51 protein-coding genes and 2 tRNA genes (2 of these 53 only partly in view) are annotated in these 57,044 nt (G+C 72.6%); 40 read left to right on the top strand and 13 right to left on the bottom strand.

What is annotated here, in order from left to right:
- The 18 genes from mreC to Plo01_RS29140 all read left to right on the top strand — a co-directional run.
- Positions 1–547 carry the 3' portion of a rod shape-determining protein MreC gene (gene mreC, locus Plo01_RS29225; protein WP_203893925.1) on the top strand. The gene continues 353 nt to the left of window position 1, outside the view, so the window shows 547 of its 900 coding nt (coding positions 354–900); the start codon falls outside the window, past its left edge; its stop codon occupies positions 545–547.
- Positions 534–1,097: a rod shape-determining protein MreD gene (gene mreD / locus Plo01_RS29220; RefSeq protein ID WP_203893924.1), complete on the top strand. Its 564-nt coding sequence runs from the start codon at positions 534–536 to the stop codon at positions 1,095–1,097. Before mreC ends, mreD begins: the two co-directional genes overlap by 14 nt.
- Positions 1,094–3,187 (top strand): penicillin-binding protein 2, encoded by a 2,094-nt coding sequence (gene mrdA / locus Plo01_RS29215; RefSeq protein ID WP_203893923.1) that lies wholly within the window; start codon positions 1,094–1,096, stop codon positions 3,185–3,187. Before mreD ends, mrdA begins: the two co-directional genes overlap by 4 nt.
- Positions 3,184–4,344, top strand: a complete 1,161-nt coding sequence (rodA, locus tag Plo01_RS29210; RefSeq protein ID WP_203893922.1) for a rod shape-determining protein RodA — start codon at positions 3,184–3,186, stop codon at positions 4,342–4,344. The genes mrdA and rodA overlap by 4 nt, the downstream gene beginning before the upstream one ends.
- A gap of 199 nt (positions 4,345–4,543) precedes the next feature.
- On the top strand, positions 4,544–4,774 hold the full coding sequence (locus Plo01_RS29205) for a hypothetical protein (RefSeq protein WP_203893921.1): 231 nt from the start codon (positions 4,544–4,546) through the stop codon (positions 4,772–4,774).
- Positions 4,775–4,913: 139 nt separating this feature from the next.
- Positions 4,914–6,350 carry an NsdA family TPR-like regulatory protein gene (locus Plo01_RS29200; RefSeq protein WP_203893920.1) on the top strand — a complete coding sequence of 479 codons (1,437 nt, stop codon included), beginning with the start codon at positions 4,914–4,916 and terminating at the stop codon, positions 6,348–6,350.
- Positions 6,347–7,243, top strand: coding sequence for a phosphotransferase enzyme family protein (locus Plo01_RS29195; RefSeq protein WP_203893919.1), 897 nt, complete (start codon positions 6,347–6,349; stop codon positions 7,241–7,243). Before Plo01_RS29200 ends, Plo01_RS29195 begins: the two co-directional genes overlap by 4 nt.
- 17 nt (positions 7,244–7,260) lie before the next feature.
- On the top strand, positions 7,261–9,171 hold the full coding sequence (locus Plo01_RS29190) for a TIGR03960 family B12-binding radical SAM protein (protein WP_203893918.1): 1,911 nt from the start codon (positions 7,261–7,263) through the stop codon (positions 9,169–9,171).
- Positions 9,172–9,402: 231 nt separating this feature from the next.
- On the top strand, positions 9,403–10,182 hold the full coding sequence (locus Plo01_RS29185; protein ID WP_203893917.1) for a TIGR03936 family radical SAM-associated protein: 780 nt from the start codon (positions 9,403–9,405) through the stop codon (positions 10,180–10,182).
- A 94-nt stretch (positions 10,183–10,276) separates the two neighbouring features.
- Positions 10,277–13,123, top strand: a complete 2,847-nt coding sequence (locus Plo01_RS29180; RefSeq protein ID WP_203893916.1) for an Rne/Rng family ribonuclease — start codon at positions 10,277–10,279, stop codon at positions 13,121–13,123.
- Positions 13,124–13,376: 253 nt separating this feature from the next.
- On the top strand, positions 13,377–13,679 hold the full coding sequence (rplU, locus tag Plo01_RS29175; RefSeq protein ID WP_068925702.1) for a 50S ribosomal protein L21: 303 nt from the start codon (positions 13,377–13,379) through the stop codon (positions 13,677–13,679).
- A 19-nt stretch (positions 13,680–13,698) separates the two neighbouring features.
- A complete protein-coding gene (rpmA, locus tag Plo01_RS29170; protein WP_020546367.1) occupies positions 13,699–13,956 on the top strand; it encodes a 50S ribosomal protein L27 in 258 nt (85 codons plus the stop codon).
- 148 nt (positions 13,957–14,104) lie between these two features.
- Entirely contained in the window at positions 14,105–15,457 is a 1,353-nt protein-coding gene (gene obgE / locus Plo01_RS29165; RefSeq protein WP_203893915.1) for a GTPase ObgE, read from the top strand.
- A gap of 57 nt (positions 15,458–15,514) precedes the next feature.
- Complete coding sequence (proB, locus tag Plo01_RS29160) at positions 15,515–16,639, top strand: glutamate 5-kinase (protein WP_203893914.1); 1,125 nt, start codon at positions 15,515–15,517, stop codon at positions 16,637–16,639.
- A 45-nt stretch (positions 16,640–16,684) separates the two neighbouring features.
- On the top strand, positions 16,685–18,001 hold the full coding sequence (locus tag Plo01_RS29155) for a glutamate-5-semialdehyde dehydrogenase (protein ID WP_203893913.1): 1,317 nt from the start codon (positions 16,685–16,687) through the stop codon (positions 17,999–18,001).
- A 30-nt stretch (positions 18,002–18,031) separates the two neighbouring features.
- A complete protein-coding gene (locus Plo01_RS29150) occupies positions 18,032–18,466 on the top strand; it encodes an SRPBCC family protein (RefSeq protein WP_203893912.1) in 435 nt (144 codons plus the stop codon).
- A 49-nt stretch (positions 18,467–18,515) separates the two neighbouring features.
- Complete coding sequence (locus Plo01_RS29145; protein WP_203893911.1) at positions 18,516–18,707, top strand: hypothetical protein; 192 nt, start codon at positions 18,516–18,518, stop codon at positions 18,705–18,707.
- A 153-nt stretch (positions 18,708–18,860) separates the two neighbouring features.
- The gene (locus Plo01_RS29140) at positions 18,861–20,510 is read left to right on the top strand and encodes a serine/threonine-protein kinase (protein WP_203893910.1); all 1,650 of its coding nucleotides are present in this window, start codon (positions 18,861–18,863) and stop codon (positions 20,508–20,510) included.
- Positions 20,511–20,547: 37 nt separating this feature from the next.
- Here Plo01_RS29140 and Plo01_RS29135 read toward each other — a convergent pair whose 3' ends face one another.
- Together Plo01_RS29135 and Plo01_RS29130 are read right to left on the bottom strand one after the other, a co-directional pair.
- The gene (locus tag Plo01_RS29135) at positions 20,548–21,321 is read right to left on the bottom strand and encodes a neutral zinc metallopeptidase (RefSeq protein ID WP_203893909.1); all 774 of its coding nucleotides are present in this window, start codon (positions 21,319–21,321) and stop codon (positions 20,548–20,550) included.
- An 86-nt stretch (positions 21,322–21,407) separates the two neighbouring features.
- Positions 21,408–22,430, bottom strand: coding sequence for a M48 family metallopeptidase (locus Plo01_RS29130; protein WP_203893908.1), 1,023 nt, complete (start codon positions 22,428–22,430; stop codon positions 21,408–21,410).
- 74 nt (positions 22,431–22,504) lie between these two features.
- On the opposite strand from Plo01_RS29130, the gene nadD reads away from it, so the two are divergent.
- From nadD to Plo01_RS29115, 3 genes are all read left to right on the top strand, one after another.
- Entirely contained in the window at positions 22,505–23,125 is a 621-nt protein-coding gene (gene nadD, locus Plo01_RS29125; RefSeq protein ID WP_203893907.1) for a nicotinate-nucleotide adenylyltransferase, read from the top strand.
- A 138-nt stretch (positions 23,126–23,263) separates the two neighbouring features.
- A complete protein-coding gene (locus Plo01_RS29120; RefSeq protein WP_203893906.1) occupies positions 23,264–23,437 on the top strand; it encodes a hypothetical protein in 174 nt (57 codons plus the stop codon).
- Positions 23,438–23,656: 219 nt separating this feature from the next.
- A complete protein-coding gene (locus tag Plo01_RS29115; RefSeq protein WP_203893905.1) occupies positions 23,657–25,081 on the top strand; it encodes an MDR family MFS transporter in 1,425 nt (474 codons plus the stop codon).
- 200 nt (positions 25,082–25,281) lie between these two features.
- On the opposite strand, the gene Plo01_RS29110 is transcribed toward Plo01_RS29115, so the two are convergent.
- Positions 25,282–25,749: a flavodoxin family protein gene (locus Plo01_RS29110; RefSeq protein ID WP_239317278.1), complete on the bottom strand. Its 468-nt coding sequence runs from the start codon at positions 25,747–25,749 to the stop codon at positions 25,282–25,284.
- A 204-nt stretch (positions 25,750–25,953) separates the two neighbouring features.
- Here Plo01_RS29110 and Plo01_RS29105 point away from each other — a divergent pair, with 204 nt between their 5' ends.
- On the top strand, positions 25,954–26,457 hold the full coding sequence (locus tag Plo01_RS29105) for an SRPBCC family protein (RefSeq protein ID WP_203893903.1): 504 nt from the start codon (positions 25,954–25,956) through the stop codon (positions 26,455–26,457).
- A 144-nt stretch (positions 26,458–26,601) separates the two neighbouring features.
- Here the strand turns inward: Plo01_RS29105 and Plo01_RS40570 are convergent, their stop codons facing one another.
- Positions 26,602–30,105, bottom strand: coding sequence for an AfsR/SARP family transcriptional regulator (locus Plo01_RS40570; RefSeq protein ID WP_239317276.1), 3,504 nt, complete (start codon positions 30,103–30,105; stop codon positions 26,602–26,604).
- 90 nt (positions 30,106–30,195) lie between these two features.
- Here Plo01_RS40570 and Plo01_RS29095 point away from each other — a divergent pair, with 90 nt between their 5' ends.
- From Plo01_RS29095 to Plo01_RS29080, 4 genes are all read left to right on the top strand, one after another.
- Complete coding sequence (locus Plo01_RS29095; RefSeq protein ID WP_203893902.1) at positions 30,196–31,710, top strand: MFS transporter; 1,515 nt, start codon at positions 30,196–30,198, stop codon at positions 31,708–31,710.
- A gap of 204 nt (positions 31,711–31,914) precedes the next feature.
- Complete coding sequence (gene rsfS / locus Plo01_RS29090; protein WP_203893901.1) at positions 31,915–32,331, top strand: ribosome silencing factor; 417 nt, start codon at positions 31,915–31,917, stop codon at positions 32,329–32,331.
- Positions 32,332–32,416: 85 nt separating this feature from the next.
- The gene (locus Plo01_RS29085; protein WP_203893900.1) at positions 32,417–33,049 is read left to right on the top strand and encodes a histidine phosphatase family protein; all 633 of its coding nucleotides are present in this window, start codon (positions 32,417–32,419) and stop codon (positions 33,047–33,049) included.
- Between the two features lie 124 nt (positions 33,050–33,173).
- A tRNA-Ala gene (locus Plo01_RS29080) sits at positions 33,174–33,246 on the top strand.
- Between the two features lie 87 nt (positions 33,247–33,333).
- Here Plo01_RS29080 and Plo01_RS29075 read toward each other — a convergent pair.
- Positions 33,334–33,969, bottom strand: a complete 636-nt coding sequence (locus tag Plo01_RS29075; RefSeq protein ID WP_203893899.1) for a maleylpyruvate isomerase family mycothiol-dependent enzyme — start codon at positions 33,967–33,969, stop codon at positions 33,334–33,336.
- A gap of 157 nt (positions 33,970–34,126) precedes the next feature.
- Between Plo01_RS29075 and Plo01_RS29070 the strand changes: the two genes are divergently transcribed.
- Complete coding sequence (locus tag Plo01_RS29070) at positions 34,127–35,110, top strand: sigma-70 family RNA polymerase sigma factor (protein WP_239317274.1); 984 nt, start codon at positions 34,127–34,129, stop codon at positions 35,108–35,110.
- 47 nt (positions 35,111–35,157) lie between these two features.
- On the top strand, positions 35,158–38,691 hold the full coding sequence (locus Plo01_RS40565; protein ID WP_239317272.1) for an AfsR/SARP family transcriptional regulator: 3,534 nt from the start codon (positions 35,158–35,160) through the stop codon (positions 38,689–38,691).
- 94 nt (positions 38,692–38,785) lie between these two features.
- Here Plo01_RS40565 and Plo01_RS29060 read toward each other — a convergent pair whose 3' ends face one another.
- Together Plo01_RS29060 and Plo01_RS29055 are read right to left on the bottom strand one after the other, a co-directional pair.
- Complete coding sequence (locus Plo01_RS29060; RefSeq protein ID WP_203893898.1) at positions 38,786–40,162, bottom strand: sensor histidine kinase; 1,377 nt, start codon at positions 40,160–40,162, stop codon at positions 38,786–38,788.
- On the bottom strand, positions 40,159–40,836 hold the full coding sequence (locus Plo01_RS29055) for a response regulator transcription factor (protein ID WP_203893897.1): 678 nt from the start codon (positions 40,834–40,836) through the stop codon (positions 40,159–40,161). The genes Plo01_RS29060 and Plo01_RS29055 overlap by 4 nt, the downstream gene beginning before the upstream one ends.
- A gap of 50 nt (positions 40,837–40,886) precedes the next feature.
- On the opposite strand from Plo01_RS29055, the gene Plo01_RS29050 reads away from it, so the two are divergent.
- Positions 40,887–41,663 (top strand): hypothetical protein, encoded by a 777-nt coding sequence (locus tag Plo01_RS29050; RefSeq protein WP_203893896.1) that lies wholly within the window; start codon positions 40,887–40,889, stop codon positions 41,661–41,663.
- 73 nt (positions 41,664–41,736) lie between these two features.
- Here the strand turns inward: Plo01_RS29050 and Plo01_RS29045 are convergent, their stop codons facing one another.
- Entirely contained in the window at positions 41,737–42,255 is a 519-nt protein-coding gene (locus Plo01_RS29045; RefSeq protein WP_203893895.1) for a 2-thiouracil desulfurase family protein, read from the bottom strand.
- 86 nt (positions 42,256–42,341) lie between these two features.
- On the opposite strand from Plo01_RS29045, the gene Plo01_RS29040 reads away from it, so the two are divergent.
- The 5 genes from Plo01_RS29040 (at position 42,342) to Plo01_RS29020 (ending at position 46,167) form a co-directional block, all read left to right on the top strand.
- A complete protein-coding gene (locus Plo01_RS29040) occupies positions 42,342–42,704 on the top strand; it encodes a hypothetical protein (protein WP_203893894.1) in 363 nt (120 codons plus the stop codon).
- Between the two features lie 14 nt (positions 42,705–42,718).
- Complete coding sequence (locus Plo01_RS29035; RefSeq protein WP_239317270.1) at positions 42,719–43,174, top strand: hypothetical protein; 456 nt, start codon at positions 42,719–42,721, stop codon at positions 43,172–43,174.
- 89 nt (positions 43,175–43,263) lie between these two features.
- Positions 43,264–43,782, top strand: a complete 519-nt coding sequence (locus Plo01_RS29030; RefSeq protein WP_203893893.1) for an SRPBCC family protein — start codon at positions 43,264–43,266, stop codon at positions 43,780–43,782.
- Between the two features lie 176 nt (positions 43,783–43,958).
- Positions 43,959–45,194 carry an MFS transporter gene (locus tag Plo01_RS29025; protein WP_203893892.1) on the top strand — a complete coding sequence of 412 codons (1,236 nt, stop codon included), beginning with the start codon at positions 43,959–43,961 and terminating at the stop codon, positions 45,192–45,194.
- Between the two features lie 127 nt (positions 45,195–45,321).
- A complete protein-coding gene (locus Plo01_RS29020) occupies positions 45,322–46,167 on the top strand; it encodes an alanyl-tRNA editing protein (RefSeq protein ID WP_203893891.1) in 846 nt (281 codons plus the stop codon).
- Positions 46,168–46,215: 48 nt separating this feature from the next.
- On the opposite strand, the gene Plo01_RS29015 is transcribed toward Plo01_RS29020, so the two are convergent.
- Together Plo01_RS29015 and sigJ are read right to left on the bottom strand one after the other, a co-directional pair.
- The gene (locus Plo01_RS29015) at positions 46,216–47,379 is read right to left on the bottom strand and encodes an NAD(P)-binding protein (RefSeq protein ID WP_203893890.1); all 1,164 of its coding nucleotides are present in this window, start codon (positions 47,377–47,379) and stop codon (positions 46,216–46,218) included.
- Between the two features lie 47 nt (positions 47,380–47,426).
- Positions 47,427–48,314: an RNA polymerase sigma factor SigJ gene (gene sigJ / locus Plo01_RS29010; RefSeq protein ID WP_203893889.1), complete on the bottom strand. Its 888-nt coding sequence runs from the start codon at positions 48,312–48,314 to the stop codon at positions 47,427–47,429.
- Positions 48,315–48,485: 171 nt separating this feature from the next.
- On the opposite strand from sigJ, the gene Plo01_RS29005 reads away from it, so the two are divergent.
- The 5 genes from Plo01_RS29005 (at position 48,486) to Plo01_RS28985 (ending at position 51,518) form a co-directional block, all read left to right on the top strand.
- Positions 48,486–48,558: transfer RNA gene (locus Plo01_RS29005), tRNA-Ala, on the top strand.
- A gap of 472 nt (positions 48,559–49,030) precedes the next feature.
- A complete protein-coding gene (locus Plo01_RS29000) occupies positions 49,031–49,390 on the top strand; it encodes a hypothetical protein (protein ID WP_203893888.1) in 360 nt (119 codons plus the stop codon).
- Positions 49,391–49,411: 21 nt separating this feature from the next.
- Entirely contained in the window at positions 49,412–49,987 is a 576-nt protein-coding gene (locus tag Plo01_RS28995; RefSeq protein WP_203893887.1) for an RNA polymerase sigma factor, read from the top strand.
- On the top strand, positions 49,980–50,927 hold the full coding sequence (locus Plo01_RS28990) for a hypothetical protein (RefSeq protein WP_203893886.1): 948 nt from the start codon (positions 49,980–49,982) through the stop codon (positions 50,925–50,927). The genes Plo01_RS28995 and Plo01_RS28990 overlap by 8 nt, the downstream gene beginning before the upstream one ends.
- 285 nt (positions 50,928–51,212) lie before the next feature.
- Positions 51,213–51,518: a hypothetical protein gene (locus Plo01_RS28985; protein WP_203893885.1), complete on the top strand. Its 306-nt coding sequence runs from the start codon at positions 51,213–51,215 to the stop codon at positions 51,516–51,518.
- A 52-nt stretch (positions 51,519–51,570) separates the two neighbouring features.
- On the opposite strand, the gene Plo01_RS28980 is transcribed toward Plo01_RS28985, so the two are convergent.
- Positions 51,571–52,026, bottom strand: a complete 456-nt coding sequence (locus Plo01_RS28980; protein ID WP_203893884.1) for a WD40 repeat domain-containing protein — start codon at positions 52,024–52,026, stop codon at positions 51,571–51,573.
- A gap of 281 nt (positions 52,027–52,307) precedes the next feature.
- On the opposite strand from Plo01_RS28980, the gene Plo01_RS28975 reads away from it, so the two are divergent.
- On the top strand, positions 52,308–55,451 hold the full coding sequence (locus Plo01_RS28975) for an AfsR/SARP family transcriptional regulator (protein ID WP_239317268.1): 3,144 nt from the start codon (positions 52,308–52,310) through the stop codon (positions 55,449–55,451).
- On the opposite strand, the gene Plo01_RS28970 is transcribed toward Plo01_RS28975, so the two are convergent.
- Both Plo01_RS28970 and Plo01_RS28965 read right to left on the bottom strand, forming a co-directional pair.
- A complete protein-coding gene (locus Plo01_RS28970) occupies positions 55,435–56,196 on the bottom strand; it encodes an ABC transporter permease (protein ID WP_203893883.1) in 762 nt (253 codons plus the stop codon). The two genes, Plo01_RS28975 and Plo01_RS28970, sit on opposite strands and share 17 nt — an antisense overlap.
- Positions 56,193–57,044, bottom strand: partial view of an ATP-binding cassette domain-containing protein gene (locus Plo01_RS28965; RefSeq protein ID WP_203893882.1) — the 3' portion only. The gene runs 93 nt beyond the window's last position; the window shows 852 of its 945 coding nt (coding positions 94–945); the start codon falls outside the window, past its right edge; the stop codon is at positions 56,193–56,195. Before Plo01_RS28965 ends, Plo01_RS28970 begins: the two co-directional genes overlap by 4 nt.

Here is a 57,044-nt window from a genome sequence, read left to right as displayed (position 1 = left end):
GCCCGCCCACGTGATCGCCAGGCGCGGCGTGCCCGGGTTCGAGGAGGCGGTCGAGCTCGACGTGGGCGAATCCGACGGGGTTCGGCCGGACATGACGGTGCTGAGCGGCGCCGGTCTGGTCGGCAGGGTGATCCGGGTGGGGCCGTCCACCTCGACCGTGCTGCTGATCAGCGACCTCGGTTCGGCGACGGGGGGACGGCTGGAGGGCAGCGACGAGATCGGGGTCGTGAGCGGGGCCGGGGAGCAGGGCCGCCTGCTCCACTTCCGGCTGCTCGACTCCACCGCCCCGCTCGCGCCCGGCCAGCGGATCGTGAGTTTCGGCTCCCACCGCGGCGCGCCGTACGTGGCGGGGGTGCCGATCGCCGTGATCGAGCGGGTGGAGGCGACGCCCGGCGAGCTGACGAGGATCGCCTACGCGCGGCCGTACGCCGACCTGACCGCGCTGGACGTGGTCGGCGTGGTGGTGCGGCAGCCGCCGCGCGATCCGCGTGACGCGGTCCTGCCGCCCGCGCAGGGGAAGAAGGGAGGCCCGGATGACAGGCCGTGAGACGGCGGCCCTGCTGCTGGCCGTGGCGACGATGATCTTCCAGGTGACGATCCTCAACCGGCTGCCGCTCCCGGGCGGGATAGCGCCCGACCTGGCGCTGCTGGCCGTGGTGGGATTCGCGCTGGTGCACGGGGCGGAGGCGGGGGCGATCACGGGGTTCTGCGCCGGGCTGGTCGGCGACGTCCTGCCGCCCGCCGTCCACCTGATCGGGGAGCACGCGCTGGTGCTGTGCCTGATCGGATACGCGGCCGGGCGCGTGATGGAGCAGGCGCCGGACACCGCCCCCGTGGTGGCGCTGGGCTGCGCGGCGGCCGGGCCGGTGGTCGCGGCGGTGGCCGGCGGCCTGTTCGGCGGCCTCCCGATCGGCCCGGCGGTGCTGACCGACCGGCTGGTCCCGGCGGTGGTGTGCAACGTGCTGGCCGCGCCGCCGGTGGTGTGGGCGGTGATGAAGATCTTCCGGGGCCGGACGCGGGTCGCGGAGCGGGCGGAGTTCGAGGTGCCGAGCCGGGTGCGGTACGGCGTGGCCGGCCCCCTGCGGAGCCGGCCGTGATCCGCGTGCGGGGGCGCCTGAGCGTCCTGCGGGCGCTGACGCTGGTGCTGGTCCTGCTGCTCGGCGCGCGGCTCTGGCAGGTCCAGGTGATGGAGGGGGACCGGTACGTCGCGGCGGCGGCCGCGACGCGCACGCGGGACGTCGTCGTGCCGGCGGTCCGGGGGCAGATCCTCGACGCGCTGGGACGGCCGCTGGTGCGCAACCGGACCACGCTGGTGGTCTCGGTGGACCGTACGGCCCTGGAGCGGATGGAGGACGGCGGCGAGGCCGTGATGGCGCGGCTGGGCAAGGTGCTCGGCCGCGAGCCCGAGGACCTGCTGCTGCAGATCCGGCCGTGCGGCCCTGCGATCTCCCGCCCGTGCTGGGCCGGTTCACCGCACCAGCCGGCCCCGGTGGCCGGTGACGTCACCCCCCGCCAGGCCCTGCAGATCCTGGAGCGGCAGGAGGACTTCCCCGGCATCACCGCCCGCGAGCAGGCCGTCCGGGAACATCCGGGCAAGAGCGCGGCGGTGCAGGCGCTCGGTTACCTGCAGCCGGTCACCCAGGAGGAGCTGGAGAAGCGCGAGGGGCTCAAGGCGGAGTTCTCCGGGATCGACGTGGCCGGCCGGGACGGCCTGGAGTCGGTCTACGACCGGCAGCTGCGCGGCACGCCGGGGCGCAAGCGCGTGCAGGTGGACCGGCTCGGCAAGGTGCTCGGCGTCGAGCACGAGGTGGCGTCGCGCCCCGGGGACACGCTCATCACCAGCATCGACGCCAAGGTGCAGGCGGTGACGGAGAAGGCGCTGGCCGAGGCGATGAAGAGCGCGCCGGACGCCGACGGCGCGGCCGGGGTGGTGCTGGACGCCAGGACCGGCCGGGTCATGGCGATCGCCAGCGCGCCGACCTACGACCCGAAGGTCTGGACGGGCGGCATCGATGAGAAGGACTACCGGCGGCTGCTGTCGGAGAAGGCCGGCCTGCCGCTGGTGTCGCGGGCCATCAAGGGCGAGTTCGCGCCCGGCTCGACGTTCAAGATGTCGTCGGTCACGGCGATGCTCCGGGCCGGGTACCCGATCAACGGCCGGTACAACTGCCCCGGCTCCTACATGGTCGGCGGCCGGTCGTTCAACAACTTCCGGGGCCGGGCGCTGGGCGTGATGAGCCTGCACACGGCGCTGGTGAAGTCCTGCGACACGATCTTCTACAAGGCGGCCTTCGAGCAGTACACGAAGGACGGCGGGAGACATCCCAGGGGCAAGCCCAAGGAGGTCATGGCGAACACGGCGCGGGCCTTCGGGTTCGGCAGCCCGACGGGCATCGACCTGCCGGGCGAGTCTCCCGGCCGGATCCCCGACCGGGCGTGGAAGAAGGAGATGTGGGCCGCCACCAGGGACGTGAACTGCCGGCGCGCCAAGATCGGCTATCCGGAGGTCGCCAAGACCGATCCCGGCCGGGCCTCCTTCCTCAAGTCGCTGGCGCGGGACAACTGCCAGGAGGGCGACCAGCTGCGCCCCGGTGACGCGGCCAACTTCTCCATCGGGCAGGGCGACGTGCTGGTGACGCCGCTGCAGCTGGCGGCGGCCTACGCGGCGCTGGTCACCGACGGCAGGCTGCGCAGCCCCCGGGTGGGCTGGATGCTGGTGCGGCCGGACGGCACCAAGGTCAAGGAGATCAAGGTGCCGGTCCGGGGGAAGCTGCCGCTCTCGCCGTCCGAGCGGGCCTACATCAAACGGGCGCTGAGCCAGGTGGCCTCCGACGGCACCGCGGCCGGGGCGTTCCTCAAGTTCCCGATGAAGAAGGTGCCGATCGGCGGCAAGACGGGAACCGCCGAGGTGTACGGCAAGGCGGACACCTCGTGGTTCGCCTCCTTCGCCCCCGTGCACGACCCCCGGCTGGTGATCGTCGTGATGGTGTCCCAGGGCGGCATGGGAAGCCAGACCGCGGCGCCGGCCGTGCGGAAGATCTACGAGGGCATCTACGGCTTCACGCCCGAGGGCAAGCCGGCCCCGGCGGCGCTGCCGGGCGGGGTGCCCGCGTCCAGGCCGCCGGCGATCCTGCCGGACGGCACGCTCGCCAAGAAGATCGTCACGGAGCGGGGGAGGGTGCGGTGACCCGGGTGCTCGCGTCGCGGGGCGGGCCGCCCGCCCGCAGGCCGGTGGGCGTGCCCGCGCCGGTGTTGAAGGCCGACGGGCTGCTCGTCGTCGCGGTGGCGGGCCTCGCGCTGATCGGCACGCTGCTGATCTGGTCGTCCACCAGGACCTGGACGGCGGACGGCACGAGCATGCTCAAGAAGCACCTGCTCAACCTCGGCATCGGGACCGCCCTGGCCGTCGCCGCGGCGACGGTGGACCACCGGGCGCTGCGGGCCTACACCCCGCTGGTGTACGTCGCCGCCGTCGCCGGGCTGATCCTGGTGGTCACCCCGGTCGGCTCGGAGGTCAACGGCGCCCACTCGTGGATCATGCTGGGCGGCGGCTTCGCCCTGCAGCCGTCGGAGTTCGCCAAGCTCGCCCTGGTGCTCATCCTCGCCATGCTGCTGGCCCAGCCCGCCGAGGGCGACGACCGGCCCCGCGGGCTGGACGTGGTGGTCGCGCTGGTGGCGGCCGCGATCCTGATGGGCCTGGTCATGCTCCAGCCCGACTTCGGCACCACCATGGTCCTCGGCGTGATCACGGCGGGGACGCTCATCCTCAGCGGGATCCGCAAACGCTGGATCGTGGCCCTGACCGTCGCCGTGGCCGCCGGCGGGGCGGCGGTGTGGTTCCTCGACGTGCTGGAGCCGTACCAGGTCGCCCGGTTCACCGCCTTCGTCAACCCGGCCACCGACCCCAGGGGCGTCGGCTACAACAGCACGCAGTCGCTGAACGCCGTCGGGTCGGGGGAGCTGTTCGGCAAGGGCCTGTTCGGCGGCGGCCAGACCATGGGCCGGTTCGTGCCGGAGCAGCACACCGACTTCGTCTTCACCGTCGCGGGCGAGGAGTTCGGCTTCCTCGGCTCGGTGACCGTGGTGGTCCTGCTCGGGGTGGTGCTGCTGCGGGGGCTGCGCATCGCGCGCCGGTGCGAGGACCGGTTCGGCACGCTGGCGGCCGGGGCGATCGTGTGCTGGCTGGGCTTCCAGACCCTCATCAACGTCGGCATGACGATCGGGGTCATGCCGATCACGGGCCTCCCCCTCCCGTTCGTCTCCTATGGCGGCACGGCCACCTTCGCCAATATGATCGCCATCGGGGTGCTCCAGGCGATCCACATGCGTGAGCAGTGGCGCTGACCCGCCTGGCCGTACGGTCCCGTCACCTCCCGCGGGCCCGGCCGCCGGCCGCCGCACGCACCCGCGAAAGCCCCGTCACCGGCCCGACGGCTGACATGAGAGCCGCCCGCATGTGAGCGGCCCCCGGCTCTCACTGGCTTTTCCGTCGTCAAGCGAACATTCTGGGAACGACGACGGAACTCGCGATGACGGAGGGGCCGTGACATCGGAGCTCGCCGAGCGGCAGCGCGCGCTGGAGCTGTTGCGCACCGCGTTCCCCGACTACCGGATCGTGTTCAGCAAGGGCAGATGGGCCGCGGTGTCGGCGGGCAGCCCTCCGGAGGTCTGGTTCGCCGGGACCCCGGGAAGCCTCTGCGGCCAGCTCTTCCAGGCCCAGCTGCGCAACGGCGGGACGGTCGTCCCCTTCCGCCGGGACGGCAGCGCCCAGTGACGGGACGGCGCCTTCTCCTCACGGGACGGCGCCGCCGGTTCCCTGCTCTCCCGTGGCGGAGGGGGCCTCTCAGTCCACCCGGCCCGGGCCGGGGCGCTAGCGTCGAGACGACCCCTCGCAGACACGGCCGGGAGAGCCGATGACCCATAGTTCACGTGGCGGAGACCGCGCCACGCTGGCCTACGCGACCATCATCCGCAACCGCACGCTGGCCGAGCTGTCGGGCCTGCCGTCCGCGGCCGTCATCCAGCGGATGGTGGACGAGATCCACGCCTGCGCGCCGCAGCAGACCAGGTTCAAGTGCTGGCGGCTGGCGCACGGCTGGACGGTCGAGGAGGCCATCGAGCGCTTCCACGCCATGTGCGACGCGCAGGGCATCAAGCGGCGCGGGCTCAGCGAGCGCTCCTGGCGGGAGTGGGAGGCGGGGGCGCGGCCCGACCGCGACTACACCGACCTGCTGTGCCGGCTGTTCGAGACCGGGCCCGTCCAGCTCGGCTTCGCGCAGGACTACACGCCCGAGGGGCTGCGCGTCGCGCCGCCCGCTCTGGACCTGATCGCCACGGCCGCCGACGAGGCGGGCAGCCACGCCGAGCAGGCCGAGGCCAGCGAGCTGGGCTCCGGGGCGCTGGAGCGGTTGCGCACCCAGGTGATCTGGATCGCCAAGCGCTACGTCTCCGAGCCCCCGCTGCCCCTGTTCGTGGAGATGCGGGAGGTGCAGGAACGCACCCGCCGGGCGCTGGACAAGCGCATCCACCCCGGACAGGCCCGGGAGCTGTACTTCCTCACCGGCACGCTGTGCGGGCTGATGGCCAACGTCAGCATGGACATGGACCGTCGCATCCCAGCCGACACCCTCGCCCGGGCGGCGTGGACCTACGGCAAGGTCGCCGGGCACGCGGTGCTGATGGGCTGGGCGCGCGGCATGCAGTCCTCGGTGGCGCTGTGGGACCGGCGCTACGGCGACGCGGCGCGCTACGCCGAGGAGGGCCTGACGCACCTGCACGCGGGTTCGGGCGCCACCCGGCTGCACATGCTGCGGGCCCGGTCCTACGCGATGATGGGCCGCAACCGGGAGTCCGCCGAGGCGCTCGCCCGGGCGGCGGACGTTCGGGCGGCCGGCGCCGACGAGCTGCACGACGAGATCGCCGGGGAGTTCGCCTTCCGTCCCGCCAAGGAGCGTTACTACGCGGCGGTCACCCACCTGCACCTGGGCGAGCCGGAGGCGGCCATCGAGGCGGCCAGGGAGTCGCTGGCCCTCTACGCGCACGGGGAGCCGGAGAACCGTTCCTACGGCTGCGAGTCGATGGCCGGCGCCCATCTGGTCGTCGCCCACCTGATGGAGGGGGACACCGGCGGCGCCGAGGAGGCGATGGCCCCCATCCTCGCGCTCCCGCCCGACAAGCGCATCAGCAGCCTGGGCGCCACGTTGAACACCGGCCGCGCGCTGGTCTCCGCCCAGCGGGGCGGGGAGCGGATCGCGCGGCAGATCGAGGGTTTCTGCGCGGTGGGCCTGCCGCAGCGGGCCCGGCACGCGATCTTTCGAGCACACGACCTCCGAGAGGAGCCGATGACATGACGATCGCCGCCGAGGGGGAACTCCTCGGCCAGGCGTGCGCCGCGGCGCTCCGCCTGGCCTGCGGGCAGGCCGGGCTGGACGTCAGAGGGGTCACCCTGCTGCGTGACTTCGCCAACGCCGTCTACCACCTGCCGGCCGAAGGAGTGGTGGTACGGCTGGCACGGGCGGCCCCGGGCAAGTTCGACCGGCTGACGACCTCCGTCCGGGTCACCCGCTGGCTCGCCGAGCAGGGGTTCCCCACGGTCCGGCCGCTGGAGATCAAGCAGCCGGTCGCCGCCGAGGGGTTCCTGGTGACCTTCTGGCACCACGAGGAGCACGCCGGGCCGCGGCCGGAGCCGGCGGAGCTGGGGGCGATGCTGCGGTTGCTGCACGAGATGCCTCCGGCCCCGTTCGAGCTGCCGACCCACGACCCCTTCGGGCCGGTGCTGCGGGCGATCGAGGCCGCGCGCCTGCTCGGCGACGACGACCGGGCCTGGTTGCTGCGGCGATGCGGGGAACTGGCCGAGACCTACTACGAGCGGGTGCGTTTCGCCCTGCCGTACGGGCTCATCCACGGCGACGCGCACCGCGGCAACCTGATCCGCACCCCGGACGGGCTGCTGCTGTGCGACTGGGACTCGGTGTGCGCCGGGCCGCGGGAGACCGACCTGATCCCGACTCTGCAGGGAGTGCGGTTCGGGCTGACCGGCGGCCAGCGCGCCGGGTTCAGCCGGGCCTACGGCCACGACCTGACCGCCTGGCAGGGTTACCCGGTGATGCGCGACATGCGTGAGCTGCAGACCCTCACCGCCGTGCTGCGCAACGCCCACCGCGACCCCGTCGCCGCGGGCGAGCTGCGGCACCGCCTTGACTCCCTGCGAGCGGGCGACGACCGCCCGTGGCACCCGTTCTGACGGGATACCCTGGATCCATGCCTGTCGAGTCCCTGTTTCCCCGCCTGGAAGCTCTGCTCCCCAGGGTGCAGAAGCCGATCCAGTATGTCGGGGGTGAGCTCAACTCGACCGTCAAGGACTGGGACGAGGCCACGGTCCGCTGGGCTCTGATGTACCCCGACGCCTACGAGGTGGGACTGCCCAACCAAGGCGTCCAGATCCTCTACGAGATCCTCAACGAGCTGCCGGAGACGCTGGCCGAGCGGACCTACGCGGTCTGGCCCGACCTGGAGGCGCTCATGCGCGCCGAGGGCGTCCCGCAGTTCACGGTCGACGCGCACCGGCCGGTGCGGGCCTTCGACGTGCTGGGTCTGTCCTTCTCGACCGAGCTCGGCTACACCAACATGCTGACCGCGCTCGACCTGGCGGGCATCCCGCTGCTGGCCGGCGACCGCGGCGACGACGACCCGATCGTGCTCGCGGGCGGCCACGCGGCCTTCAACCCCGAGCCGATCGCCGACTTCCTCGACGCCGCGGTGCTGGGCGACGGCGAGCAGATCGCCATCGCGATCACCGAGGTCGTCCGCGAGTGGAAGGCCGAGGGCTCGCCCGGCGGCCGCGACGAGCTGCTGATGCGGCTGGCCGAGTCGGGCGGGGTCTACGTCCCGAAGTTCTACGACGTCGAGTACCACGCCGACGGCCGGATCCGGCGCGTCGCGCCGAACCGGCCGGGCGTGCCGTGGCGGGTGCACAAGCACACCGTCATGGACCTGGACGAGTGGCCCTACCCGAAGAGGCCGCTGGTCCCGCTGGCCGAGACCGTGCACGAGCGGTTCAGCGTGGAGATCTTCCGCGGCTGCACCCGCGGCTGCCGCTTCTGCCAGGCCGGGATGATCACCCGTCCGGTGCGGGAGCGGTCGATCACCACGATCGGCGACATGGTCGAGGCGGGCGTCAAGGCGTCCGGCTTCAACGAGGTGGGGCTCCTCTCGCTGTCCAGCGCCGATCACTCCGAGATCGGCGACATCGCCAAGGGCCTGGCCGACCGCTACGAGGGCACCAACACCTCGCTCTCGCTGCCCTCGACCCGCGTCGACGCCTTCAACATCGACCTGGCCAACGAGTTCTCCCGCAACGGCCGCCGATCCGGCCTGACCTTCGCCCCGGAGGGCGGCTCCGAGCGCATGCGCAAGGTGATCAACAAGATGGTCACCGAGGAAGACCTCATCCGGACCGTCACCACGGCCTACACCCAGGGCTGGCGGCAGGTGAAGCTCTACTTCATGTGCGGCCTCCCCACCGAGGAGGACGCCGACGTCCTGGGCATCGCCGACCTGGCCAGGAAGGTCATCAAGGCGGGCCGGGAGGCCACCGGGTCCCGCGACATCCGCTGCACGGTCTCCATCGGCGGGTTCGTGCCCAAGCCGCACACGCCGTTCCAGTGGGCGGCCCAGGCCGACCACGAGACGGTGGACCGCAGGCTCAAGGCGCTCAAGGACACCCTGCGCGCCGACAAGGAGTACGGCCGGGCCATCGGCATGCGCTACCACGACGGCAAACCCTCCACCGTGGAGGGGCTGCTGTCGCGGGGCGACCGCCGGGTGGGCGCGGTCATCCGCGCGGTGTGGGAGGACGGCGGCCGGTTCGACGGCTGGAGCGAGCACTTCTCCTACCAGCGCTGGATGAACTCCGCGGAGAAGGCCGGCGTCGACGTCGACTGGTACACCACGCGCGAGCGCGAGGAGAACGAAGTCCTGCCCTGGGACCACCTCGACGCCGGGCTCGACCGCGAATGGCTCTGGCAGGACTGGCAGGACGCGATCAACGACGTGGAGGTCGAAGACTGCCGCTGGACCCCGTGCTACGACTGCGGCGTGTGCCCCACCATGGGCACCGAGATCCAGATCGGCCCGACCGGCAAGAAGCTCCTGCCGCTCACCGTGGTGTAGCGCCCCGGGCGGTCACGCCGCCTCCCGGCAGCGGGACGGCGCGACCGCCGGCAAGATTCACCGGCGGAGATCGCGTCAGGCGTGTCCGGCCGGGGGAAGAAGCTTTCGACACCGGCCGTTGTCACGGATATGCCGTGCTCAGGCACGGCATATCCGAAAAGGTGACGGCCACGATTTGGGAAGGAAGACACCACTCTGAAACCCGCTCCCGATGGGCCCGCGCCCGCACCCGTGGCACAGCGCCTGCGCGTGCGCTACGCCAAACGCGGCCGCCTGCGCTTCACCAGCCACCGTGACATCTCCCGGGCCGTCGAACGCGCGGTACGGCGCGCGGACGTCCCCGTGGCCTTCAGCGCCGGCTTCTCGCCGCACCCGAGGATCTCCTACGTGGGATCGGCCGCTCCGACCGGAGTCGCCAGCGAGGCCGAGTACCTCGAGATCAGCGTGACGAGGGAGTGCGATCCCGGCCGGTTCCGCGCCGCGCTGGACGCCTCGCTCCCCCCTGGTCTCGACGTGCTCGACGTCGTCGAGGCGGGCGGCGGGAGCCTGGCCGACCGGCTGGAGTGCTCGGTGTGGCAGGTGCGGTTGCCCGGGGCCGATCCCGCCCTCGCCGGGGCGGCGGTCGAGCGGTTCAAGGCGGCCGACCGCATCGAGGTGGAGCGCCTGACGAAGAAGGGGATTCGCCGCTTCGACGCGCGGGAAGCGGTGCTGAGCCTCGACATTGCCGAAGGGAGCGAGACAACAGCAGGTCAGGCGTCCAGTCAGTCATGTGTCATACTTCGCATGGTTGTACGGCACGCAGTTCCTGCCGTCCGACCCGACGACGTTCTCACCGGATTGCGTCTCGTGGCCGACTTCGCGCCGCCGTCACCCCCCGAGGTGACCAGGCTGGCGCAGGGGCCGCTGGACTCGCGAACCGGTGCGCCCGCCGACCCGCTCGACCTGGACCGCGACATGACGCGCGGCGGCGACACGGGACCGGCGAGCGAGCACGCCGTCGGCGACCTATAGGACTTGCGCCGGGCCTCGGCCCGGCGGACAGCGAGAGACGAGAGCTCCCGCGCGGCGCGGAGACGCGCCCGGGAGCTGACGGGAGAGCGCCCGCATGCTCGACAACGAGCCCAACGTCGGGGCCAATGGCCCTGCCGGGGACATAACGGAACAGTCAGTTCAGCCCACGCGCCGGCGGCGTGCCGCCAGCCGGCCCGCCGGGCCTCCGCCGGAGGATCCGGAGCCGGCGCCCGCGCAGGCCTCCGCCCCGGCGGCCACGCAGCCGGAGGCGGCCGCCCCGGAGCCGGCCGCCGCGCAGGCTCAGGTCGGCACGCCCGCCGGTGAGGAGGCGCCGCCCAAGCGCACCACCCGGCGCAGGGCCGCCGCCAAGACCACCGCCGCGGCCGCCGCGGAGGCCGCCGCCGCCGAGACCACCGGGGAGTCGGCCGAGGCCGCCGCCGCGGAGGCCGCTCCCGCGGAGGCTGCGCAGGCCGCTCCGGCCAAGACCGCCAAGGGCGCCGCCACCCGGCGCGGCCGCGCGCGGAGGGCGGAGTCCGCACCCGAGGAGGCCCCCGAGCCGGCCCGGTCGGAGGCTCCCGCCGAGGAGCCCGCCGCGGCCGTGGAGGAGACGGCTGAGCCCGCCGCGCCCGCCAAGCGGACCCGCTCGCGCAGGAAGGCCGTCCAGGAGGAAGCGGCGCCGGTCGCCGCGGAGCCGGTCGAGCTGGAGCCGCCCCTGGACCTGACCACCGCCGAGGCGGCGGAGGTCGCGGCGTCCCTGCTGCTGACGATGCCCGCCGACGAGCCGCTGGACGACGAGCCGGCCGGCGAGGAGGTCGTCGAGGAGGGCGGCCGGGGGGTGTTCGCCGACCCGTTCGGACTGACCGCCCAGGAACGCGCCGAGGTGCCCTCGGTGACGTTCCAGGCGCCCGCCGCGGTGTTCCAGCCGCTGTTCCAGGCTCCCGACCCGTACCGGGCCGAGCCGGTCGTGGCCCGTCCCGCCCCGGCGCAGCCGGTCGCGGAGGAGGAGGCCGAGGCGGAGGAGATCGAGACCGCCGAGGAGCCCGAGGACGACGAGGCCGAGGGCGAGGAGGGCGGCTCGCGCCGCCGTCGCCGCCGCAGGGGCGGTCGCGGCCGGGGCAAGACGCGTGACCTGGAGGACTCCGAGGAGGAGGGCTCCGCCGACCAGTCGGAGGAGGAAGAGGCTTCCGACTCCGAGGAGGAGGGCGCCGGCGAGGAGGGCACCTCGCGCCGCCGTCGCCGCCGTCGCCGCCGCAGCTCCGACGAGGTCGGCGAGACGCCGGACGACCCGCCGAACACCGTGGTGCGCATCCGCGCGCCCCGCGCCGGGCGCAGCACCTCCGTGGACGAGGTGCAGAGCGTGCGCGGCTCGACCCGCCTGGAGGCCAAGAAGCAGCGCCGCCGGGAGGGCCGCGAGCTCGGCCGGAGGCGCCCGCCGATCATCACCGAGTCGGAGTTCCTGGCCCGCAGGGAGGCCGTGGAGCGGGTGATGGTGGTCCGCCGGACCGGCGGCCGCACCCAGATCGCGGTGCTGGAGGACGACGTCCTCGTCGAGCACTACGTCGACCGTGAGGCCAGCCAGTCCTACGTGGGCAACGTCTACCTCGGCAAGGTGCAGAACGTCCTGCCGAGCATGGAGGCGGCCTTCGTCGACATCGGCAAGGGCCGCAACGCGGTGCTGTACGCCGGCGAGGTGAACTTCGACACCGCCGGGCTGGAAGGCCAGCCCAAGCGGATCGAGGTGGCTCTGAAGTCCGGCCAGTCCGTGCTGGTCCAGGTCACCAAGGACCCCATGGGGCACAAGGGCGCCCGCCTGACCTCCCAGGTCAGCCTGCCCGGCCGCTACCTGGTCTACGTGCCCGACGGCTCGATGACCGGGATCAGCCGCAAGCTCCCGGACAAGGAGCGCACCCGCCTCAAGAGCATTCTCAAGAAGGTCATGCCCGAGAACGCCGGTGTGATCGTCCGCACCGCCGCCGAGGGCGCCTCGGAGGACGAGCTCGGCCGCGACGTGGCCAGGCTCTCGGCCCAGTGGGAGAACATCCAGCGCAAGGCCAAGTCGGCCAGCGCGCCGGAGCTGCTCTCCGCCGAGCCGGACCTGACCGTCCGGGTGGTCCGCGACGTGTTCAACGAGGACTTCACCTCGCTGGTCGTGCAGGGCGACGAGGTGTGGACCACCGTGGACGAGTACGTCCGCTACGTGGCCCCGCACCTGGCCGACCGCCTGACCCGGTGGGACGAGGACGGCGACGTCTTCGCCGCCTACCGGATCGACGAGCAGATCGCCAAGGCGATGGAGCGCAAGGTCTGGCTGCCCAGCGGCGGCTCCCTGGTGATCGACCGGACCGAGGCGATGACCGTCGTCGACGTCAACACCGGCAAGTTCACCGGGCAGGGCGGGAACCTGGAGGAGACCGTCACCCGCAACAACCTGGAGGCGGCCGAGGAGATCGTCCGCCAGCTCAGGCTGCGGGACATCGGCGGCATCATCGTCATCGACTTCATCGACATGGTGCTGGAGAGCAACCGGGACCTGGTGCTGCGGCGGCTGCTGGAGTGCCTGGCCCGGGACCGCACCAAGCACCAGGTCGCCGAGGTCACCTCCCTGGGCCTGGTCCAGATGACCCGCAAGCGGGTCGGACAGGGCCTGCTGGAGGCGTTCTCGACCGTCTGCGACTGCTGCAACGGCCGCGGCCTGCACATCTCGACCGAGCCGGTCGAGGGCAGGCCGGAGCCGCGCGGCACCCAGGCGAAGATGGCCGTGGAGAAGGCCGTCGCGGAGAAGGTCGGCAAGGAGCCGGCCGCCGTCGCCGCGGGGGACCCGTCCGGACGTGATACGGTGACCGATGCGCTTGACGACGGTCAGGCGGAGGACTCCCAGGCCACACAGGCTTCCGGCCGGGGGCGGCGACGCTCCCGCGGCAAGGCCAAGCCGGCCGACTAGGCGTCCGTCCCGCGGCGAGCGATCGCGGGACGGATCCCAGCCGGTCCGGCGACCGCCGGCGCGCTTCGGCTGCGCCGGCACCCGACGTTCCGCCCGGTTCGACCAGGACACCAACGTCCGGTACTCTAAAGAATCGGTGCGCTCGTGGCGCGCCCTGTTCGCGCGCCTACCCGGTTCGTCGGTCAACCAGTGACCATAGCCGGATGCGGGGCGCAGCATCCAGCGAGCATGTAGTCAGAAGAAGGGTTCCGCGGTGTACGCGATCGTTCGTTGCGGCGGCAGGCAGCAGAAGGTCTCCGTCGGTGACGTCCTCGAGGTGGACAAGGTCGCCGGCGAGGTCGGTTCCACGGTTACGCTGCCGACGGTGCTCGTCGTCAACGACGGCGACGTGACCACCGAGGCGGGCCGGTTCACGGTTGCCGCCGAGATCCTCGGCGAGACCAAGGGTCCGAAGATCCGCATTCTGAAGTACAAGAACAAGACCGGTTACAAGAAGCGCCAGGGTCACCGCCAGCGGTACACCCAGGTGAAGATCACCGGCATCAACCAGGCCTGAGTTTCGGGAGTTTTGCGAGATGGCACACAAGAAGGGCGCGTCGTCCACTCGGAACGGCCGTGACTCCAACGCCCAGCGGCTCGGTGTGAAGCGCTTCGGCGGCCAGCTGGTCAACGCCGGTGAGATCATCGTTCGCCAGCGTGGCACCCACTTCCACCCGGGCGACAACGTCGGCCGCGGCGGTGACGACACCCTGTTCGCGCTGACCGCCGGTCACGTGCAGTTCGGTGTCAAGCGCGGTCGTCGCGCAGTGAGCATCGTCCCGGTCGCGGAGTAGATCCGCACCGTAAGACGTCAACGACAGGGGTGGATCGCGTTCGGCGGTCCGCCCCTGTTCGTGTTGATGAGCGGGGTCTCCGTGAGCGATCGGCGATCTCCGCGGATCGGGGATCGGGGATCCCCGGAGATGGGGGAGGAGAGCAGACATGCCGGACTTCGTGGATCAGGTGATCCTGCACATCAAGGCCGGTGACGGGGGACATGGCTGCGCCTCTGTCCATCGGGAGAAGTTCAAGCCGCTGGGCGGGCCCGACGGGGGCAACGGCGGCCGGGGCGGTGACGTGATCCTGGAGGTGGACGCGAACACCGCGACCCTGCTGGACTACCACCGCCGCCCGCACCGCAAGGCCGACAACGGCAAGCAGGGCTCCGGCTCCAACCGTGACGGGGCCAACGGCGAGGACGTCATCCTGCCCGTGCCCGACGGCACCGTGGTCAAGGACGCCGCCACCGGCGAGGTCATCGTCGACATGGTCGGCGCCGGCACCCGCTACGTCATCGCCGAGGGCGGCCACGGGGGGCTCGGCAACGCGGCCCTGGCCTCCGCCAAGCGCAAGGCCCCCGGCTTCGCGCTGCTCGGCGAGCCCGGCGACGGGCTCGACGTGATGCTGGAGATGAAGAGCGTCGCGGATGTGGCGCTGGTCGGCTTCCCGAGCGCGGGCAAGTCCTCCCTCATCGCGGCGCTCAGCGCCGCCCGGCCGAAGATCGCCGACTACCCGTTCACCACCCTGGTGCCCAACCTCGGCGTGGTCACCGCGGGCGACACGATCTTCACCGTCGCCGACGTGCCCGGCCTGATCCCCGGAGCGTCCGAGGGCAAGGGCCTCGGTCACGAGTTCCTGCGCCACGTCGAGCGGTGCAACACGCTCGTGCACGTGATCGACTGCGCCACCATGGAGCCGGGCCGCGACCCGATCAGCGACTACGAGGCGATCGAGGCCGAGCTGGCGGCCTACGGCAAGCTGGAGGACCGGCCGAGGCTGGCCGTGCTCAACAAGGCGGACGTGCCCGACGCCCGCGAGCTGGCCGACATCGTCCGGCCCATGCTGGAGGAGCGGGGCATGCGGGTCTTCACGATCTCCGCGGCCACCCACCAGGGCCTCAAGGAGCTGACCTACGCCATGGGCGAGATGGTCGCCGCGGCCCGCGCCGCCGCCCCCGTGGCCGAGCCCACCCGCCTGGTGATCAAGCCTCGGCAGCTCGGCGACGCCGGGTTCACCGTGCGGAAGGTCGACGAGAACACCTTCCAGGTCACCGGCGCCAAGCCGGAGCGCTGGATCCGCCAGACCGACTTCACCAACGACGAGGCCGTCGGCTACCTCGCCGACCGGCTGGAGCGCCTGGGCGTGGAGGAGGAGCTCACCAAGGCCGGGGCCAAGGCCGGCGCCGAAGTGATCATCGGCTCGATGGAGGGCGGCTACGTCTTCGACTGGCAGCCCACGCTCAACGCCGAGGCCGTGCGTCAGGGCCCGCGCGGCACGGACAACCGGCTCGGATAGTCTGCCCCCGCCCGTCCATCCCAAGGCCTCCGCCAGTCCCCGTGAAAGGTGCGTCCCGTGACCTCCGCCCGCGACCGGATCCGTACGGCCTCACGCCTCATCGTGAAGGTGGGTTCGTCCTCGCTGACCACCCCGCAGGGGATGATCGACGTCGATCGGGTGGACGCCCTGGTGGACGTGCTCGCCGCCCGGCGGAAGACCGGCACGCAGATCGTGCTGGTCTCCTCCGGCGCGATCGCGGCCGGGCTCGGCCCGCTGGGTCTGCCCGCCCGCCCCCGCGACCTGGCCACCCAGCAGGCCGCCGCCTCCGTCGGCCAGGGCGTGCTGGTCGCCCGCTACACCTCCTCCTTCGCCCGGTACGGCCTGCGCGTCGGCCAGGTGCTGCTCACCGCCGACGACATGATGCGCCGCGCGCACCACGTCAACGCCGAGCGCACCCTCAACCGCCTGCTGGAGCTGGGCATCGTCCCGGTGGTCAACGAGAACGACACCGTGGCCACCGACGAGATCCGCTTCGGCGACAACGACCGGCTCGCCGCGCTGGTCGCCCACCTGATCCGCGCCGACGCGCTGGTGCTGCTCTCCGACGTGGACGCCCTCTACGACGGCGACCCCCGCCGCCCCGGCGCGCGCCGGCTCGGCGACGTCCGCGGCCCCGAGGACCTCGCCGGGGTCGAGCTGGGCAAGGGCGGCGCGGTCGGCACCGGCGGGATGATCACCAAGGTGCAGGCGGCCAGGATCGCCACCGGCGCGGGCGTTCCGGTCGTGCTGACCGCCGCCGCGCACGCCGCCCAGGCGCTCGCGGGCGTCGACGTCGGCACCTACTTCCACCCGGGCGGCCGCCACCCCGGCACCCGGCTGCTCTGGCTGGCCCACGCCACCACCGGCCGCGGCCGGCTCCACCTGGACGACGGGGCGGTCGAGGCCGTCGTGGCGCGTCGCAAGTCGCTGCTGCCGGCCGGGGTCACCGGGGTGGAGGGCGACTTCGCGGCCGGGGACCCGGTGGACCTGTGCGGGCCGCACGGCCACGTCATCGCCCGCGGCCTGGTCAACTTCGACGCCGCGGAGATCCCCGACCTGCTCGGCCGCTCCACCCGCGAGCTGGCCAGCAGCCTCGGTCCGGAATATGAACGCGAACTCATCCACCGTGACGACATCGTCATACTGGAACCCACCCACTAGTTCCCGCCCATGGAGCGCGACATGGCTGTTTCGTCGGGAAATCTCATGCCGACTTCTGAGATTTCCGAGCCCGACTTCCTGAAGGTAGCCCTGGCGGCTAAAGAGGCCGCCGCCGAGCTGGCCCCGCTGCCGCGGGCGCCGAAGGACACCGCGCTCCGGGCGATCGCCGACGCGCTGGTGGCCAGGTCCGCCGAGATCATCGAGGCCAACGCCGCCGACGTGGCCAGGGCCCGGGAGAACGGCATCTCCGAGTACATGATCGACCGACTGACCCTGGACGCCGGGCGGATCGAGGCCATCGCCGACGCCGTCCGGCAGATCGCCGACCTGCCCGACCCGGTCGGCGAGGTGATCCGGGGCAACACCCTGCCCAACGGGCTGGAGCTGCGCCAGCTCCGGGTGCCGCTCGGCGTGATCGGCATCATCTACGAGGGCCGTCCCAACGTCACGGTCGACGCCGCCGCGCTCTGCCTCAAGAGCGGCAACGCCACCCTGCTGCGCGGCTCCTCCAGCGCCTACTCCTCCAACACGGCGCTGGTGAAGGTCATGCAGGAGGCGCTGGCGGGGACCGAGGTCCCGGCGGGAGCCGTACAGCTGGTGCCCGGTCAGACGCGCGAGTCGGTCAAGACGCTGATGAAGGCGCGCGGCCTGGTCGACGTGCTGATCCCGCGCGGCGGCGCCTCGCTGATCAACTCGGTGGTGGAGGAGTCCACGGTCCCGGTCATCGAGACCGGCGTGGGCAACTGCCACGTCTACGTCGACGCCGAGGCCGACCTCGACCTGGCGCTGGAGATCCTGCTCAACGCCAAGACGCAGCGGCCCTCGGTGTGCAACGCGGCCGAGAGCTTCCTGGTGCACGCCGCCGTCGCCGACGCCTTCGTGCCGCGCGCGCTGGCCGCGCTGGCCGAGGCGGGCGTGACGGTGCACGGCGACGAGCGGATCGCCTCCTACGGCGACGCCGTGGTCCCGGCCACCGAGGAGGACTTCGGCGCCGAGTACCTCTCCCTGGACATCGCCGCCGCCGTGGTCGACTCCCTGGAGGATGCGGTCGCCCACATCCGCAAGTACGGCTCCGCCCACACCGACGCGATCGTCACCCGCTCCGTCACCGCCTCCCGCAGGTTCGTGGCGCTGGTCGACTCCGCGGCCGTGGCGGTCAACGCCTCCACCCGCTTCACCGACGGCGGCGAGTTCGGCTTCGGCGCGGAGATCGGCATCTCCACCCAGAAGCTGCACGCGCGCGGCCCGATGGGCCTGCCGGAGCTGACCTCCACCAAGTGGGTCTACACCGGCGAGGGCCACCTGCGCACCTCGACCGGGACGGTCATCGCCTCCTGCGAAGGTGAAGTCTGCGGCAAGTAGGACACAAGGCGGGCGCGATATCAGTGGGGCGTGGCCGAACAGCGCATTGAGATCACGCACGACTCGCCCGCCTCGCCCGACCGCCTCTGGGCGGTCCTGACGGACGTGTCCACCTGGCCCCGGTGGGCCGCCTTCGACGCCGCGGAGCTGGAGCGTCCCGGCGCCCCCGAACGGGACGGCGTCGGGGCGGTCCGGCTCTTCCGGCGCGGGAGCAGAGTCACCCGGGAGAGGGTGATCGTCTTCGACCCCGGCTCCCGGCACTTCGCCTACGAGCTGCTGGAGGGCATCCCGGCCCGGGACTACCGGGCCGACGTCACGCTGGAGCCGATCCCCGGCGGCGGGACCACGATCCGCTGGCGCTCGCGCTTCCACGGACGCCTGCCCGGGCAGGGCCCGATGGTCGGGTTCGTGCTGCGCAGGTTCATCGACGATCTGGTAAAGCGTCTCGCCGCTCAAGGTATATGACCGCGTGTCGCGCACCGGAGCCGCGGCGCGCGTGGCTTGACTGGCCCGCATGGAGATCGTGATCGCGTTGTCCTTCGCCGCCGCGGTGCTGTTCGGCGCCGACCGGCTGATGCTGTTCCTGGAGAGCCGGGGGCATGTGAACTGGAGGCGCAGGGGGATCCCGCAGCTGGAGGAGGAGCCCGTCGCCGAGCTGGAGAGCCTGCTGATCCTGCCGGAGCGTGAGCCCGCGGGCCGGCGCTAGGATCCGCCGTCCACGGACCCTCCGGCATCGGGATCCGCCGTCCACGGACCCTCCGCCTTTTCCCGCGCCGCGGATCTGCCTCCGGTACGGCGTGCCATCGGGGATTCACCGCCCCCACCCGCTAATGTGTGGTCCCCTATGGGTGGAGGGCGGGTGGGCAGGCTCGGGCGCGTCGGTCCGTACACGCTGGTGGAACGCCTCGGCAAGGGCGGCATGGGCGAGGTCTATCTCGCCACCAACCGGCGGGGGGAGAACGTCGCGCTCAAAATGCTCCACGACGCCATCGACGCCGACGCCGAGTCCCGCATCCGCCTCGAACGCGAGGTCCGCGCGCTGCGCCGGGTGGAGAGCCCCTATGTCGCCCGGGTCGTCGACGCCGACCTCACCTGTGAGCGGCCCTACCTGGTCATGGAGCACATCGAGGGCGACACCCTCCTGGAGTGCGTACGGCGCGGCGGCCCGCTGCGGGGCCCCGACCTGATCATCTTGGCCCAGGGCCTGGCCTCCGCGCTGGCGGTCATCCACGCGGCCGGGGTCGTCCACCGCGACCTCAAGCCCGCCAACGTCCTCGTCAGCCCGTCGGGTGAGCCCGTCCTGGTCGACTTCGGCATCGCCCAGGTCCTGGACGCCACCCGGCTCACCGCGACCGGCGCCTTCCTGGGCACCCCCGGCTACGCCGCCCCCGAGCTGTTCGCGGACGAGCACGTGGGCGAGCCGGCCGACGTGCACGCCTGGGCGGCCACCGTGGCCTTCGCCGCCACGGGCCGCCCCACCTTCGGCGGAGGCACGGCCGAGGCGCAGATGTACGCCGTCCTGAACGGTCAGGCCGACCTCGCGGGAGTCCCGGCCGCGCTTCTGCCGCTGGTGCGCGCCGCCCTGCACCGGGAGGGCGCCAAGCGCCCCACCGCAGCCCTCCTGGCCGCCCGCCTGGCGCGCCTGGCCCGCGCGGCCCTCACGCAGCAGCCGCAGCTCACGAGGGCGGCCGGCAAGAACGGCGCCCGGACCGTGCGGAAACCCGCTCCCGCCGAGCCGTCCACGCCGAAGCCCGCGGGCGCCAGGCAGCCCGGTGCCAAGACCGCCAAGCCCGCGGGCGAGAAGACGGGCCCGGAGCGGGCGGGGAGCCGGAGAACCGGGACGAAGACGGAGAACAGGGCGGAGAACGAGGCGAAGGAGGCGGCCCGGCGCCCCTCCGCGGCGGGGACGAGAACCGCGCGGACGGCTCCCCGGGGGCGGCAGGCGGACAGCGCCCTGGCCGCCGAGGCCGTGCCCGCCGTCGCGGCGGGACCGCTGCCCGCGGGGAACATGGCGCTGATCGTGCTGGCGCTGCTGGCGGTGCCCTGCGTCGTGGCCTCGGTGATCTGGCCGCCGGCGACCTTCGCCGTCACCGGGCTGTTCGCCGTCCTGGCCCGCACCGGGTGGGCCGGTCACTGGCTGGTCAGGAAGCGCAAGTCCGCCCGGGTCCGGGGAGTCCTGCGGGTCCTCGGCTTCCCGGTGACCTTCACCGGATCGCTGGCGACCGCCGTGGTCTGGCCTGGACTCCCGGCGGCGGGGCTGGCGGCCATCGCGCTCTGGCTCGCCCTGGGCGGATCGCTGCCCCAGGACTGGTGGCAGCGGCCCGCCCCGGTCGCCGTCGCGGGCGTCGTGTTCGGGGTCGTCTGCGGCGGGATCATCGGCCGCGAGGTCGAACGGGTCGGCTCCGGCCTGCCCGAACTGCGCAAGGAAGGGCTGCGGGCGCTGGCCGTCCTCGGCGGCTTCGTCGCCCTGTGCGCGGCGGCCGTACGGATCGTCGCGCTGGTCCTCTGATCCACGCGCACGTGACCCGGCGGGCCCGCGGAGGCCGTCAGGCGACCTTGGACGCGGAGGCGGTCCAGGTGTTGCAGGAGGCGGGGTCGCCGGTGGTGTAGCCGCGCTTGATCCAGTAGGCGACGTTGCCGCTCTTGCCGTAGACGCGGTCCCCGCCGTTCACGTCGCCGCGCTCCTTGGCGACCTTCAGCAGGTGGTTCCAGTTGGAGACCGGCCGGTCGAGGGAGCTCCACACGCTCTTCAGGAACGCCCCCGCCAGGCACTCGGCCTGCAGGGAGTGGCGGCGGACCTGCTCGTTCATCTCGGTCTTGTTCCGGTAGGGGGCGTCCCGGTAGGCCTCGCCGATCCCTACGAGATCCAGCACGTGGTAGGTGTAGATCTCGTTCATGAGGTGGAACAGGTAGAGGTCGCCGGTGTCCTCGAGCACGTACTTGGGAAGTTGGATGATGATCGTCCTCGACTGGGGGCAGTGGTACGACTCCCAGTCCTTGCCGATCTCGCTGCCGCAGAACCGGGTCGGCCCCTTGCTGTAGATCTTGACGACGGGCTTGGTGAACTCCAGGCCCGCTCCCTCGAGGTGCGCCTGCCACGAGGTGTTCAGGCAGTCCAGGATCCCGAGCAGGTACTTCTTGACCGAGGTCCGGTCGCCGTCCTTCACAGGCTTCTCGGCGCACTCCGTCTCGGCGAGCGCGCCTGCCGAGTAGAGAGAGTTCTTGGTCAGGGCTTCGTCCTTGATCGGATAGGCGTGGGCCGTACCTGTCAGGAGGAGCCCGGCGGCGCAGGTCAGGGCGGCGATCACACGGATTCTCATGGCCCGGGACAGTAGGGCAAACCCCGTAAACGTGCAAAAAGGTCCAGGAGATGAACTCCCAGACCTTTCTGGCGAACGAGACGGGATCAGTTGTCGCGCCGGGCGAAGCGGTTGAAGATGCGCTCGCCCGCGTTGACCGCGCCCTCGGCCACGTCGCGCAGCACGCCGATGAACGGGTCCTGCGACTGCGACCACGACTCGCGGTAGGAGCGGGCCGCGGCCTTGATCTCCTCGCTGATCTTGGCGTTGGAGTCGTCGGCGCGACGCGGGTATTCGCCGCGGAGGATGTTCTCGTACTCGCCGCTGCGGCGCCACTTGTCCAGCTCGGCGACGCGGGAGACCGCGAACGGGTGGGTCGTGCCCAGCAGGTTGAGGACCTTCAGCAGGCCGTCGCGGACGTCGCCCGCCGTGTCGTACTCCCGGGCCTGGTCGAGGAAGGCCTCGATGTTCATCTCGTGCAGGCGCGATCCGCCGGCGAGCTTCATCAGCGCGCGCAGGGCCGCCTCCGGGTCCTGACCGACGAGGAGACCGCCCCGGTCGGCGGAGAGCTCGGACTTGCGGTGCCACTCCTCCAGGCCCGCCACGATCGCGCGCAGGCCGATGTATCCCAGCGGGATCCAGGCCACGCGCTGGGCCAGGCGGGTCAGGATGACCAGCATGGTGCGGTAGACCGCGTGGCCGGACAGGATGTGGGCGGTCTCGTGACCGATGACGAAGCGCTGCTCCTCCTCGTCCATCAGGTCGAGCAGACCGGTGCTCACGACGATGAACGGATCGTCGAAGCCGATCGCCATGGCCTGGGCCCTCGGGTTCTGCTGGACGTAGACCTCCGGGATGCGGTGGAGGTCGAGCACGTAGGCCGCGTCACGACCCATGTCGTGCAGAGCGCGGAACTGGGTGTCGCTCGTGCGCACCGCCGAGGCGAGGTAGATCAGGCGGAGACGACGCTCACTGATCAGGCCGGACATCTGCTTGAGAACCGTGTCGAACCCGCTGAGCGAACGGAGAGCGACCAGCGCGGACCGGTCGGCGGGGTGTTCATAGGCACGGGAGCTGATGCCGGGAAGCTGCACGCGGTTGCGATCCGGGGTGGTGGTCATGTCCGGCATGCTACGTCGGGTACGCCTGTCACGCGCGGGGGGCGGTTAAAACCTCTGTACGGCTTGCGCGTATGGTCCGTTCCATGATGAACGCGCCGATCAGCCGGGGTAAGCGTCGTCTGGGTGTCATGGGCGGCACCTTCGACCCGATCCACCACGGCCACCTGGTCGCCGCCAGTGAGGTCGCGCACCACTTCGACCTCGACGAGGTCGTCTTCGTGCCGACCGGCCGGCCGTGGCAGAAGGCCGACCAGGTGGTCTCCGCGCCCGAGGACCGCTACCTGATGACGGTCATCGCGACCGCGTCCAACCCGAGGTTCTCGGTGAGCCGGGTCGACATCGACCGCCCGGGCCCGACCTTCACCATCGACACCCTGCGGGACATCGCCGAGCTCTACGGCCCGGAGACGGAGCTGTACTTCATCACCGGCGCCGACGCCCTCTCCCAGATCCTGAGCTGGCGCGACGTGGACGAACTGTTCACCATCGCCCACTTCGTCGGCGCCACCCGCCCCGGTCACCACCTGCACGACCCCGGCCTGCCGGAGGGCCAGGTCAGCCTCCTGGAGATCCCGGCCCTGGCCATCTCCTCCTCGGAGTGCCGGGAACGGGTCGCCGCGGGTGAGCCCATCTGGTACCTGGTGCCCGACGGCATCGTCCAGTACATCAACAAGCGCGGCCTCTACCTGGACAAGGACAGCTGACCAGGGCGTCCGTCATCGTGCCTGCGGGGAGGGCGCATCGAGGGCACATCCGCGAAGACGGAGCCGACGGCGGCCCGTGCCGTACGAGGCGGGGGTGATCGGCTGCCGCGGCCCCGCTCCGTCGGGCAAGGCGGACGTGTGGCCGGCAAGGAGATCTGCCGGTGTTTCGACCGGTACGAGGTCCGTCCGCCGCGTGTGGTGCGCTTCCACGGCGGGCGTCAGGACACGGTGTCTGCCGCATGGCACCGCCTGCACTGGTTTGCCTGCGAGCTGACCCGGTGCCATGCGGTCGTCGGCGGGAAAACCGGATGACATCTCACGTCGCTTGTCGGAATGCTGGATGCGGGCGAGGAGTTTTGTCGGTGGTGCCTGTCAGTCTTTGCATGACGACAGCTTCTTATGAGGCCCAGGGCTGAGATGTCAGCCATATCCGCGTCGTATCCCGACAATCCTGATTGAGGTGCCGTGTCCACCGCACAGCTTGACTCACCCGCCACGTCCGCGACCGCCAGTCCAGGTCGCACCCCGGCCGTGATCCGGCTGCTGGTTCTCGCCACGTTCGTGGTCATCCTCAACGAGACGATCATGATCAACGCGATCCCGCGGTTGATGGACGCGCTGCACATCACCGAGCAGACCGCGCAGTGGCTCTCGACCGCGTTCATGCTGACCATGGCCGCCGTCATCCCGATCACCGGATGGTTCCTGCAGCGGGTGACCACCCGCCGCGCATACTCCACCGCGATGGGCCTGTTCCTGCTCGGTACGGCGCTGGCCGCCGTCGCGCCGACGTTCGAGGTGCTGCTGGGCGCCCGCATCATCCAGGCGTCGGGGACGGCCGTGATGATGCCGCTGCTGATGACCACGTTGATGCAGGTCGTGCCGGAGTCGGACCGGGGCCGCGTGATGGGCAACGTCACCCTGGCGATCTCGGTCGCGCCCGCGATGGGCCCGGCGGTCTCGGGGGTGATCCTCCAGTTCGGGTCCTGGCGGCTGCTGTTCGCCGTGGTGCTCCCCATCGCCGCCGTGATCACATGGAGCGGCCTGAAGCAGCTCAAGAACGTCGGAGAGCCCAAGTTCAGCACCATCGACTGGTTGAGCGTGGTGACCGCCGCCGCCGGCTTCGGCGGCCTGGTCTACGGGCTGAGCCAGTTCGAGGGCGGTGACGCCCGGGCCGCCGCCGCGATCGTGGCCGCGGGCCTGATCGCCATCGCCGCCTTCGTCGTCCGCCAGCTGTCCCTGCAGAAGCGCGGCGTGCCGCTGATGGACCTGCGCACCCTGCGCCACCGCACCTACACGGTCGCACTGATCATGATGTCGGTGGCCTTCATGGCGATGCTCGGCTCGATGGTCCTGCTCCCGCTGTACCTGCAGAACCTCCGCGGGCTCAGCCCCCTGGAGACCGGGCTCCTCGTGATGCCGGGCGGCCTCGCGATGGGGCTGCTCGGTCCGACCGTCGGCCGCCTGTTCGACCGGTTCGGCGGCCGGGTTCTGATCATCCCCGGCTCGATCGCGATCACGCTCGCGCTCGCCGGCTTCACGCAGGTCACGATGACCATGCCGTACTGGCAGCTCCTCGGTCTGCACGCGCTGCTGATGGTGGGCCTGGCCGCGACCTTCACCCCGGTGTTCACCCTCGGGCTCGGAGCGGTCCCCCCGCCGCTCTACTCCCACGGCAGTTCGATCCTGAGCACGCTGCAGCAGGTCGCCGCGGCCTTCGGCACCGCGCTCGTGATCACCGTGATGAGCGCGCGAACCGACGCCCTGAAGTCCGAGGGAGCCACGGAGGCGCTCGCCAGCCTCGGCGGCATGCGGCTGGCCTTCATCATCGGCGCGGTGTTGTCCCTGGCCGTGATCGCCACCGCCCTGCTCCTGCCGGCCCGCGCGGACAGCGCGGGCGGGCATGCGGACGGCGCCGACGAGTTCGAGGAAGCCCTGCCGATGAAGTCGTCCTGACGGCGGTGTGACGAGACGCTCCCATCTGCCGCTTGCCGGGCGGGCTGTTCCCGCCCGGCAAGCGGCAGATCATGTTCGGGGCCGCAGCCGGGTCGTCGGCGGGCGCGAGGCGGAAGGCCCGTCCGGCGGGCGCGGCGCGGGAGGTCCGGGCGGCACGCCGGCGGCCGGCGCCGGGAAACGGCCGGACCCGGACCCCGCCGTCACCCGGGGCTGATCGTCGCGGCGACCGTGGCGCCGAGCTCCCAGCAGGCCGTCAGGTCTTCCTTGCCCGGCGCGCCCGTCACCGTCACCGGCCGGTGGACCCGCTCCCAGCCGAGCCCGGCGGCGATCGACTCCACCGCGCGGACGGCGCCGGTCGCGTCGTTGTTGCCGTGCACGTACAGCGCGTACGGCAGGCGCCGGGTCTCCTCCAGGCAGGGGTAGTAGACCGTGTCGAAGAAGTGCTTGAGCGCCCCGCTCATGTAACCGATGTTGACCGGTGTGCCCAGGATGACGCCGTCGGCCTCGAACACGTCGACGGCGGTGGCGCGCAGCGCAGCGCGGGCGACCACCTCCACGCCCTCGACCTCGTCGGTGGCGGCGCCGCGCCGTACCGTCTCGAAGAGTTCCCGCAGCGCGGGCGAGGCGGTGTGGTGCACGATCAGCAGACGCCGGACATCTCGCGACACGGTGCCGATCCTCTCACGTCCGTTCATCGGCGCGACGAGGACGGCTGACCGGGGCGGCGCCGGATGACGCCGGAGGGCTTTGAGGGCAGCAGAGGTTTTAAGGGCACCGGAGGCCTTAAGGGCATGGGAAGGAGACCGTAAGGCCGGTCGAGCACCGTGGAACCGTCGCAACCGGGCAAACCGCAGCAGCGAGGGGACGCCACGATGGCCCAGACCGCCGAGTACGAGATCATCCGCACCTTCGACGCGCCCCGCGAGCTGGTGTACGCCGCGTGGACCGAGCCCGAGCGCTTCTCCCGCTGGTTCGGTCCCCGCACGCTGGCCACGCCTGTCGGGCGGATCGTCCTGGACGCCTGGCCCGGTGGGGTCTGGCGCGCCACACTGGTGGGCGAGGAGGGGTTCGAGGTCACCTTGAACGGGATGTACCGGGAGGTCGCGGAGCCCGAGCGGCTGGTCTTCACGACCGGCGACCCGGACAATCCCGGCGATGCGCCCGCCTCCGTGGTGACGCTGAGCCTGGCGGAGGTGGACGGCGTGACGGAGATGCGCTTCCATCAGTTCGGGGTGAACACCGACCGGGAGCACGCCGAGCAGGCCAGGGCGGGTTGGATCGAGTTCTTCGAACGCCTGGCCGAACACGTCGAGGAGGCCTGCCGTACGGATCGCCGGGCTGAGCGGGTCGAGGAGGTCTGCCGTACGGACTGCTGAGCTGAGCGCGTCGAGGAGGTCTGCCGTACGGATCGCTGAGCTGAGCGCGTGGGGGAGGTCTGCCGTACGGACTGCTGAGCTGAGTGCGTCGAGGAGGTCTGCCGTACGGATCGCCGGGCCGGGAATGCCGACTGGTCCGCCCGCTCAGACCAGGTCGAGGGCGTCGTCCAGCTTGAGACGCGTGCCCTCCTCGTACGCGGCGGTGAACGCCTCCTCGCCGAGCGCCTCGCGGGCCCGGGCCGTGGCGCGCGCGATGTCGTCCCGCTCCGACGGACCGGCGGGCACCTGGATGGACTCGCGGGACGCGGCGGCCAGCCCGAGCAGCCGCGCGGCCCGCCCGGCCGCGTCCGCCCCGGCGCCCCCGGCGGTCTCGGAGGCCCTGGCGGTCCCGGTGGCTGCGGCGGTCTCGGCGGTCCCGGTGGCTGCGGCGGTCTCCGCGGTCTCGGCGGCCCTGGCGGCGCCGGTGGCTGCGGCGACTGCGGCGGCGGCCGCGCCCTCCACGGCGAGCGTCGCCGTCCCGGGATCGCCGATGCGCTGGGCGGCGATCAGCGCCTCCCGGTGCAGTTCCCGGGCCGCCGCCGGGTCGCCGCGCAGCTCGGTGAGGAAGCCGAGCTCGATGAGCACGGTCGGCAGGTGCAGCGAGGGCTCGGCCTCCGGATCCCTGGGCACGCCCTCCAGCAGGTGGAGCAGGTGCGTTTCCGCCAGATCCAGGCGGCCGGCACGGCGGGCGGAGAAGGCCAGGACCATCTCGGCCATGACCATGCCCTCCCGGTAGCCCTGCGCGGCGGCCAGCCTCCCGGCCCGCTCGGAGAACTCCATGGCCCGCTCGTACGCGCCGGCCTGCAGGGAGGTCCATCCCAGCCAGCCCGTGTGCCGCGCCACGTCGGACCACAGTCCCAGGTCCTCGGCCAGACGCAGGCCCTCGCCGAACAGCCGCATGGCCCGTTCGCCGTCGCCGGTCGTCTCCGCCAGCCCGGCCAGCCACTCCGTGGCCTGCAGCTGCCCCCAGCGGTCGCCGAGCGACGCGAACAGCCGGGCGCTCTCGTCGGCGTCGCGCTCCAGCGTCCGATAGTCCCGCCGGGTGAAGGACTCGCGGGCCCGCCTGCTCAGCGCGGCTGCGATGCCCCACCGGTCGCCGATCCCGCGGAACGTGGCCAGCGCCCGGTCCACCAGCTCCTGGCCGGTGGGCAGATCGGGCACGGCCATGGAGACGAACAGCCCGGCCCTGGCCTTCTGCCCGGGGTCGCGGAGCCTGTCCAGCACCGGCTCCCAGTCGATCTCCTCGCCCAGCATCATCGCGAACCCGGCGTGCCAGGCCGCCGCCCGGTCGCGCCCGTCGCCGACTGCCACGCCCGCGGTGTCACCGGCCACGCCCGCGGTGTCACCGGCCACGCCCGCGGTGTCACCGGCCACGCCCGCGGTGTCACCGGCCACGCCCGCGGCGTCGCCGGCCATGACCGCGGCGTCGCCGGGCGCGTCCGGTGTCCCGTCGCGGTCCGTCCCGTCGCGGTCCGTCCTGTCGCGGTCCGTCTTGTCGCGGTCCGTCTTGTCGCGGTCCGTCTTGTCGCGGTCCGTCTTGTCGCGGTCCGTCTTGTCGCGGTCCGTCCCGGCCGCGGCCAGCGCGGCCTCCAGCTCCCGCTTGCCCTCCGCCAGCCGGCCGCGCAGGAACCAGTACCACGCCAGCGCGTTCACCATCGTCAGCGCGTCCGGCCGCCCGGCCGCCGTGTCGAGTGCCGTACGCAGGTTGGCGGCCTCCGCGTCCAGACGCAGCAGCCATTCCCGCTGCTCGTGCCCGTACAGCCGGGGCTCCGCCGTCACGGCCAGCTCCAGGTAGTGCCGCAGGTGCGCGTCACGCGCCGAAGCCAGCTCGCCCGCTTCGGACAACCGCCGCAGGCAGTACTCCGCCACCGACTCCAGCAGCCGGTAGCGCACGCCCGCCGCGCCTTCGACCATCACCACGAGCGAGCGGTCGACCAGCCTGGCCAGCAGGTCGAGCACGTCGAGCCCGTCCTCGCCGCACACCGACTCGGCCGCCTCCAGCGTGCAGCCGTCGCGGTGGACGGCCAGCCGCCGCAGCACCCGGCGCTCCTCGTCCGTCAGCAGCTCCCAGCTCCAGTCGATCACCGCCGTCAGCGTCTGCTGGCGCGGCGGCGCGCCCCGCTGACCGGAGGCCAGCAGCCGGAACCTGTCGTCGAGCCTGGCCGCCACGCCCTGGACGCCGAGCGCCCGCACCCGCGTCGCCGCCAGCTCCAGCGCGAGCGGGATCCCGTCCAGCCGCCGGCAGATCTGGGCGACGGCCTGCGCGTTGCCCGCCTCCAGCGCGAACCCGCGCGCGGAGGCCGCGGCCCGCGCCACGAACAGCCTGACGGCGTCCGACCTGGCCATGGCCGTCAGGTCCACGCTGGTGGGCAGGTCCAGCGGCGGAACGCCCCACAGCACCTCGCCGTCCACGGCCAGCGGCTCCCTGCTGGTCGCCAGGACGCGCAGCCCCGGTACGGCCCGCAGCAGCAGCTCGGCCAGCTCGGCGACCTGCTCGACGAGATGCTCGCAGTTGTCCAGCACGAGCAGGAGCCGCCTGGAGCGCAGCGCGTCCGCCAGCCGGTCGGCGGGCGTGGCCGGGCCCGCGTCCTCCTTGATGTCGAGCGCCGCCATGACGGCCTCGGCCGGCGAGCGGGTCCCGTGGTCCAGCTCCACCAGCCAGGCGCCGTCCTCGAAGGAGTCCGCCAGCCGGGCGGCCGCCGCCAGCGCCAGCCGGGTCTTGCCGACGCCGCCGGGGCCGGTGAGCGTGACCAGCCGTTCGTCCCCGGCCAGCGAGCAGATCTCGGCCAGGGCCCCGTCCCGTCCGATCAGCTTGCTGACGGCGGCGGGCAGGTTCGTGACGGGCCGCTCGGCCGGGACGCTCAGCGCCGGATCCTGCCCGAGGATGGCCTGGTACAGCGCGGCCAGCTCGGGGCCGGGATCGAGGCCCAGCTCCTCGGCCAGGCGCTCGCGGAGCTCGGTGTAGCCGGCCAGGGCCTCGCTCTGGCGTCCCGCCCGGTACAGGGCGCGCATGTGGACGGCGCGCAGCCGCTCCCTGAGCGGATGCCTGGCCACCAGGTCGCCCAGCTCGCCCACGAGCAACCCGTGCTCGCCCAGCTCCAGCCGGGCCTCGGCGCGCTGTTCGAGCGCGGACAGCCGCTGCTCCTCCAGCCGTACGATCGCCGACCTGGTGTACTCCTCGTCGGCGAAGTCGGCGAAGGCCGGCCCCCGCCACAACGCCAGCGCGTCGCCCAGCAACTCCGCCCTGGTCCGCGGGCTGTCGGCCGCCTCGGCCCGTGACAGCAGGTCGGCGAAGCGCACCGCGTCCACCGCGCCGGGGTCGGGGCGCAGCAGGTAGCCGGGGGAGCGGGAGACGATCAGGTTCTTCCCGCCCGGCTCGGCGTCCTCCAGCGTCTTGCGCAGCTGGGAGACGCGCACCTGCAGCGCGCCGGCCGGATTGCCCGGCGGCTCCTCGCCCCACAGGTCGTCGACCAGCCGGTCGGCCGAGACGGGATGCCCCTCGTGTACGAGCAGGTCGGCGAGTAACGCGCGCACCTTCAGCCCGGGGATGACGACGGGGTCTCCCGCGTCGGTCCAGACGGCCAGTGGTCCCAGCACCCCAAAACGCATGCTCGTCACCTTATGGGTGGGCATAAGCGCGCGAGAAGAACACCTGAAGGCCGCTCCCGCATCGTGGTGGAAACACGAGGGGAGACCGGGATGAACACCACAATGGAGACGAAAGTCACGGAGACGGGCACCGCCGCGCGTGCGGGGCGGCGGGAATGGACCGGACTGGCCGTCCTGGCCTCCGTCCCCCTGCTGCTGTCCATCGACGGCAGCGTGCTCTACCTGGCGATGCCGCGCCTCAGCGCCGACCTGGGCGCCTCCGCTCCGCAGCAGTTGTGGATCATGGATGTCTACTCGTTCATGCTGGCCGGGTTCCTGGTGACGATGGGGACGCTCGGGGACAGGGTCGGCCAGCGCCGGCTGCTGACGATCAGTGCGACGGCCTTCGGCGCGGCCTCGGTGCTCGCGGCCTTCTCGGTCAGCGCCGAGATGCTCATCGCCGCCCGGGTGCTGCTCGGCGTCGCGGGCGCGGCGCTGATGCCGTCCTCGATGGCGCTGGTACGGAACATGTTCACGGACGCCAAGCAGCTGGGCTCCGCCATCGGGCTCTGGTACGGCTGCTTCATGCTGGGCATGGCGATCGGCCCGCTGGTGGGCGGCCTGCTGCTCGAGCGGTTCCGGTGGGGCTCGGTGTTCCTGATGGGGGTGCCGTTCATGGCGCTGCTGCTGGCCGCCGGGCGGTCGCTGCTGCCCGAGTGCCGCGATCCGCGGGCCGGGCGGCTCGACCCGGTCAGCGTGGGACTGTCGCTGATCACCATTCTGCCGGTCGTGTACGGGCTCAAGGAGGTCGCGCGGGGCGGCTGGCAGCCGGTGCCGGTGGCGGCCGTCGCGGCGGGGCTGGCGTTCGGGGCGGTGTTCGTCGGACGGCAGCGCCGGCTGGCGAACCCGCTGCTGGACCTGCGCCTGTTCGGCAACCGCGCCTTCGCGGCCACGCTCGGGATCATGTCGCTCGGCGGGATCGTGATGGCCGGCACCACGCTGATGACCACCCAGTACCTGCAGACGGTGCAGGCGCTGTCGCCGCTGGAGGCCGGGCTGTGGCTGATCCCGCAGAACCTGGCGATGATCGTCGCGCTGACCCTGGCGCCCGCGCTGGCCCGCAGGATCGGCACGGCGTACGTGATGGCGGCCGGACTGGCGCTGGGCACGGTGGGGTTGTTCCTGCACACGCAGGTGCCGAGCGTGGGCGGGACCGGGCTGGTCGTGGCGGGGCTCGTCCTGGCCTCGGCGGGCATCGCGCTGCCGATGGGCGTGGGCAGCGGTGTGATCATGACGGCCGCCCCCGCGGAGAAGGCCGGGGCCGCGGCGTCGTTGTCGGAGACGAGCGGCGAGTTCGGGGTCGCGGTGGGCGTGGCGGCGCTGGGGAGCCTGGGCACCGCGATCTACCGGGACCGGCTCCCCGAGCACCTGCCGGTGGAGGAGGCCCGCGAGAGCATCACGGTCGCGGTGAGCGCGGCGGGCGACCTGCCCTGGGTGCTCGAGCAGGCGCGGGCGGCGTTCACCGCCGGGCTCAACACGGTGGGGGCGGTCAGCGCGGTCGTCTTCGCCGGGCTCGCGATCGCGGCGGTCGCGATGCTGCGCCGCCACAACACCCCGGCCGCCTGACACGCCCCTGCCGGTAGAGTCACGACACCCCGGCCGCCTGACACGCCCCTCCCGGGCCCGCCGATTCTCGATTGCGGAGTGGAATCGGGTGGCACACCATAGGCGTTGTACTCGTGCCCACTCTTCAACACGGGCCACACCGGGCATTCTTAAGGGTGATCCTTGGGAATGACAGGGCCGACTACCAGAGGACTAACCCACACCGTGACAGCAACCGAAAGATCCGTCCAGCTCGTGAGGATCGCCGCAGAGGCGGCCGCGGACAAGCTGGCCGACGACATCCTCGCCTACGACGTGAGCGATCAGCTCGTCATCACCGACGCCTTCCTTCTCTGCTCCGCCACCAACGACCGTCAGGTCCGCGCCATCGTCGACGAGATCGAGGACCGGCTGCGGATCGAGGCCGACGCCAAGCCCGTCCGCCGTGAGGGCGAGCGCGAGGGCAGGTGGGTCCTCCTGGACTACGTCGACATCGTCGTCCACGTCCAGCACGAAGAGGACCGCACCTTCTACGCCCTGGAGCGCCTGTGGAAGGACTGCCCCTCCATCTCCCTGCCCGACAGCGTGACCCAGGTCGCCGCGCAGCGCGCCCGGACGTCCGCTCCGGGGGACACTCAGTGAGGAGAGGACAGGACGGGACCGCGGACGGCGGTCCGGTGAGCGCCGCCGTCCCGGCGCCCGGCGAGGGCCCCCGCGAGGGCGGAGCATGAGCCGCCGCGTCCTGTGCCTGCGGCACGGGCAGACGTTGTGGAACGTCGAGCGCCGTTTCCAGGGGCACACCGACATCCCGCTCGACGAGACCGGCCTGGCCCAGGCGGCCCGCGCCGCCTCGATGCTCGCCACGCTCCGTCCCGAGCTCATCGTCTCCTCCAATCTCCAGCGGGCCGCCGGCACCGCACAGGCGCTGGCCCGCCTCACCGGCCTCGACGTGGCCGTGGACGAGGACCTGCGCGAGCGCGGCGGCGGTGAGTGGGAGGGCCTGACCCGCGAGGAGATCGCCTCGGGCTGGCCCCGCGAGTTCGCCGCCTGGGAGGCCCCCGGGGGTGAGGACGTCGGCGACGTCGCCAAGCGGGTCTCGGCGGCGGTGCGCCGCTGGGCCGAGCAGGTCGGCCCCGACGGGCTGCTGGTCGTGGTCTCCCACGGCGCCGCGATCCGGCTCGGCATCGCCATGCTGATGGGCCTGCCCCAGCAGCACTGGCCCGCCCTGGGCAGCCTGGGCAACTGCTCCTGGTCCGTGCTGGAGGAGGGGCGCAAGGGCTGGCGCCTGCTGGAGCACAACGCCGGCACCCTGCCGGAGCCGGTCCAGAGCGACGACGACCCCGAGGCCGCCCCGGCCTGACCGCGCGCACGGCTCGCATCCCCGGGTGACGGGCGCGGGCCGTACGGTCGCCGATTAGGTGAACGGGCGGTTGTGCCTATATGCTTCCGGAGCGCCGCAACGAGAGCACTCGGAGCGGTGACCAGGGGCTATGGCGCAGTTGGTAGCGCGCTTCCATGGCATGGAAGAGGTCTGGGGTTCGAATCCCCATAGCTCCACTCCGGCTGTTCCCGCGGACGGCCTGATGGATGTCGACGAGATCCCGTCCGATCACCTCGATCGGACGGGATCTCGTCGTTTTCCGGTCACCCCCCGGCCCGCCGGGAGAACCGCGGGGCGGCCTCGCCGTCGAGGCGGCCCGGCGGCAGGCGCCGTCCGCACAGGACGAGCAGGAGGTCCTGCGCGAGGCCGCGGACCGGTGCCCCCGTACCGTGACTCCAGTCGAGGTCGGTCGCCCGCAGCGCGACCCCCGTCAGATCGGTCCCGAAGAAGGCGAGGTTCTTCGGCCGCATCCCGGCCAGCACCACGGCGACCCGCTCCGGGGGGACCAGGCGGTCGAGGCCCAGCCCCACCGTGATGTCGAGTCCGTGGATGACGTCGTGCGAGAGCGCCCCCCGGACGCCTCCGCCGGGAGGGGTCCAGGGGTGCGCGACGTTGTCCCGCAGCGAGGCCAGCAGCTTCTCGGGCGGCAACTCGGCGGCGTCGCGGCGCGCGCACCGGTCGGCCATGCGATTGATGTCTCCGCGGGCCTTCACCAGCTCCGCCAACGTCCGCCGGAGCGAGGTCCGGAAGGGCATCGTCGTGTGGGCCACCACCTCGCGCACCCGCCAGCCGTCGCACAGCGTGGGCGCGTCCCACTGCTCCGGCCGGAGGCCGGCGAGCAGGTCCGCCTGCTCGCGGCGTTCCGCCGCCACCTCGGCCCGGAGAAGGTCTTCGGTCATCACATGCCTCCTGTCCGGCGCACAGACCGCTGTGCGCCCTCCACCTGGGTACGGGCGCGGAGCCGGAAACTCATCGGTGGGGCGGGAACTCATCGGTGGGGCGGGAACCCGTCGGTCGCCGCCGTGATGTGTCGGCGGTGACGCGTAGGGTCGGGGCGTGGTGGAGACAGCGGTCGGCGAAGCGGCCCGGTTCGAGCCGTTCCGGGGTGAACTGGTCGGTTACTGTTACCGGTTGCTCGGGTCCGGGTTCGAGGCCGAGGACGCCGTTCAGGAAACGCTCCTGCGGGCCTGGCGGTCGTCCGGCCGCTACGACGAGCGGCGGGCCTCGCCGCGGACGTGGCTCTACAGCATCGCCACCAACGTCTGCCTCGACATGCTGCGCAGCGCGCAGCGCCGGGCGCTGGCCATGGATCTCAGCCGGGCGGCGGACGCCGGGGCGGACATCGGCGCGCCGCTCCCGGAGGGGGCGTGGGTCCAGCCGGTTCCGGACGGCCTCGTGCTGCCCGCGGACGGCGATCCGGAGGAGACGGCCGTGCGGCGCGAGACGATCCGCCTGGCGTTCATCGCCGCGCTCCAGCACCTGCCGCCCCGGCAGCGGGCCGTGCTGATCCTGCGCGATGTCCTGGCCTGGAAGGCCGAGGAGGTGGCGCACCTGCTGGAGACCACCGTCGCGTCGGTGACCAGCGCGCTGCAGCGGGCGAGGGCGACGCTCAGGGCGATCGACACCGTGCCGGGCGAGCCGTTCCGGCCGTCCGATCCGGCCCAGCGCGAGCTGCTCGCCCGTTACTGCGCCGCGTTCGAGCGCCACGACGTCGCCGCGCTCGTGGCCCTGCTGCACGAGGACGCCACGATGTCGATGCCTCCCTTCGCCTGGTGGCTCCGCGGCCGCGACCGGATCAGGCCGGCGCTGCTGGATCCGGAGGCGTCCTGCGCGGGCGCGCGCCTCGTCCCGGTCCCGGCGAACGGCTCGCCGGCGTTCTGGCAGCTGCGGCCCGGCCCCGACGGCGCCTACGCCCCCTTCGCGCTGGTCCTCCTCGACGTGTCCGAGGGGCTGATCGGCGGCATCACCACCTACCTCGACGCCGAGCGGCTGATCCCGCTCTTCGGCGCCCCGGTCGTCCCCCCTCCGGCAACGGAATGATCTATGGGATTGGCGATATGCCTATATAAATCGGGATAATCGGTGCCATGCGGTTCGGCGTTCTGGGCGCGGTGGAAGTGCGGGGTGCCGACGGCGAGGCGGTCGCGGTGGGCGGGCCCCGGGTCCGCGCGCTGCTCGCGATGCTGGCGGTCGAGGCCGGGCGGCTGGTCACCGCGGAACGCCTGATCTACGGCCTGTACGGCGACGAGCCGCCGGCCAACGCCGCCAACGCCCTCCAGTCGCAGGTCTCCCGGCTCCGTCAGCAGCTGCGGCGGGCCGGCGCGGTCGAGGGGCACCCGGCGGGCTACCGGCTCGTCGCGGCGGCCGAGGACGTCGACGCCCACCGGTTCGAGCGGCTGGCGCTCGCGGGACGGCGCGCCCTGGCCGCGGGCGACCCCGCGGACGCGGCGGCGCTCCTGCGGGACGCGCTCGGCCTGTGGCGGGGGCCGGCGTTCGCGGACGCAGGCGAGGCCCCGTTCGCGGAAGGGCACGCCGCGAGGCTGGAGGAGCTGCGCCTGGGCGCCGTCGAGGACCGGATCGAGGCCGAGCTGGCCATGGGCGAGCACCGGACGCTGGTCGGAGAGCTCCGGGACCTGGTGACCGCCCACCCGCTTCGGGAGCGGACGCGCGGGCAGCTCATGCGGGCGCTGTACGGCAGCGGCCGCCAGGCCGAGGCCCTGGCCGCCTACGAGGAGGCCCGGCAGGCCCTCGCCGAGGAACTCGGCGCGGATCCCGGGCCTGATCTCGCGGCCCTGCACCTGGCGATGCTCCGGGCCGACCCCTCGCTCGCCGCCCCCGCGGGCGGCGCGGGACGGGCGGCCGGGGTGCGCCCTGCGCCGGGTGATGCGGACCGGGCGGCCGAGGTGAGGTTTTCGCGGGGAGACGGGGAGCCGGTCGCCGGGACGAGCCCTTCGCCGGGTGATGCGGGCCGGGCGGCTGCGGCGGGCTCCGCGCCGGAAAGCGCGGAGCGGGTCGCGGAGACGGGGACCGCCCCGCTCACCCCGGGCACGCGTCCCGGCGCGGAGGGAGCCGGTGATCCGGGGGCCGAGGGCGGGACCGCGGTCGCGGGCGGCCCGCGTGCCGGACTCCCCGCGCAGCTCACGAGCTTCGTCGGGCGAGGAGAGGAACTGACGCGGGTCGGCGCCCTGCTCGACGGGGGAAGGCTCGTCACGCTCACCGGGCCCGGGGGAGCGGGCAAGACCCGGCTGGCGCTGGAGGCGGCGGGACGGGCGTCCGGCGAGGTCCGCTTCGCCGACCTGTCCGCGGTCACGGACGGGGCCGAGGTCCCCCAGACGGTGCTCGGCGCGCTCGGCCTGCGGGAGGCCGGAATCGCGCCGCCGATGCCCGGCCGCCCCACCCCGGATGCCGTCGAGCGGATGGTGGCGGCGCTCACCGGCCGGGAGGCCCTGCTCATACTGGACAACTGCGAGCACGTGGTCGACGCCGCCGCCGCGCTCGCCGCCCGGCTGCTGGGCGCCTGCCCCCGGCTGAGGATCCTGGCCACCAGCCGGGAAGCGCTCGGCATCACCGGTGAGAACCTCTACCCGCTCGCCTCCCTGCGGCTGCCGCCTCCCGGGGCGTCCCCGCAGGACGCGCTCGGTTATCCCGCGGTGCGGCTGTTCGTCGACCGGGCGACGGCGGTCCGGCCGGACTTCGTCCTGCGCGGCGCCGACGCCGGGACCGCGGTGCGCATCTGCCGGGCACTGGACGGCCTGCCGCTGGCCATCGAGCTGGCCGCGGCCCGGCTGCGCTCGCTGACCCTGACCGAGGTCGCCGCCCGGCTCGACGACCGCTTCGGACTGCTCTCACGCGGCAGCCGCACCGCCCAGCCGCGCCACCGCACCTTGCGCGCGGTGGTGGAGTGGAGCTGGGAACTGCTGGACGAGGCCGAGCGCGGGCTGGCGCGGCGATTGACGGTCTTCGCCGGTGGGGCCACGCTGGAGACGGCCACGGCGGTGTGCGCGGCCGGCGACGCCGACGACGCGGCCGGTCCCGGCGGCATCACCGGTCCGGATGGTGTGGCCGATTCGGACGGTGTGGACGGTTCCGGAGGCATGACCGGTCCGGATGGTGCGTCTGATCCCCATGGCATGGCCGACACCGATGACGTCTTGGCCTCGCTGGTGGACAAGTCGCTGGTGGAGGTGGCCGGGGGCCGGTACCGGATGCTGGAGACGATCCGCGCCTTCTGCGCCGGGCAGCTCGCCGCGGCCGGGGAGGCCGAGCGGCTGCGCCGGGCCCACGCCGACCACTTCCTCGCTCTGGCGCTGCGCGCCGGGCCGTACCTGCTCGGCGCCGAGCAACTGGAGTGGCTGGCCCGGCTGGACGCCGAGCGGGACAACCTGCACGCCGCGCTGCGCCGTACGGTCGAGGACGCCGACGTCGAGCGGGCGCTGCGCCTGCTCGCCGCGCTGATGCCGTACTGGTGGCTGCGCGGGTTGCGCAGCGAGGGCGCGGCGCTGGCCCGGGAGCTCGCCCGGCTGGTCGGCACGCGGGTCCCGGCGGGGCTGGAGGAGGAGTACGCCGTGTGCGTCCTCAGCATCGCCTCGAGCGGGTCCCGTGCCGAGTTCGACGACCATCTGCGCGTCGCCGTCGACGCCGTGCTCGCCGCCGGGCGACCGCCCCGGCAGCCGTTCGTGACCATGCTGTGGGGCATGGCCATGGGCGTCCCCGACGTCGACTCCCTGAACCCGGTGACCGATCACCGTTTCCTGGTCGGCTCGGACCCCTGGAGCCAGGCGCTCGGTCATGTCGGCGACGGGCTGGTTCTGCTGTACGGCGGGCAGGTCGGCGATGCCGAGCGGGAGCTGTCCACGGCGCTCGACGGGTTCCGCGCGGCCGGAGAGCGGTGGGGTCTCTCGGTGGCCCACGCCGAGCTGGCCAGGATCGCTGAGATGCGCGGCGACTTCGGCCGGGCCCTGGCCCTGGTCGATGAGAGCATCGCGGCCTCTCGCGAGCTGGGCGCGGATGACGACGTGGCGGAACGGCTGTGCCTGCGGGCGTCCCTGCGCGCGTGCACCGGCGACGACGAGGGCGCGCGCCGGGACGGCGAGCACGCGATGGAGATCGCCCGCGGGGCGGGGGCGGCGGACGCGCTCGCCCAGGCGGGGCGCGTCCTGGGCCGTCTGGCCCGGACCCGGGGCGATCTCGCCGAGGCGCGTCGATGGCTGGAGACGGCTCTGGCGGCGTGTCCGGAGGGCTGGTTCGGGTTCGAGGAGACCCGCGCTCTCATCATGATCGAGCTGGGGCTGACGGCGGAGGCCGGGGGAACCGCCGCCACCGCGCTGAGCTGGTACCGCAGGGCGCGGACCACGGCCGCCAGGCACCAGGACATGGGGATGCTGGCGACGCTGGCCGAGGCGCTCTCCGGCGTCGCGCTGCTGGACGGCGACGGGAATCGCGCGGCGCTGCTGCTCGGGGCGGGGACGGCGCTGCGCGGGACGGCGATCGTCGCGGACGCCGATGTGGCGCGGCTGACGGCGGCGGCCCGCGTCCGGCTCGGTGACGCGGTGTTCGAGAAGACCTTCGCGCGGGGCGCGTCGATGACCCGCGAGGAGGCCCTCGCCCTGCTCGGCGCGTAGCGCCGACCGCGACCCCGGTCTTCGCGACCGCGGCCCGCGCCCGAGAGCCGGGCATGCGAGGCGTTTTCGCCGTGATGCGGGCGCCCGGGATCGGCTAGGGAGTCCGGGCCGCGCGCGACCAGCGGGAACGGCCCAGCTTCCGGGCCGCGCCCGGCCACCGGTTGCGGACCAGTCTCCGGGTGGCGCGCGGCGTGCGGTCCCGGCGGTCGGTGCGGAACCACAGCTGCACTCTGGCGCCGCCGAGGGAGGAGCGGTCGACCCGCAGGTCGCCGCCGGAGGACTCGGCGAGCTGGCGGGCGATGTCCAGGCCCAGCCCGGTGGAGCCCGAGCCGCTGGCCCCGCGCCGCAGCGCCGCCTCGGGGTCCGGGATGCCGGGACCGCCGTCGGCGACCAGGATGCCGACCGTGCCGGCGCCCTGGTGCAGGGTCACGGTGAACGCCGCGCCCTGCGGGGTGTGCCGGAACACGTTGCCCAGCAGGGCGTCCAGCACCGCGCTCAGCTCGGTGGCCGCGACCGGGACCCGGACGGGCGCCTCCGCGCCGATCAGCTCCCACCGGCGGTGCTGGTCGTCGGCCAGGGCGGACCAGAAGGTCAGCCGCTCGCGCAGCACCTCGGCCGCGTCGCAGGAGACGAACTCCGGCGCGCGCGAGGGCTCCCGGGCCGCCGCGATGATCTGGTCCACCTCGGTCTCCAGCCGGCTGAGGGAGTGCCGGCTCTGCTCCGCCTCGGGCCCCAGGTGGTCGAGGCTGAGCCGGAGCGCGGTCAGCGGCGTGCGCAGCCGGTGCGACAGGTCGGCCGCCATCTCCCGCTCGGCGGCGAGCAGCTGGACCACGTGCTCGGCCATGGTGTTGAACGCCTCGCCGGCGGCGACCAGCTCGGGCGGGCCCTCCGGCTTGATGCGGACGGTGAGGTCCCCGGCGCCCAGCGCGCTCGCCGCCCGGCCCAGGCGGCGGGCCGAGCGCACCACCCGGATGCCGAGCCGGTCGGCGACCAGCACCGATCCGGCGACCAGCACCACCGCCACCCCGGTGAGGACGGCCCAGGAGGAGGTGACGCCCCGGGTGAGCTCCTGCGCGGGCACGAAGACCTCGATGACCACGGTCCGGTCGCCGTCCAGGGCGACCGGGCGCAGCAGGAGGTACCCGCTGTCGGTCTCGGCGGTGACGGCGCGGTTGAGCCGGGAGACAGCGGCCACGGTCTGGACGGGGGCGCGGGCGGTGCCGACCGTTCCGCCGCCCGGCAGGTGCAGGGCGATGCGGTCCTGCGCTCCGGTGCTGGCCAGGGCGTGCGGGAGCCGGTCCGGGTTCACGGTGATCGCCAGGACCGGGACGAGCGCGGACGCCTGCCGTTCGGCCTCGGTCATGGCCCTGGCCGTCGCGCCCTCCTTGACGAAGATCCCCAGGGGGACGAGGAAGGCCAGGGCGATCATCGACGCCCCGGCGAGCGCGAGCAGGGCGAGGGTCCGTCTCACGGCGGCGCCACCAGCATGACGCCGACCCCCCGGACGGTGTGGAGATACCTCGGGGCCGAGGCGCTCTCGCCGAGCTTGCGGCGCAGCCACGACAGATGCACGTCGATGGTCTGGTCGTCGCCGTAGGACTGCTTCCACACCTCGGTGAGCAGTTCCTTGCGGGAGACCACCCGGTCGGCCCGCGCGGCCAGGTACGCCAGCAGGTCGAACTCCCGGCGCGTCAGCGTGAGCGGTGCGCCGCTCACGGTGGCCTCACGCCGGTTCAGGTCCACCGCGAGCTCGCCCACGTGCAGCACCTGCGGCGGACTCGCGCTCCGCGCCCGCCGGAGCACCGCGTCCAGCCGGGCGTTCAGGTGGTCGCCGGAGAACGGCTTGACCAGGTAGTCGTCCGCCCCCGCCTCCAGCAGACGGACGATCTCCGCCTCGTTGTCCCGGGCCGTCGCCACGATGACCGGGACGTTCGAGACACTGCGGATCATCTTCAGCGCCTCCGACCCGTCCAGATCGGGCAGGCCGAGATCGAGGATCACCGCATCCGGAGGATTCTGGGTGATCTCCCGTAACGCGTCGAGAGCCCGCCCCGCGCTGCGCACGGCATGCTGGCGCCTGCTCAGTTCCTGGATGATCGCGGAGCGCACATACTCGTCGTCTTCCACCACGAGAACGGTCGCCATGAGAGGTAACCGTAGTGAATAAAGAGACATTTGGGGTAATAATTCACCGCATGCGGCAGACGCTTGGTTTCATCGCGGTGTGGTTCGGCGCTACGGTCATGGCGATCTCGATCGCCTGGTTCGGCGTCCGGGACGTGCTGCACAGCGGGGTCTTCGACGATGTGACGATCGGCCCCCTCGGCGCCGCGGACGGCAGGAACGGCGCCGCGCCGCCGCCCTCCTGGCCGCCGATCGACCCGGTGGAGCTCGTCGGCACGCCGACCTCCTCCTCGAGTCCGACGGGCACCGCCTCGCCCGATCCCGAGGCCACCCGGCCCGGGCCGCAGGGCACCGGCGGCCCCGCCACTCCCCGGCCCTCCTCCAGCCGGTCTTCCACCTCCGCCAAGTCGACCTCGGCTCCCACGCGGACCACCGTGGCCCCCAAGCCGGCCCAGACCACCGCCGGTCCCAAGGCGACCCAGACCGCCGCGGCCGCCAAGGCCACGCAGAGCACTCCCAGGCCGACCCAGACCACCGCCAGCCCCAAGGCCACGCAGACCAGTGCGGCTCCCAAGCCGACCCAGACCACCGCCAGCCCCAAGGCCACGCAGACCACGCAGGCGGCGACGTCCCAGAACGTGCGGGTGGTGCGGGTCAAGGGAGGGACGGTCTCCTTCACCATCCAGAACGGCGTCTGCCGGCTGGTCTCCGCCGCGCCCAACGCCGGTTACCAGACCAAGATCGCGCAGAACGACGGCTGGATCCGGGTGGACCTGGTCCAGGGCGACCACGGTTCGGCCGCCTTCTGCATCGGTCACGAGAACCGCACGGACTCCTGGGAGTACTGACCCGCGGAAGGCGCCGGTCTCCGCAGCGCTGCGGGCTCCACACGGATTCCGCGGGGTCCGGGTGATGCGGGCTCTACGCGGGTTCGGCCGGTTCCGCGGGCTCGGTGAGCTCGCGGAGCCGTGTTCCCGCCTCCGTGATCTGATCCTCGTTGAAGACCGCGATGCCGTACGACTCCAGCAGGGCCGCCGTGACGCCACGGCCGGGCAGGCGGCGGCCGCGGAAGGCCCCGTCGTAGATGGTCAGGCTGCCGCAGGAGGGGCTGCCCTCCTTCAGGATGGCGATCTTGACGTCGGAGGATCTGGCGACCGCGAGCGCGGCCTGGGCCCCGGCGAGGAACGGCCGGGTGACGTCGCCGCCGTCGGCGGTCAGCACCCTGGCGGCGCCGGTGAGCACGGCCGCCCCGTCCGCGCCGCCCTCGATCTCGGCGGCCGGGCGGGGCACGGGCAGCCCGCCCTCGACCTCCGGGCAGAACGGGATCAGCCGGCCCTCGTGCCGCCAGGTGGCCAGCAGCGCGTCGCCGCTCGTCTTGGCGGCCCCGTCGTAGCGGACCTTCCGCCCCATCAGGCAGGCGCTCACCAGGATTCTCTCCATGGTCCAAGCCTATGCGCCTCGGATCGGAGGGCGGGGAGAGCGGGCAGTACCCTACCTCTCATGTCCGCAAACCTTCTGATGTCCCGATGATCGGCCCGCTCGCGACCGGTCTGATCGTCCTGGCGCTGCTGATCGCGGTGGTCAGCCTGCTGACGACGGCGCTGAACAAGGCGATGGGCAACGTGCTCCTCATCGCGCTCGGCGTGCTGGAGATCGGTCTCCTCGTTCAGGCGGGGTTCCTGATCGCCGCGCTGGTGCGGGGAGAGGGGCCGGCGGAGACGGCCACGCTGATCGGTTATACGGCGGGGACCGTGGTGATCCCGCCGATCGCGGCCTTCTGGGGGGTCGGTGAGCGCTCCCGCTGGGGTCCGGCCGTGATCGCGGTCGCGGGTTTCGCGATTCCGGGCATGGTCGGCCGGATGTTGCAGCTCTGGCAGGGGTTGGGATGAGCGGGGGAGACCGCATGAACGAGCAGGGCGGGCGCGTGGAGGGGCACGCGGAGGGGCGCGTGGACGAGCGCGGCTCCTCGGCGGAGGCCGCGCCTTCCGTCGGCGCCGGGCCGGGCCGGGTTCTGGTCGCGGTCTACGGGGTCTTCGCCCTCGCCGCCGGGGCCAGGGCGGCCGTGCAGATCGCGCGGCAGTTCGACGAGGCCCCGCTGGCCTACTCGTTGTCGGCCTTCGCGGCCGTGGTCTACCTCCTGCTGGCGGTGGCCATGGCCAGGGGGAACCGTACGGTGGCGCTGGCGGCCTGCGGCATCGAGCTGGCCGGGGTGCTCGTCGTGGGCACGTTCAGCCTGCTGGACCCCGAGGCGTTCCCGAAGGCCACGGTCTGGTCCGGCTTCGGGAGCGGTTACGTGTTCATCCCGCTCGTCCTGCCGCTGCTCGGCCTTTTCTGGTTGTCGCGCCGGCGGGCCGGCTAGCCGATGGAGGGCGCGTTGCGGCTGAGGTGTTAGGCCCGCGCCGAACCGGGCAGTGCTGCCTTCCCGATCCCAACAGGAAGGGCAGGACTGTGAGCAGCATCGAGCACTCCATCGACGTGAACGTGCCGATCAGGACGGCCTACAACCAGTGGACCCAGTTCGAGAGCTTTCCCGAGTTCATGGAAGGCGTCGAGTCGGTCAAGCAGCTGAACGACACGCGCACGGCGTGGATCGTGGAGATCGCCGGAGTCCGCCGCGAGTTCGAGGCGGAGATCACCGAGCAGCACCCCGACGAGCGGGTGGCCTGGAAGTCGCTGGACCGGCCGCACCAGTCGGGCGTGGTGACCTTCCACCACCTCACGCCGGACACGACCCGTGTCACGCTCCAGCTGGAGTACGACCCGGAGGGCTTCGCCGAGACGGCCGGTGACTGGCTGCAGATCGTCCGCATCCGGGTCCGCGGCGATCTGGAGCGGTTCAAGACGTTCATCGAGGCGCGCGGCGCCGAGACCGGCGGCTGGCGCGGGGACGTCCCCGGCCCGCAGGACCGCGGGTCCGGGCCGCTCCCCGGCGACCAGTTCCCGCCCACCTCCGGCCGGCAGCTCTGATCTGACGTCCGCCGGGAGCCCGGGCTTCCTCTCTGTCAGTGGAGAGGGACCCGGGCTTTCACATTGTCAGAAGTCGGCCGCGCGACCACGGGTCAGGAACAAACAAGCATTTCAGTCCTGTTATGGTTAACGTCATCCAATCATCCCATGAATCTGTGACGGAGGACTGAACCCGCATGAGCGTGCTCACCCAGGAAACCCGGGGCCGCACGGAAGGAACGACAGGGACACGATCCCTCGCCTGGCTCCTCGTGCTGGGAATCGTCCTCGCCGCACTGAACCTGCGCACCGCCGTGGCCAGCGTCGGGCCGGTCCTCGACCACATCGCGGCGGGCCTGGGCATGTCCGGCGCCGGGGTCGGGCTGCTCACCACGCTGCCCGTCCTCATCTTCGCCACGGTCGGCGCGGTCACCCCGGCGATGGCCAGGAGGGCCGGCGAGCACCGCCTGCTGCTGCTCGCCCTGGTCGCCCTCGGCGCGGGCCTGCTGATCCGCGCGATGGTGGACTCGGCCGAGGTCTTCCTCTTCAGCAGCGCCCTGGCGCTGTCCGGGGGAGCGGTGGGCAACGTCCTCATCCCCACCCTGATCAAGCGCCACTTCCCGGGCCGGGCCGGGACCATGACCACCGTCTACACCACGGCCCTGGCGGTCGGCACGATGCTCGCCGCCGCGGCGACCGTGCCGATCGAGCGGGCCGCCGACGGCAACTGGCACGTCGCGCTGGGCGTGTGGGCGGCGCTGGCCGCCGTGGCCGTGATCCCCTGGCTGGCCCTGCTGCGCAGCGCGCCGGAGGCGGGCTCCGGCGCCGGGACCCTCGGCATGGGGGCGCTGGTCCGCAGCAAGCTGGCCTGGGCGGTCACCGGCTACTTCGGAGCCCAGAGCATGGTGGCCTACATCATGTTCGGCTTCCTGCCCATGATCCTCATCGACGGCGGCCTCACCACCGGTCAGGCCGGGCTGCTGCTGGGCGTGTTCACCGCGATCGGCATCCCGGTCTCCATGATCGTGCCGTCGGTGGCCGCCAGGTTCGCCGACCAGCGGCCCGCGGTGGCGGCGTTCGCGGCGTTCTACGTGACCGGCTTCCTGGGCCTGTGGCTGGCCCCGGTCTCCTGGGCCTGGGCCTTCGTGGCCCTGGTCGGGATCGGGATGGGGTCCTTCCCGCTGGCGCTGACCATGCTCGCGCTGCGCACCCGGATCCCCGAGGCCACCGCCGCGCTCTCCGCCTTCGGGCAGAGCGCCGGGTACCTCATCGCGGGCGCCGGCCCGCTGGTCGTCGGCGTGATGCACGAGGCGACCGGCGGCTGGACGGCGCCGTTCCTACTGCTGTTCGCGGTGGTCGCGGTGCAGCTGGCCGTCGGCCTGTACGCCGGCCGCGCCCGCTACCTGGAGGACGAGCGGGCGCCGTCCCGCTGACGTCCGCCGGAGCGGCACACCCGTGCGGTGGTACGGCCTGCGTCTCCTCGGGGGCGACGCAGGCCGTACCGGCGTCGGGGAAGGCCGCAGCGGCGTCGGGCGAGGACCGTGCTGAGAGGATGGGCAGATGAAGATCGAGACATCGACGCTGGTCACCTATCCCGCGGGGGAGACCGGAGGGCGCTCGGCCGTCGTGGGGGTCGTGCCGGTGGGGGACCGGTACGGAGTGATCGTCGCCGAGACCCCGTTCCACCCCCTCGACCACACCTGGCCGGACCAGCCCGCCGACACCGGCACGATCGGCGGGGCCGCGGTCGCCGACTGCGTCACCGGGGCCGTGCGGGACGGCGAGGAGACCGTCCACCTCGGCGCGGACATCCCGGTCCGCCGGGGCGAGCCCGGCTGGAGCTGGCTCGTCGTCCACATCACCGGCGCGCCCCTGGAGGGGGAGGTCGATCTGGTGGTGGACGCCGGGCGCCGCCGCGCCCTGTCGGCCGGGCACACCGCCTGCCACCTGGCCGCCCTCGCGCTCAACTCCGCGCTGGCCGACCGCTGGCGCAAGGAGGCGCCCGCCGACGGGCTGGGCAGCCCCGACTTCGACCGGACCGCCATCACCTCCTCGCGGATCGAGCCGTACGGCAGCCGCGACGTCTACCGGCTGGGCAAGTCCCTGCGCCGCAAGGGCTTCACCGCCGACGGCCTGGCCGAGGACCTCCCCGAGATCGCCCGGCGGGCCGGGGACCGGCTCAAGGAGTGGATCGCGGCCGACGCCCCGGTCCGGATCGACAGTCCGGGAGCCGAGCTGACCGCGCGCCGCGCCTGGCACTGCGGCCTGCCCGAGGGCGAGGTGACCATCCCCTGCGGGGGCACCCACCTGTCCCGCACCTCCGAGCTCGGCGCGGCCGCCGTCACCCTGGAGCTGTCGGCGGACGGCTCCGAGCTGACCATGATCACCACCGTCTCCCCGCCCTGACCCGCGCGCCCGGGAGAGGAGGGCGGGCCGCCACCGGTGAGGGGAGGGTCAGGCCGCCACCGGCGAGCCGACGGCGCGCAGCGCCGCCCGCGCCGCGGCCAGGGCGCTGTGCGTGGAGACCTCGCTGAGCATGCCGGGGGCCGCGACCGCGTCACCGGCCAGCCAGACGCCGTCGCCCCGGTCGATCGCCGGGCGGTCCCGCCAGGAGAAACCGGGCAGGTCCAGGGCGCCGCTGCGGCCGTTGGACACGGCCTCCCGCCGCCAGGTGGTGCGCTCCCGCCGGCCGGGCAGTGCGAGATCGGCCAGGCGCTCCAGCCGGGCGAGCCCCTCGGCCTTCGTCTCACCCGCCCGCAGCGGCATCTCCAGCTGCGCGAGCGTGTGCCCGGCGGGGGCGAGGGTGCGGTCGGCCAGGCTGTACTGCTCGACGAACCCGCCCTCGTCCAGGTCCGAGGCGATGAACACGTCCTTCGGGCTCCGGGTGAGTCCGAGGTCGAGCAGGACCGCCCGGCCGCTCTCCCAGCGCAGGGACTCGTCGCCCAGCAGGGTCCTGGCCGCGTCCAGCGAGGTCGCGACGATCACGGGGGTGTCCTCCGGCAGGCGGTCCACCCGCGCGCCGGTCTCGATCCGCACGCCGAGCCCGCGGGCGTGGCCGGCCATCCGGTCGACCACCTTCTGCCAGCCGCCGACGACGTAGCGCGGGGCCGGGTACTGCGGCGAGCTCGCCCGCAGCGCCCGCTCCCAGACGAACGCGGCCGACAGCCGTCCGGGGTCGGCGTCGTAGGTGATGACGCCGACGAGCCCGCAGGCCGCCCGCATCGCCTCCGCGCCGAACCGCTCCGTGGCCCAGCTCCGGAAGTCCCGGTCCACCGGGGCCACCGTCTTCCGCTTGGTGAGCGCGTTCACCAGCGACCAGGGAGGGGTCAGGGTCAGGCGGCCGCCGTACCGGAACCGGGCCCGCGCGATCTCGCCGAGCGTCGGCTTGCGGAACGGCTGGACCAGCTTCCGGGCCGCCATCCAGCGCCACGGCCCGCCGTCGGAGTAGAAGACGTGCGTGCCGTCATTGGCGATGTACGGCGCGGCGGACGAGCGGGCCCGCCCGCCCAGTGCCCGGTGGGCCTCGTGGAGGGTGACGGCGGCGCCGCCCTCGGCGCACGCGATGGCCGCGGTCAGCCCGGCGAGGCCGCCACCGATGATGGTGATTTCTCGTCTCATGCCCCCACGACGCAGCCGGCGGAGACATTCGTGACATCGTTTCGCGATCAGAGGCGGGCGAGTTTCTCCGGATTGGAGACGAGGTAGATCGTCTCGATCAGCCCGTCGCTGATGACCAGGGAGAACAGCGTGATCGGCCGTCCGCCGGCGGTCACCACGGCTGCCGGAGCGCCGTTGACCTCGGGGAACTCCACGGCGATGCCGTCGGCCGCCGCGACGCCGATGGAGTCCAGGAACCGCTGGGCGCCCGCCTCGCTCGCGATCGAGACGAGCAGGCGCGCGACCTTCCGGGCGCCGGCGACGGTCCGCAGCGGGGCCTTGGCCTTCCCGCCGCCGTCGCCCACCAGGGTGGCGTCGGCGGCGAGCATCGAGATGAGCCCCTCCAGGTCCCCGCCCGCGGCGGCGCCGACGAAGCGCTCGGTGATCTCACGGCGCCGGGCCCGGTCCACGTCGAAGCGGGGACGCCGCTCCTCGACATGCCGCTTGGCCCGGCGGCCGAGCTGCCGGGCGGCCGCCTCGCCGCGCCCGATCGCCTCGCCGATCTCCGCGTACGGCAGGCCGAACGCCTCCCGCAGCACGAACACCGCCCGCTCCAGCGGGGACAGCGTCTCCAGGACCACCAGCAGCGCCAGCTCCACCGACGTGGTCAGCTCGACCCGATCGTCCACACCGAGGGTCGTGGCGACCGGCTCGGGCAGCCACTCCCCGACGTACGACTCCCGCCGGGCCCCGATCCGCCGCAACCGGTCGACGGACAGCCGCGTGGTCACCCTGATCAGGTAGGCCCGGTCGTTCTCGACGGCGTCGGCGTCCACACCCGACCAGCGCAGCCACGCCTCCTGCACGACGTCCTCGGCATCGGCGGCGCTGCCCAGGATCCGGTAGGCGACCCCGGTCAGCAGATCACGGTGTTCCTCGAAGCGCTCGACGGTCATAGAAGAAGAGACGTATCACGGACCCTTCGGCGTGACACAGTCCCGGAACGGGAATCTCCGGCATCTCACCCCGCACCGGCCGGGCACGGGATCGATGGCGCGAGACGGGCTCGGAGTCGGCTAGGATTTTCCCAGTGCCGCGCTCCGCAGAGGGCGCGTCACCCACCGCAAGGGGCTATGGCGCAGTTGGTAGCGCGCTTCCATGGCATGGAAGAGGTCTGGGGTTCGAATCCCCATAGCTCCACAGCGGGCCGTTCTTGAAATGGTCTGAAGCACGTTGACGAGATCCCGCCGATCGCCTCGATCGGACGGGATCTCGTCGTTTCTCCGGATGGTGTGACCGTCGGCGGGCTCTTGCGAGCGGGTGCGGCGGCCGTGGAGAAGGGCGCCGGCGGTGTGCGGTCACTGCGGGCGCAGCACGCTTAGCTTCAGACGATCAACGCAACGCTGCTGGTGGATGAGTGGATCGTGGCTCGGATGGGTCCGCCGGGAATGTCGGACGCGATGAAAGAGGACTTGTGTCGGCGGTGGCGCGCCGGTGACTCCATCAGCATGATCTCCCGGGCACTGGGCAAGCCCCCCGGGGTCGGTTTTCACGGTGCTGAAGCACCATGGCGGCATCGCGCCGGCCGAGCGAATACCGTGCGGTCGCCGCCGAGTAACGCGCTCAACAGCAGGTACGTCGCCCGAAACCGTCGGCGCTGCAGGACAATCCGGTGCTGCGCCGGCTGGTGATCGAACTGCTCGGCAACGAATGGTCCCCGGAGCAGATCGTGGGGCATCTACGGCTGATGCACGCCGGCAACCCGCTCATGCGGATCAGCCACGAGAGCATCTACCGCGTGATCTACACGACCCGGTGGAAGCTGATCCCGCGTGAGCTGCGCACCAAGCTGCGTACGGGCCGTCCCATCGGCAAGAGCAAGAAGAACACGGTCAAGGGCCAGTGGCGTTCCCAGATCACCGGGGCACGGCCGATCGAGGAGCACGCCCCCTCGACCCACCACGACGTGTTCGGCGATCACGATGCCGCGCGGTTGGAACTCCTCACCCGGTTTCGGGCTAGTAGGGGGTGACATCCGATGAGAAAGGCGTACATGGCCCCCCTTGATGCGACCTACCAGGAACGGGACGACGCATCATTGGTCGCTGCGTCCCTGAACGACCCCCGCTGCTTCGGTGAGCTGTTCCGGCGGCACGCTCCACCGCTGCACCGGTACGCGGCCCGCCGCCTCGGCGGCGACCTCGCCGACGACATCGTGGCGGAGACGTTCCACCAGGCCTTCCGCGGCCGGGAAGGATACGACTCCACCCGGGGCGACGTGCGAGCCTGGCTGTGGCGGATAACCACCAACCTGATCCGCCGCCACCACAGATCGGAGACCCGGTTCTACCGGGCGCTAGCCCGTACCGGCGTCGACCCGGTGCTGGAGGGCCACGCCGACGTGGTCGCCGACCGCGTCACGGCCGCTGCGGAGACCGTCCGTTTGTCAGCCGCCCTGGCGGGCCTGCGCAAGGAGGACCGCGACGTTCTTCTCCTGACCGCCTGGGGTGAGCTGACCTACCAGCAGGTCGCCGACGTCCTGGGCCTCCCCGTGGGCACCGTGCGCTCACGGGTCAACCGAGCCCGGACCAAGATCCGCAGATCCATGGGAGACCCCGCAGATGAATGAACTCGAAGTGCTGGAGAAGATGAGGTCCCGGATCCCCCTGCGCGACCCCGACGAGCTGGCCCGGGCCGTCGGGTGGGAGCCGCCCACCCGACACATCGCGCGAACCCCTCGGGGAGTCCGGCGGCGGCTCCCCGGGCTGATCGGCACCATGCGCGCGGGAACGGCGTGGCGGGTGGCGGCCGGCGCCGCGGTCCTGGTAGGGGCCGTGATGGCCGCCGTGCTCGGTCCGAGCCTCGTCCCGGGTGGCGCCGCCGGCGCGAAGTCCTACGCCAGCGCCGCCATCGACATCGTCCAGGAGGGAGGGAACTGGGTGGCCCGGATCAAGGATCCGTTGGCCGAGCACGAGAGGTACCGCGAGGGCTTCGAGTCCTTGGGGCTGGACGTCACCCTGGAACTGGTGCCGGCCTCCCCCAGCCTGGTCGGGCAGCCCGTCGTGCCCATGTTCCACCCCGGTGCCCCCGGCCCTTCCGGGCCGGCCGGTGAGTTCAGCGCCGGCGTCGAGCCCGAGGGATGCACGCCCGGTGCGCTCGGCTGCCACCTGGCCTTCCGCATCCCCGTCGGGTTCACCGGGGAAGTGCGGGCCCAGTTGGGCCGCCCGGCCCGGCCGGGCGAGCCGTACCAGACGGGTGCCGCCGCCACCGCGGAGGGCGAGGCGCTGGAAGGCGTAACCGTCAGCGGTCGCACTGTGGCCCAGGTGCTCGCCGACGTACGCGAACGCGGTCTGGACGTGGTCTACCGGCGGGTGAGGGCCGACCCGGACGCCCCCACGGTCAACTTCCTCGACGGGAAGTCGAGGCAGGCATTCCACCTGTCGTACGAGCCCGTCTCCGCCGATGCCGTCGGACAGGACTGGCTCGTGTGGGAGGCGCGGGCGCACAGCGGCCGGACGGTGGTGCTGGAGGTCACACCGACTCCGTTGGAGCCGATCGGTTCGTCCTGAACCGTGATCACCGCGTCCACCTGCAAGCCGTCTCAGGAACGGCCGCGACCAGGAGCCGGCGGCGTTCGCCCCCGAACTCGCTGAGATCGATCTTCCGCGGCGGAGCTGATCCGGCAACCGGCAGCCGTGCGCCACCGCCGTCTGCAGTCCGGGCAGATCGGCCAGGATCGGCCAGTCCGTCACACCGGCGCAGTAGGACACATCCAGGTAGGTCAGATGCGGCAGGGTCAGCAGCGGTGCCAGCGACTCCACCGGGGTCTTCCTGATCGACAGCCACTGCAGACGATGGGCGCCGCCGATCCCGTCCAGGCCGGTCAGCGGGGTGTCTTGCAGGGTGAGCCGGACGAGGCCGGTCAACGTGCCGGGCGCTTCGGGGAGGCGGTGCAGGCGTTCGCCGGACAGATCCACCTCGGTGATCGCATCCGGTGCGGCCAGAGCCGCGGCCAGCAGAGCGGCCAATCGGAAGAGCCTGCCGACGGTCACGCCGCCATCCGGGGAAACGGCGAGATCCCGTCCGCTCGGAGTGATCGGACGGGATCTCGTCGTTTTGCCGGACGTCGCGGCCGTCTGACTCTCCTGGTCACCCTGTGAGCACGCGTGCTGTACGGCCCGGCATCTCTCGCACTCGCGACCTGCCCGGTGCTCACCGATCGGATGCGGGGGTCACGTGTTCCGCGGGCGCATCGTGAACGTTGTCGCCAATGTTCCACAGGCGTGCCGTGCCGTCCGCGCCGGCGGTGGCCAGCAGGCGGCCGTCCGGGTGGAAGGCCACCGCGGAGACCGGTCGCGCCGGAAGGTGATCGATGGAGTGGACGGGATCCCGCATCGAGCTTTCCCAGGTGGCTTTCAACGTCAGGTCGAAGGAGGCGAGCCGCCGCTCGATCTCCTCGAGAGTCTCGGTTTCGACGCCCTTGATCGCCAGTATGCGCCGCTCTTCGCGGGCGGTCAGCTCGCCGAAGGTGTTGATGCCCGCGCGTTTGAGACAGCTGTAGGTGCGGACTGTGAGGTTGAGCTCCTCGATGGGCAGACCCAGATCATTCATCGAGTACGGCTGGCACAGTGACGCTTCGGGGGCCTCCCATGCCTGGCGGAGCGTCATCCTGGGCCTTCCTGTCCGTCGCGGATGCTCTGTCACCCGAGAGCGCCTCCGGACGGCGACGGGCCGACGATTCGCCAGTGTGCTCGAGCCGGCTTGTGCCCTCCTTGGAAGCGGCTGGTGAGAACCGCCTCGCGATGCGGTGCCACCGGGGACGCCGCGCGGGAACCGCGGTGCGTGGGGAGGGACGGACGCGGCGGTGTGTCGCGGGCCGCAGCGGTGGGTTCATCAGTCGTCAGCAGTGGGTTCGTCAGTCGTCGTCCTGGTTCGGCACAATTACTGGCGTGCGAGTTGGATTGCTGGGACCGTTCGAGGTCCGGAACCCCGATGGGGCCGTGGTGGAGGTTCCCGGGGCCCGGTTGCGCGCGCTGCTCGCCGCGCTCGCCCTCGAACCCGGCCGGATCGTCACGCGTGCGAGGCTGGTGGACTGGATCTGGGGGCGGCGGCCGCCCGCGGACGAAGTGAACGCCCTGCAGGCGTTGGTGTCCAGGCTGCGCAGGGTGCTGCCGGACGGGGTGATCGAGGCGGATTCCGGCGGGTACCGGCTGGCCGTGGCTCCCGACGCCGTGGACGTGAGCCGGTTCGAGCGCCTGGTCGGTCAGGCCCGTGCCGCCGAGCCCGCGGCGCGGGCGGATCTGCTGCGCTCGGCCCTGGCACTGTGGCGCGGCACGGCCCTGGCGGACATCGCGCTGCAGGACAGCGACGCGTTCGACGCCGCGGTCGCGCGTCTGGACGAACTCCACGTCGCCGCGCTCGGGGACCGGGTGGATGCGGACATCCGCCTCGGCCGCGGCTCGGAGCTGGTCTCCGAGCTGACCGAGCTGGTCGCCGCGTACCCGCTGCGGGAGGGGTTCGTGGCGGCCCTGATGCGGGCGCTCGCCGAGGCGGGGCGCGGCAACGAGGCGCTGACCCTGTACCAGCGGACGCGCGAGCTGCTCGCCGAGGAGCTGGGCGCCGATCCGTCGGCGGAGCTCTCCGCGCTGCACACCGCGCTGCTCCGCGGCGAGCTGGGCGAGCGGGCGGAGAACCGCAGGACGAACCTGCGCGCCGAGCTGACGAGCTTCGTCGGCAAGGACGCCGACATCGGCGCGGTCGCCGGGCTGGCCATGAACCACCGGCTGGTCACCTTGACGGGGGCGGGTGGCTCCGGCAAGACCAGGCTGGCCGCCGAGACCGCGCGGACGATGCTCGCCGAGCTGCCGGACGGGGCGTGGCTGGTCGAACTGGCCTCGGTGCAGTCGGGCGGTGAGCTGGCGCAGGCCGCCCTCAGCGCGCTCGGCCTGCGTGACCAGGGGTTGCTGGGTGAGGCGCGGGGCGGGGAACCGATGGATCGGCTCATCGCCGCGGTCCGCGAGCGCGCGATCCTGCTGATCCTGGACAACTGCGAGCACCTGATCGAGGCGGCCGCGGCTTTCGCGGATCGACTCCTGGGGGAGTGCCGGGGGCTGCGGATCCTGGCCACGAGCAGGGAACCGCTCGGTATCACCGGGGAGGTGTTGTGGCAGGTCGAGCCGCTCGCGCTGCCCGGGAAGGGGGCGGACTCCGCCGAGGTCGGGTCCTCGCCCGCGGTGCGGCTGCTGCGGGACCGCGCGGAGCTGGTGCGCAAGGACATCGGCTCCGACGCGCACACCTTGTCGGCCATGGAACGGATCTGCCGGGCGCTCGACGGGATCCCGCTGGCGATCGAACTGGCCGCGGCGCGGCTGCGAACCATGTCCGTCGATCAGCTGGCACGCCGGCTCGATGACCGGTTCCGCCTGTTGACCGGCGGCAGCCGTACGGCGCTTCCCCATCACAAGACGCTGCGCGCGGTCGTGGACTGGAGCTGGGATCTGCTGACCGAGGCCGAACGCGGCGTGCTGCGGCGGCTCTCGGTGTTCTCCGGCGGGGCGAGCCTGGAGGCGGCCGAACGGGTGTGCGGGAACGGGGTCGCCGGGGAGCACGTGTTCGACGTGCTGACCGCGTTGATCGAGAAGTCGCTGCTGCTCGCCGACGGCGAGGACGCGCCGCGCTACCGGATGCTCAACACCATCAGGGAGTACGCGGCGCAGCGGCTCGACGAAGCCGGGGAGACCGAATCGGCGCGCCGGGCGCACCTCGCCTGCTTCATCGAGCTGGCCGAGACGGCCGAGCCGCACCTGCGCCGGGCCGAGCAGCTGAGATGGCTGGCCACGCTGAGAGCCGAGCACGACAACATCGGTGCGGCCCTGCGCGGGGCGATCGCCGAGGGCTGGGCCCCGGAGGCGATGCGGCTGGTCGCGGCCGCGGGCTGGTACTGGTACCTGAGCGGGCACCGGGCCGAGGGCGCCGAGTTGAGCATCGCGGCGGCCTCGCTGCCCGGTGAGGTGCCCGATGAGGTGAGGGCGCTGGCATACCTCATGGTGACGTTGTTCCTGACCTCCGGGGTCGGCGGCGACCAGTACCGGGCGCAGGAGTGGATCCGCGAGGCTCACCGGTTTGCCCAGCTCAGCGGGTCCCGCCACCCGCTGCTCGGGTTCGCCCGGCTGCTGGAGCAGATGCTGCAGGCCCCGACGGGGTTCCTGCCCGCGCTCGAACCGCTCATCGCCGACGACGATCCGTGGGTGCGCGCGCAGGCCAGGCTCAGCCGCGGCCGGTTCCGGTTCATGCTCGGCGGCGACGAGACCGATGTGGACGCCGACGCCGAGATCGCCCTCGCCGAGTTCCGCGCCCTGGGCGACCGGATGGGGATCTCGCTGTCGCTGACCTTCCTGGCCGACCGGCTCGCCATGCGCGGTGAGTTCGCACGTGCGTGTGAGCACTACGAAGAGGCGGTCGTGGCGCTGACCGAGGCGGGCGCGATCGAGGACGTGGTCGGCATGCGGGCGCGGCTGGCCCAGCTGTACTGGCTGCTCGGCGATGAGCGCTCCAGCGCGTCCGCCATGGCGGACGCGCAGCGGTGCGCGGGCGGGATCGCCTGGCCGGACACGCTCGCCGAGCTGGCGCTCGCGAAGGCGCAGCTGGCGCGCTGGCGCGGCGAGCCGGACGAGGCACGCGAGCACCTGGCCGCGGTGCGGGAGGTTCTGGGCGCGGAGATGACGGGCTCCATCCGTGCCATGACCATGTTCCTGGACGGCTCTCTCACCGAGGACCTCGAGAAGGCCCGCGCGTATCAGGCCGAGGCGTTCCACTCGGTCGCGGACATGGAGCACATACATCCGCCGACGATCGCCGAGATGTTGACCGGGATCGCGGATCTCGCGCTGCGCCAGGGTGAGTACGAGCAGGCCGTGCGGCTGCTCGCGGCGAGCGACGTCGTGCGCGGCACGCCGGACCGTTCGCTGCCGGACGTCGCCAGGATCACCGCGGAGACGCGGAATCGCCTCGGCGAAACTCTGTTCGCAGAGGCGACCCGCGACGGGCGGCGACGGGACTGGCGCGAGCTGGCCGGGATCACGCTCGCTTCGTGAACGACTTGCGCGCCCACAGGTAGCCGATCAGCGAGAGTCCCGCGCACCAGGCGATCGCCGTGATGGTCGTGCCCGTCGACGGCGTGCCGGTCAGGAACCCGCGCAGGGCCTCGATGATCGGGGTGAACGGCTGGTACTCCGCGAACTCCCGCACGCCCGGTCCCATCTTGTCGGCCGGCACGAACGCGCTGCTCAGGAAGGGGAGGAGCATCAGCGGGACGCCGAGGATGCCCGCGCTCTCCGGTGTCTTCGCCGCGAGACCGGCCGCGATGGTCAGCCAGCTGATCGCCAGTGTCGCCAGGACGACGACGCCGATCGCGCCGAGCCACTCCGGGAAGCCCGCCGACGGGCTGAATCCCATCAGGAACGCGACCCCGACGACGAGTGCGATGGCCACCAGGGTCCGGAGCATGGTCGCGACCACGTGCGCGTTCAGCACCGCGGCCCGGGACACGTGCATGACGCGGAGCCGGTTGATGAATCCGGTCGTCATGTCGGCGTTCACCCCGGTCGCGGTGGGGCCGATCCCGTAGCCGATGGTCATGATGATCAACCCTGGCGTCGCGTAGTCGACGTAGTCCGTACCGACGCTGAATCCGCCGCCGAGCACATAGACCATGAGGAACATCAGGAAGATCGGCATGATGATGGCGTTGAGCAGCGTCAGCGGATTCCGCATCGTATGCCGGTAGCTGCGCCGCATCATGGTCGCGGAATCCGTCAGGGAAGCTGAGATGGCGTTCATCGTGCGTTGACCTCCTTGTTTCCGTGACCGGTGAGCGCGAGGAAGACGTCATCCAGGTCCGGTGTGTGCACCGACAGTTCCTCGACTTCGACGGAGTGCGCGTCGAGCCGATCGAGCAGCGCGCGAAGTGACTTCACCCCGCCGTCGCCGGGTACCCGCAAGGTCAGTTCATCGCCGTCCTCGGTGGACTCGTGCAGGACTCGCGCCGCGGCGTCGAGTTCGGGCCGGCTGGTGAACCGGAGCCGGACATGGCTGCCGGGAATCCGGCGCTTGAGCTCGCCGGCGGTGCCCTCGGCGACCAGCCGTCCCTGATCGAGTACGGCGATGCGGTCGGCGAGCTGGTCGGCCTCCTCCAGATACTGGGTGGTGAGGAAGATGGTCGCGCCGTCGGCGACCAGGTCCCGGATGATCTCCCACATGGTGCGGCGGCTGCGTGGATCGAGTCCCGTCGTGGGCTCGTCCAGGAAGATGATCTGCGGACCGCCGACCAGCGTCATGGCGAGGTCCAGCTTGCGGCGCATGCCGCCGGAGTAGGACGCCGCCGGCTTGCCCGCCGCCTCGACCAGGTCGAACCGGTCGAGCAGCCGGTCGGTGATCCGCCGGCCCTCCGTCTTGGGCAGGTGCAGGAGATCCGCCATCATCAGCAGGTTCTCCCTGCCGGTGAGCAGGTTGTCCACCGAGGCGAACTGCCCGGTGACGCCGATCGCCGCGCGCACCGCCTTGGCCTCCGTGACCACGTCGTGCCCGGCGACGAGCACCTTCCCGGCGTCCGGCGTCAGCAGCGTGGTCAGCACGTTCACCGTCGTGGTCTTGCCGGCGCCGTTCGGCCCGAGGAGGGCGAAGATCGT

This window comes from Planobispora longispora, assembly GCF_016863135.1.
Taxonomy (GTDB): Bacteria; Actinomycetota; Actinomycetes; order Streptosporangiales; family Streptosporangiaceae; genus Planobispora; species Planobispora longispora.
This window is presented reverse-complemented; position numbering and strand designations above follow the sequence as displayed.

Coding starts and splice junctions, on each gene's coding strand:
- mreD (WP_203893924.1), top strand. CDS start 534: ATGACAGGCCGTGAGACGGCGGCCCTGCTGCTGGCCGTGGCGACGATG.
- Plo01_RS29200 (WP_203893920.1), top strand. CDS start 4,914: ATGACCCATAGTTCACGTGGCGGAGACCGCGCCACGCTGGCCTACGCG.
- Plo01_RS29195 (WP_203893919.1), top strand. CDS start 6,347: ATGACGATCGCCGCCGAGGGGGAACTCCTCGGCCAGGCGTGCGCCGCG.
- Plo01_RS29190 (WP_203893918.1), top strand. CDS start 7,261: ATGCCTGTCGAGTCCCTGTTTCCCCGCCTGGAAGCTCTGCTCCCCAGG.
- Plo01_RS29180 (WP_203893916.1), top strand. CDS start 10,277: ATGCTCGACAACGAGCCCAACGTCGGGGCCAATGGCCCTGCCGGGGAC.
- rpmA (WP_020546367.1), top strand. CDS start 13,699: ATGGCACACAAGAAGGGCGCGTCGTCCACTCGGAACGGCCGTGACTCC.
- obgE (WP_203893915.1), top strand. CDS start 14,105: ATGCCGGACTTCGTGGATCAGGTGATCCTGCACATCAAGGCCGGTGAC.
- Plo01_RS29155 (WP_203893913.1), top strand. CDS start 16,685: ATGCCGACTTCTGAGATTTCCGAGCCCGACTTCCTGAAGGTAGCCCTG.
- Plo01_RS29145 (WP_203893911.1), top strand. CDS start 18,516: ATGGAGATCGTGATCGCGTTGTCCTTCGCCGCCGCGGTGCTGTTCGGC.
- Plo01_RS29135 (WP_203893909.1), bottom strand. CDS start 21,321: ATGAGAATCCGTGTGATCGCCGCCCTGACCTGCGCCGCCGGGCTCCTC.
- Plo01_RS29130 (WP_203893908.1), bottom strand. CDS start 22,430: ATGCCGGACATGACCACCACCCCGGATCGCAACCGCGTGCAGCTTCCC.
- nadD (WP_203893907.1), top strand. CDS start 22,505: ATGATGAACGCGCCGATCAGCCGGGGTAAGCGTCGTCTGGGTGTCATG.
- Plo01_RS29105 (WP_203893903.1), top strand. CDS start 25,954: ATGGCCCAGACCGCCGAGTACGAGATCATCCGCACCTTCGACGCGCCC.
- Plo01_RS40570 (WP_239317276.1), bottom strand. CDS start 30,105: ATGCGTTTTGGGGTGCTGGGACCACTGGCCGTCTGGACCGACGCGGGA.
- Plo01_RS29095 (WP_203893902.1), top strand. CDS start 30,196: ATGAACACCACAATGGAGACGAAAGTCACGGAGACGGGCACCGCCGCG.
- Plo01_RS29085 (WP_203893900.1), top strand. CDS start 32,417: ATGAGCCGCCGCGTCCTGTGCCTGCGGCACGGGCAGACGTTGTGGAAC.
- Plo01_RS29075 (WP_203893899.1), bottom strand. CDS start 33,969: ATGACCGAAGACCTTCTCCGGGCCGAGGTGGCGGCGGAACGCCGCGAG.
- Plo01_RS40565 (WP_239317272.1), top strand. CDS start 35,158: ATGCGGTTCGGCGTTCTGGGCGCGGTGGAAGTGCGGGGTGCCGACGGC.
- Plo01_RS29055 (WP_203893897.1), bottom strand. CDS start 40,836: ATGGCGACCGTTCTCGTGGTGGAAGACGACGAGTATGTGCGCTCCGCG.
- Plo01_RS29050 (WP_203893896.1), top strand. CDS start 40,887: ATGCGGCAGACGCTTGGTTTCATCGCGGTGTGGTTCGGCGCTACGGTC.
- Plo01_RS29045 (WP_203893895.1), bottom strand. CDS start 42,255: ATGGAGAGAATCCTGGTGAGCGCCTGCCTGATGGGGCGGAAGGTCCGC.
- Plo01_RS29040 (WP_203893894.1), top strand. CDS start 42,342: ATGATCGGCCCGCTCGCGACCGGTCTGATCGTCCTGGCGCTGCTGATC.
- Plo01_RS29035 (WP_239317270.1), top strand. CDS start 42,719: ATGAACGAGCAGGGCGGGCGCGTGGAGGGGCACGCGGAGGGGCGCGTG.
- Plo01_RS29025 (WP_203893892.1), top strand. CDS start 43,959: ATGAGCGTGCTCACCCAGGAAACCCGGGGCCGCACGGAAGGAACGACA.
- Plo01_RS29020 (WP_203893891.1), top strand. CDS start 45,322: ATGAAGATCGAGACATCGACGCTGGTCACCTATCCCGCGGGGGAGACC.
- Plo01_RS29015 (WP_203893890.1), bottom strand. CDS start 47,379: ATGAGACGAGAAATCACCATCATCGGTGGCGGCCTCGCCGGGCTGACC.
- sigJ (WP_203893889.1), bottom strand. CDS start 48,314: ATGACCGTCGAGCGCTTCGAGGAACACCGTGATCTGCTGACCGGGGTC.
- Plo01_RS28995 (WP_203893887.1), top strand. CDS start 49,412: ATGGCCCCCCTTGATGCGACCTACCAGGAACGGGACGACGCATCATTG.
- Plo01_RS28990 (WP_203893886.1), top strand. CDS start 49,980: ATGAATGAACTCGAAGTGCTGGAGAAGATGAGGTCCCGGATCCCCCTG.
- Plo01_RS28985 (WP_203893885.1), top strand. CDS start 51,213: ATGGGCGCCGCCGATCCCGTCCAGGCCGGTCAGCGGGGTGTCTTGCAG.
- Plo01_RS28980 (WP_203893884.1), bottom strand. CDS start 52,026: ATGACGCTCCGCCAGGCATGGGAGGCCCCCGAAGCGTCACTGTGCCAG.
- Plo01_RS28970 (WP_203893883.1), bottom strand. CDS start 56,196: ATGAACGCCATCTCAGCTTCCCTGACGGATTCCGCGACCATGATGCGG.